This is a genomic window from Pseudomonas sp. LBUM1669, from assembly GCF_059695705.1.
The window spans coordinates 2172933-2230603 of the sequence record NZ_CP166784.1 but is presented as its reverse complement, the minus strand read 5'-3'; the positions used below and the strand labels follow the sequence as shown (position 1 = coordinate 2230603).

At 56.3% G+C, this 57671-nt stretch carries 51 protein-coding genes and 1 pseudogene (2 of these 52 cut by a window edge); 17 read left to right on the top strand and 35 right to left on the bottom strand.

Features of this window, described 5'->3' with window-relative positions; translation table 11 throughout:
- A protein-coding gene (ppsA, locus tag ACA051_RS10395) for a phosphoenolpyruvate synthase (RefSeq protein ID WP_497309489.1) crosses the window boundary here: on the bottom strand, positions 1–507 show its 5' portion. The gene continues 1869 nt to the left of window position 1, outside the view; only the first 507 of its 2376 coding nucleotides appear in the window; the start codon lies at positions 505–507; its stop codon lies beyond the left edge, outside the window.
- Between the two features lie 174 nt (positions 508–681).
- On the opposite strand from ppsA, the gene ppsR reads away from it, so the two are divergent.
- Positions 682–1500, top strand: coding sequence for a posphoenolpyruvate synthetase regulatory kinase/phosphorylase PpsR (ppsR, locus tag ACA051_RS10390; protein WP_497309488.1), 819 nt, complete (start codon positions 682–684; stop codon positions 1498–1500).
- A 121-nt stretch (positions 1501–1621) separates the two neighbouring features.
- Here the strand turns inward: ppsR and ACA051_RS10385 are convergent, their stop codons facing one another.
- A complete protein-coding gene (locus ACA051_RS10385) occupies positions 1622–3031 on the bottom strand; it encodes an aminotransferase-like domain-containing protein (protein WP_497374660.1) in 1410 nt (469 codons plus the stop codon).
- Positions 3032–3167: 136 nt separating this feature from the next.
- Here ACA051_RS10385 and ACA051_RS10380 point away from each other — a divergent pair, with 136 nt between their 5' ends.
- Positions 3168–4055, top strand: a complete 888-nt coding sequence (locus tag ACA051_RS10380; protein WP_497310562.1) for a DMT family transporter — start codon at positions 3168–3170, stop codon at positions 4053–4055.
- A gap of 75 nt (positions 4056–4130) precedes the next feature.
- On the opposite strand, the gene prpD is transcribed toward ACA051_RS10380, so the two are convergent.
- The 6 genes from prpD to ACA051_RS10350 all read right to left on the bottom strand — a co-directional run bounded on the left by prpD (position 4131) and on the right by ACA051_RS10350 (position 12745).
- Complete coding sequence (gene prpD, locus ACA051_RS10375) at positions 4131–5615, bottom strand: 2-methylcitrate dehydratase (protein WP_497374658.1); 1485 nt, start codon at positions 5613–5615, stop codon at positions 4131–4133.
- Positions 5616–5815: 200 nt separating this feature from the next.
- Positions 5816–7018 (bottom strand): 2-methylaconitate cis-trans isomerase PrpF, encoded by a 1203-nt coding sequence (gene prpF / locus ACA051_RS10370; protein WP_497309482.1) that lies wholly within the window; start codon positions 7016–7018, stop codon positions 5816–5818.
- A 54-nt stretch (positions 7019–7072) separates the two neighbouring features.
- Complete coding sequence (gene acnD / locus ACA051_RS10365; protein ID WP_497309480.1) at positions 7073–9667, bottom strand: Fe/S-dependent 2-methylisocitrate dehydratase AcnD; 2595 nt, start codon at positions 9665–9667, stop codon at positions 7073–7075.
- A 205-nt stretch (positions 9668–9872) separates the two neighbouring features.
- Positions 9873–11000 carry a bifunctional 2-methylcitrate synthase/citrate synthase gene (gene prpC / locus ACA051_RS10360; protein WP_497309478.1) on the bottom strand — a complete coding sequence of 376 codons (1128 nt, stop codon included), beginning with the start codon at positions 10998–11000 and terminating at the stop codon, positions 9873–9875.
- 138 nt (positions 11001–11138) lie between these two features.
- The gene (prpB, locus tag ACA051_RS10355) at positions 11139–12029 is read right to left on the bottom strand and encodes a methylisocitrate lyase (RefSeq protein ID WP_010456549.1); all 891 of its coding nucleotides are present in this window, start codon (positions 12027–12029) and stop codon (positions 11139–11141) included.
- Positions 12026–12745, bottom strand: a complete 720-nt coding sequence (locus tag ACA051_RS10350) for a GntR family transcriptional regulator (protein WP_178082343.1) — start codon at positions 12743–12745, stop codon at positions 12026–12028. Before ACA051_RS10350 ends, prpB begins: the two co-directional genes overlap by 4 nt.
- Positions 12746–13047: 302 nt before the next feature.
- On the opposite strand from ACA051_RS10350, the gene rloA reads away from it, so the two are divergent.
- The 4 genes from rloA (at position 13048) to pabB (ending at position 17591) form a co-directional block, all read left to right on the top strand.
- A complete protein-coding gene (rloA, locus tag ACA051_RS10345; protein ID WP_497309476.1) occupies positions 13048–13584 on the top strand; it encodes a retropepsin-like aspartic peptidase RloA in 537 nt (178 codons plus the stop codon).
- Between the two features lie 5 nt (positions 13585–13589).
- A complete protein-coding gene (gene rloB, locus ACA051_RS10340; RefSeq protein WP_497309474.1) occupies positions 13590–15125 on the top strand; it encodes an osmotic stress tolerance membrane protein RloB in 1536 nt (511 codons plus the stop codon).
- Positions 15125–16111, top strand: coding sequence for an alpha-L-glutamate ligase-like protein (locus ACA051_RS10335; protein ID WP_497309472.1), 987 nt, complete (start codon positions 15125–15127; stop codon positions 16109–16111). The genes rloB and ACA051_RS10335 overlap by 1 nt, the downstream gene beginning before the upstream one ends.
- 124 nt (positions 16112–16235) lie before the next feature.
- On the top strand, positions 16236–17591 hold the full coding sequence (pabB, locus tag ACA051_RS10330; RefSeq protein ID WP_497374656.1) for an aminodeoxychorismate synthase component I: 1356 nt from the start codon (positions 16236–16238) through the stop codon (positions 17589–17591).
- Between the two features lie 9 nt (positions 17592–17600).
- On the opposite strand, the gene thrH is transcribed toward pabB, so the two are convergent.
- Positions 17601–18218, bottom strand: coding sequence for a bifunctional phosphoserine phosphatase/homoserine phosphotransferase ThrH (gene thrH / locus ACA051_RS10325; protein ID WP_497309469.1), 618 nt, complete (start codon positions 18216–18218; stop codon positions 17601–17603).
- A 173-nt stretch (positions 18219–18391) separates the two neighbouring features.
- On the opposite strand from thrH, the gene ACA051_RS10320 reads away from it, so the two are divergent.
- Positions 18392–19132 (top strand): phosphoadenylyl-sulfate reductase, encoded by a 741-nt coding sequence (locus tag ACA051_RS10320; protein WP_150800675.1) that lies wholly within the window; start codon positions 18392–18394, stop codon positions 19130–19132.
- Positions 19133–19202: 70 nt separating this feature from the next.
- Here the strand turns inward: ACA051_RS10320 and ACA051_RS10315 are convergent, their stop codons facing one another.
- Positions 19203–20126 (bottom strand): LysR family transcriptional regulator, encoded by a 924-nt coding sequence (locus ACA051_RS10315; protein WP_497374654.1) that lies wholly within the window; start codon positions 20124–20126, stop codon positions 19203–19205.
- Between the two features lie 125 nt (positions 20127–20251).
- On the opposite strand from ACA051_RS10315, the gene ACA051_RS10310 reads away from it, so the two are divergent.
- Positions 20252–20998, top strand: a complete 747-nt coding sequence (locus ACA051_RS10310; protein ID WP_497374652.1) for a 3-oxoacyl-ACP reductase family protein — start codon at positions 20252–20254, stop codon at positions 20996–20998.
- A gap of 54 nt (positions 20999–21052) precedes the next feature.
- Here the strand turns inward: ACA051_RS10310 and ACA051_RS10305 are convergent, their stop codons facing one another.
- Positions 21053–21748, bottom strand: a complete 696-nt coding sequence (locus tag ACA051_RS10305) for an HAD-IA family hydrolase (RefSeq protein WP_497309464.1) — start codon at positions 21746–21748, stop codon at positions 21053–21055.
- A 252-nt stretch (positions 21749–22000) separates the two neighbouring features.
- On the opposite strand from ACA051_RS10305, the gene ACA051_RS10300 reads away from it, so the two are divergent.
- Positions 22001–26857 carry an RHS repeat-associated core domain-containing protein gene (locus ACA051_RS10300; protein ID WP_497374650.1) on the top strand — a complete coding sequence of 1619 codons (4857 nt, stop codon included), beginning with the start codon at positions 22001–22003 and terminating at the stop codon, positions 26855–26857.
- A gap of 2 nt (positions 26858–26859) precedes the next feature.
- Positions 26860–27255 carry a hypothetical protein gene (locus ACA051_RS10295; RefSeq protein WP_497309461.1) on the top strand — a complete coding sequence of 132 codons (396 nt, stop codon included), beginning with the start codon at positions 26860–26862 and terminating at the stop codon, positions 27253–27255.
- A gap of 618 nt (positions 27256–27873) precedes the next feature.
- Here ACA051_RS10295 and ACA051_RS10290 read toward each other — a convergent pair.
- From ACA051_RS10290 to ACA051_RS10260, 7 genes and pseudogenes are all read right to left on the bottom strand, one after another.
- On the bottom strand, positions 27874–28083 hold the full coding sequence (locus ACA051_RS10290; protein ID WP_497309460.1) for a hypothetical protein: 210 nt from the start codon (positions 28081–28083) through the stop codon (positions 27874–27876).
- 106 nt (positions 28084–28189) lie between these two features.
- Positions 28190–28372, bottom strand: a complete 183-nt coding sequence (locus ACA051_RS10285; protein ID WP_497309459.1) for a hypothetical protein — start codon at positions 28370–28372, stop codon at positions 28190–28192.
- Positions 28373–28496: 124 nt separating this feature from the next.
- Positions 28497–28925, bottom strand: a complete 429-nt coding sequence (locus ACA051_RS10280) for a glycine zipper domain-containing protein (protein ID WP_497374648.1) — start codon at positions 28923–28925, stop codon at positions 28497–28499.
- A 193-nt stretch (positions 28926–29118) separates the two neighbouring features.
- Positions 29119–29490 (bottom strand): bacteriocin, encoded by a 372-nt coding sequence (locus tag ACA051_RS10275; protein WP_497309455.1) that lies wholly within the window; start codon positions 29488–29490, stop codon positions 29119–29121.
- A 337-nt stretch (positions 29491–29827) separates the two neighbouring features.
- Positions 29828–30013, bottom strand: coding sequence for a hypothetical protein (locus ACA051_RS10270; RefSeq protein WP_497309453.1), 186 nt, complete (start codon positions 30011–30013; stop codon positions 29828–29830).
- A gap of 186 nt (positions 30014–30199) precedes the next feature.
- Positions 30200–30520, bottom strand: a complete 321-nt coding sequence (locus ACA051_RS10265; RefSeq protein ID WP_461957940.1) for a YbjQ family protein — start codon at positions 30518–30520, stop codon at positions 30200–30202.
- Between the two features lie 122 nt (positions 30521–30642).
- Positions 30643–30832 (bottom strand): annotated as a pseudogene (locus ACA051_RS10260) (hypothetical protein).
- A gap of 504 nt (positions 30833–31336) precedes the next feature.
- Here ACA051_RS10260 and ACA051_RS10255 point away from each other — a divergent pair.
- A complete protein-coding gene (locus tag ACA051_RS10255; RefSeq protein WP_497374646.1) occupies positions 31337–32593 on the top strand; it encodes a tyrosine-type recombinase/integrase in 1257 nt (418 codons plus the stop codon).
- Between the two features lie 389 nt (positions 32594–32982).
- Here the strand turns inward: ACA051_RS10255 and ACA051_RS10250 are convergent, their stop codons facing one another.
- A complete protein-coding gene (locus ACA051_RS10250; protein ID WP_497374644.1) occupies positions 32983–34158 on the bottom strand; it encodes a lysozyme inhibitor LprI family protein in 1176 nt (391 codons plus the stop codon).
- 345 nt (positions 34159–34503) lie between these two features.
- Positions 34504–35634 (bottom strand): DUF3800 domain-containing protein, encoded by a 1131-nt coding sequence (locus ACA051_RS10245; protein WP_497374642.1) that lies wholly within the window; start codon positions 35632–35634, stop codon positions 34504–34506.
- 170 nt (positions 35635–35804) lie between these two features.
- On the opposite strand from ACA051_RS10245, the gene ACA051_RS10240 reads away from it, so the two are divergent.
- The 4 genes from ACA051_RS10240 to ACA051_RS10225 all read left to right on the top strand — a co-directional run bounded on the left by ACA051_RS10240 (position 35805) and on the right by ACA051_RS10225 (position 39224).
- The gene (locus ACA051_RS10240) at positions 35805–36155 is read left to right on the top strand and encodes a hypothetical protein (RefSeq protein ID WP_497374640.1); all 351 of its coding nucleotides are present in this window, start codon (positions 35805–35807) and stop codon (positions 36153–36155) included.
- Between the two features lie 993 nt (positions 36156–37148).
- Positions 37149–38213, top strand: a complete 1065-nt coding sequence (locus ACA051_RS10235) for a hypothetical protein (protein WP_497374638.1) — start codon at positions 37149–37151, stop codon at positions 38211–38213.
- 157 nt (positions 38214–38370) lie between these two features.
- Positions 38371–38454, top strand: coding sequence for a hypothetical protein (locus ACA051_RS10230; RefSeq protein WP_497375535.1), 84 nt, complete (start codon positions 38371–38373; stop codon positions 38452–38454).
- A 224-nt stretch (positions 38455–38678) separates the two neighbouring features.
- Positions 38679–39224, top strand: coding sequence for a DUF1523 family protein (locus ACA051_RS10225; RefSeq protein ID WP_497374636.1), 546 nt, complete (start codon positions 38679–38681; stop codon positions 39222–39224).
- Between the two features lie 190 nt (positions 39225–39414).
- On the opposite strand, the gene ACA051_RS10220 is transcribed toward ACA051_RS10225, so the two are convergent.
- From ACA051_RS10220 to ACA051_RS10190, 7 genes are all read right to left on the bottom strand, one after another.
- Positions 39415–39804 (bottom strand): hypothetical protein, encoded by a 390-nt coding sequence (locus ACA051_RS10220; protein ID WP_497374634.1) that lies wholly within the window; start codon positions 39802–39804, stop codon positions 39415–39417.
- Positions 39805–40180: 376 nt separating this feature from the next.
- Positions 40181–41203, bottom strand: a complete 1023-nt coding sequence (locus ACA051_RS10215) for an IS110 family RNA-guided transposase (RefSeq protein WP_497374632.1) — start codon at positions 41201–41203, stop codon at positions 40181–40183.
- Positions 41204–41322: 119 nt separating this feature from the next.
- Positions 41323–41799, bottom strand: coding sequence for a DUF2059 domain-containing protein (locus ACA051_RS10210; RefSeq protein WP_497374631.1), 477 nt, complete (start codon positions 41797–41799; stop codon positions 41323–41325).
- An 88-nt stretch (positions 41800–41887) separates the two neighbouring features.
- Complete coding sequence (locus tag ACA051_RS10205) at positions 41888–43102, bottom strand: hypothetical protein (RefSeq protein ID WP_497374629.1); 1215 nt, start codon at positions 43100–43102, stop codon at positions 41888–41890.
- A 12-nt stretch (positions 43103–43114) separates the two neighbouring features.
- Positions 43115–45073 (bottom strand): hypothetical protein, encoded by a 1959-nt coding sequence (locus ACA051_RS10200; RefSeq protein WP_497374627.1) that lies wholly within the window; start codon positions 45071–45073, stop codon positions 43115–43117.
- Between the two features lie 8 nt (positions 45074–45081).
- On the bottom strand, positions 45082–45942 hold the full coding sequence (locus ACA051_RS10195) for an SH3 domain-containing protein (RefSeq protein ID WP_497374625.1): 861 nt from the start codon (positions 45940–45942) through the stop codon (positions 45082–45084).
- Positions 45943–45965: 23 nt separating this feature from the next.
- Positions 45966–47225, bottom strand: coding sequence for a hypothetical protein (locus ACA051_RS10190; protein ID WP_497374623.1), 1260 nt, complete (start codon positions 47223–47225; stop codon positions 45966–45968).
- Between the two features lie 516 nt (positions 47226–47741).
- On the opposite strand from ACA051_RS10190, the gene ACA051_RS10185 reads away from it, so the two are divergent.
- Together ACA051_RS10185 and ACA051_RS10180 are read left to right on the top strand one after the other, a co-directional pair.
- Positions 47742–48992 (top strand): VWA domain-containing protein, encoded by a 1251-nt coding sequence (locus ACA051_RS10185; RefSeq protein WP_497374621.1) that lies wholly within the window; start codon positions 47742–47744, stop codon positions 48990–48992.
- 123 nt (positions 48993–49115) lie between these two features.
- Complete coding sequence (locus ACA051_RS10180) at positions 49116–50372, top strand: TerD family protein (protein ID WP_497374619.1); 1257 nt, start codon at positions 49116–49118, stop codon at positions 50370–50372.
- Between the two features lie 83 nt (positions 50373–50455).
- Here the strand turns inward: ACA051_RS10180 and ACA051_RS10175 are convergent, their stop codons facing one another.
- The 8 genes from ACA051_RS10175 to ACA051_RS10140 all read right to left on the bottom strand — a co-directional run.
- Positions 50456–51649 carry a DUF4236 domain-containing protein gene (locus ACA051_RS10175; RefSeq protein ID WP_497374618.1) on the bottom strand — a complete coding sequence of 398 codons (1194 nt, stop codon included), beginning with the start codon at positions 51647–51649 and terminating at the stop codon, positions 50456–50458.
- Between the two features lie 63 nt (positions 51650–51712).
- On the bottom strand, positions 51713–52666 hold the full coding sequence (locus ACA051_RS10170) for a lysozyme inhibitor LprI family protein (RefSeq protein WP_497374616.1): 954 nt from the start codon (positions 52664–52666) through the stop codon (positions 51713–51715).
- Positions 52667–52777: 111 nt separating this feature from the next.
- Entirely contained in the window at positions 52778–53761 is a 984-nt protein-coding gene (locus ACA051_RS10165; RefSeq protein ID WP_497374614.1) for a hypothetical protein, read from the bottom strand.
- 174 nt (positions 53762–53935) lie between these two features.
- Positions 53936–54514, bottom strand: coding sequence for a TerD family protein (locus tag ACA051_RS10160; RefSeq protein WP_497374612.1), 579 nt, complete (start codon positions 54512–54514; stop codon positions 53936–53938).
- 93 nt (positions 54515–54607) lie between these two features.
- Complete coding sequence (locus ACA051_RS10155; RefSeq protein ID WP_497374610.1) at positions 54608–55183, bottom strand: TerD family protein; 576 nt, start codon at positions 55181–55183, stop codon at positions 54608–54610.
- 31 nt (positions 55184–55214) lie between these two features.
- Complete coding sequence (locus ACA051_RS10150; RefSeq protein ID WP_497375534.1) at positions 55215–56213, bottom strand: TerC/Alx family metal homeostasis membrane protein; 999 nt, start codon at positions 56211–56213, stop codon at positions 55215–55217.
- A 44-nt stretch (positions 56214–56257) separates the two neighbouring features.
- Positions 56258–56707, bottom strand: a complete 450-nt coding sequence (locus ACA051_RS10145; protein WP_497374608.1) for a tellurite resistance TerB family protein — start codon at positions 56705–56707, stop codon at positions 56258–56260.
- A 46-nt stretch (positions 56708–56753) separates the two neighbouring features.
- Positions 56754–57671, bottom strand: partial view of a TerD family protein gene (locus ACA051_RS10140; RefSeq protein ID WP_497374606.1) — the 3' portion only. 264 nt of this gene lie beyond the right edge of the window; the window shows 918 of its 1182 coding nt (coding positions 265–1182); its start codon lies off the right edge, out of view; it ends in the stop codon at positions 56754–56756.

The window sequence follows — 57671 nt, the reverse complement described above, 5'->3', positions numbered from 1 at the left end:
GGAAATCGCGCGGTCGTTGAACAGGGAGGCGAACACCTCTTTGGCGGCGCGAATGACGTTTTCGACACCACGGATGTTCAGGAAGGTTTCCTGCTGACCGGCAAAGGAAGCGTCCGGCAGGTCTTCGGCGGTAGCGGAAGAGCGCACGGCCACGGCCATGTCAGGGTTGCCGGCCGACAGCGTGGCGAACGCGGTACGGATCTCGGCGTTGAGCTTCTCGGGGAATTCGGCTTCCATGATCCATTTGCGGATCTGGGCACCGGTCTTGGCCAGGGCGTTGACATCATCGACGTCGAGGGCGTCGAGCGCGGCGTGGATCTGATCGTTCAGGCCGCTCAGTTCCAGAAAATCACGATAAGCCTGAGCTGTCGTGGCGAAGCCACCGGGTACCGATACACCGGCACCTGCGAGGTTACTGATCATCTCGCCCAGGGATGCGTTCTTGCCCCCTACGTGCTCTACATCATGGACGCCGAGCTTATCGAGGGAAACTACGTACTCTACCAAGGTGATCTCTCCACTAACTGTGTTGGAAAAGCTCAGAAGCCGGCTGCTCGGGGGAGCGTTTGCCAGCTGTATGGCCTGGACCTGGAAAATAAGTGAGAATGCGGGCCACTGGCGGCCGGCAAATCGCGCCTATCATATCCAAGATTCGTTATTAGCTTAAGGCCCAAGGTGCAAATGAAACGATCTGCTTTCTTCATCTCCGATGGCACCGGCATCACAGCCGAAACCCTGGGTCAAAGCCTCCTGGCGCAGTTCGAGAACATTACCTTCAGCAAATTCACGCGTCCGTACATCGACAACGTGGATAAAGCGCGGGCCATGGTACAACAAATCAACAAAGCCGCCGAAACCGACGGCTTCCGGCCGATTATCTTCGACACCATCGTCAATCAGGACATCCGTGAGATCCTCGCAACGTCCAATGGTTTCATGATCGACATTTTCTCGACCTTCCTGGCGCCGCTTGAACAGGAACTGACCGAGCATTCTTCCTACACCGTCGGCAAGTCTCACTCGATTGGCAGCAACACCAATTACATGGAGAGGATTGAGGCGGTGAACTTCGCCCTCGACAACGACGACGGCGCCCGCACGCATTACTACGACAAAGCCGACCTGATTTTGGTCGGCGTGTCCCGTTGCGGCAAGACCCCGACCTGCCTGTACATGGCCATGCAATTCGGCATCCGCGCGGCCAACTACCCGCTGACCGAAGACGACATGGAACGCCTGCAACTGCCCACTGCCCTGCGCGCCCACCAGCACAAGTTGTTCGGCCTGACCATCGACCCGGACCGCCTCACCGCCATCCGCAACGAGCGCAAGCCCAACAGCCGCTATTCGAGCTACGCCCAGTGCGAGTTTGAAGTACGCGAGGTGGAGAACCTGTTTCGTCGCGAGAACATCCCGAACATCAATTCCACGCATTTCTCCGTTGAAGAGATTTCGGCGAAGATCCTCGTCGAAAAAGGTGTTGAGCGGCGGTTCAAGTAGATTTGTAGCGCCCGCGAGGACGCCTTCGCGGGCAAGCCTCGCTCCTACAGGTTTTATGTCGATCCCGCATGCAGTGAACGAATCGAACCCCGTAGGAGCGAGGCTTGCCCGCGATGAACGATTACACGGTCTCGGTCAATGCCCTTGCCAACGCTTCAAACCCTTGCAGCAGCAACCGATCATCCCCCGCCGAATTGCACACACTCGCCCGAATGCATTGCGGCACCGCCCCATGCCCGACCGCAAACGCCTCCGCGGTGGCCACCAGATAATTGTTCTGCTTGAGCTCCGCCGCAATCAGCGACGCCCGCCACGGCTCGGGCACTTCGATCCAGAAGTGTGGGCTATTGGGATGAGTCTTGTATCCGACCTCTTCTAACACCGCGCTGACCAAACGCTTGCGACGGCTGATTTCAGCAATCTGCTGCCCCAGCAACTGTTCGGCGATACCGTTTTCGATCCACGCCGTCGCCAGCTCCATCGACAGTGGACTCGCCATCCAGCACGTCCCGCGCACCGCTGCGCTCAAGCGTCCGATCAACGGTTGCGGCGCATGCAGATAACCCGCCCGTAAACCCGCCGAAACCGCTTTGCTCAAGCTGCCGATCAACACCGAACGCTCCGGGGCAAAGTGACTCAAGGGCAACGGCCGTTGCTGCGCCAGCACGGCGTGGGCTTCGTCCTCGATGATCAGCAGATTGTGCTGGCGACAGACTTCGGCAATCGCCTCGCGTCGTGGGACGGACATCACCGCCGCCGTAGGATTCTGGATGGTCGGCGTGCAGTACACCGCAGATACCCGATGATGCAGGCAAACGTCCGACAACGCGTCGGGCAGCAATCCTTCGTCATCCATCCCGACGCCGATCAGCTTTATGCCGAGCATGCGGGCGACGCTGATCAGCCCCGGGTAGGTCAACTGCTCGGTCACCAGTGTGTCACCGGGTTTGAGCAGCGCCATCAACACGCAGAGCAAGCCGTGCTGGCCGCCATTGACGCAAATGACCTGCTCGGCGCTCGGCACGAACGCCTGATGCCGCAGCCAATGGGCACCTGCCGCACGATGGCGCGGTAATCCGCCATCCGCCGTGTAACCGCTGATCATCTGCAAGGTGTGCGGGTCGTTGGCCAAAATCTGCAGGCTTTGACTCAGAAAAGCACCTTCCTGCCCCGGAATCGGCTGATTCCGACTCATATCGAAGAATGGCTGTGGCTCGTCGCTGACATTGCGAAAGCCGGAATCGCGCGGCCGTTCCATCCCGCGCTGACGCACATAGGTGCCATCTCCTACACGAGCCACGACCAACCCTACCCGCTCCAGTTCGCCATACGCACGGCTGATGGTGCCGATGGTCACGCCCAGGCTGTCCGCCAACAAACGATGGGGCGGCAGTTTGCTACCGGGCTCGATCAAGCCTTCGCCGATGCTTTTTTCGAGGGCCTCGGCCAGGCGCTTGTACTTCACGCCGCGCCCCTGAGTCAGGCCTTCGCGCAGGATTGACACCGTGGCAATACTTACTTTGACAGTCATTTCCATCCCGAATAGCGTACTGAAAACAGGTTCAATCAGAAATAGACCTATTTGGTAACCGGGTCAATTTCGACGACGAAGGAGCACGATCATGTCCATGGCCCTCAGCGCCTCTTCAAGTATCCGCAATCCCTGGCTGGCCGGACTGGTCACCAGCGCACTGTTCCTGATTGTTTGCCTGAGTTGGGGGACCACGTGGCTGGGCATCAAGATTGCCGTCGAAAGTGTGCCGCCACTGACCGCCGCCGGGCTGCGTTTTCTGATCGCTTTTCCGCTGTTTTTGAGCTTCGCCCTGCTGCGTCGCGAGCCGCTGCTGTTTCCACGGCAAAGTCGCTGGTTTTTCGTGTTCGTCACGCTGTCGTATTTCAGCCTGCCGTATTACTTGCTCAACTACGGCGAGATGCACGTGTCGTCCGGCCTGACCGCGCTGCTGTTCAGCTGCATGCCGGTGTTCATTCTGATGTTTTGCGCCGTGTTTCTGCGGGAGAAAATCTACCCCTCGCAAGTGATTGGCATCGCGATCGGTTTCGGCAGTCTGTTCATGATTATCCGCAGCCAGGGGCTGCACCTGGACCACGCCGAATTCTATGGGGTGCTGGCGATTCTGGCGGCAGCGGTCATGCATGCGCTGTGTTACGTGATCACCAAGAAGCAAGGCAGTGCGATCAGCGTGATTACTTACAACACGCTGCCCATCGGCCTGGCCGGTTTGATGCTGTTTGTGGCGGGGCTGCGCTTCGAAGCGCCAGTGTTCGATGACATCACCGCACGGTCTTGGGGCGCCCTGCTGTATCTGGGGTTGGTGGCCTCAGTGGGTGGGTTTATCGTTTACTTTTTGCTGCTCAAACGTTTGAGTCCGATCATTTTGTCGTTCGTGTTTATTATTTTTCCGGTGTTCGCGGTGGTGATTGGCGCGTGGTACGAGGGGCAAAGTCTTTCACGGGAGTTGATGGGGTATTCGGCAGTGCTGCTGACCGGTTTTGCCATCACCAAATTACCCGTCGAAAAATGGCTCAAGGGCTGACGCCGGTCGCCCCTGCAGGAGACAGCGGTGCGGCAAGTCGGATCGCCGCACCGCTGTCTCCTACAGGGATTCGTGTCAGATCACGAACAGGTCGACGAAGCGATTCACCGGTGTCGCTTCAAGCTTCGCCTGATCCTTGCACAACGCAAAAATCTCGGCACTGCGCTGGGCGGTGAAGCGCGTCGCCAGGTTGGCCTTGAACTTGTCCTCCAGCAACGGAATGCCATCGGTGCGGCGACGGCGATGGCCGATCGGATACTCCACTACCACCTTCTCGGTGCTCGAGCCGTCCTTGAAAAACACCTCGATCGCGTTGGCGATGGAACGCTTGTCAGCCTCCAGATACTCGCGGGTGTACTGTGGGTCTTCGGCGATGACCATTTTCTCGCGCAACACATCGATGATCGGGTGCGCCATGTGGAAGATGTCTTCGTACTGCTCGGCTATCAGATTGCCAAATGCCAGCGGCACCGCCGTCATGTACTGAATGCAGTGGTCGCGGTCCGCCGCATTGGCCAGCGGGCCAACCTTGGAAATGATGCGGATCGCCGACTCGTGGGTGGTGATGACGATTTTATCGATCTCATGCAGACGATTTCTAACCTGTGGATGCAGAGTCACCGCCGCTTCACAGGCGGTTTGTGCGTGGAATTCAGCGGGAAAACTGATTTTGAACAGCACGTTTTCCATCACGTAGGTGCCGTATGGGCGGGAGAAGCTGAAGGCGCGTTTGTCTTCGGACTTGAGCGCCAGATCGTTATTGGTGTGGCTGAACAACACATCGTAGAAGCCCCACTGTTTGGCCGTCAGCACGCCGGGAATGCCCATCTCGCCGCGCATCGCCATGTCCGCCAGGCGCACGCCGCGACTGGACGCATCGCCTGCAGCCCAGGATTTGCGCGACCCGGCATTCGGCGCATGCCGATACGTGCGCAGCGCCTGGCCGTCGGCAAAGGCGTGGGACAACGCTGACAGCAGCTGCTCGCGATTGGCGCCCATGAGTTTGGCGGTGACGGCAGTCGAGGCGACTTTCACCAGAATGACGTGATCGAGCCCGACACGATTGAAGGAGTTTTCCAGTGCGATCACGCCTTGAATCTCATGGGCCATGATCATCGCTTCAAGCACGGCGCGCACGGTCAACGGCGCATCGCCATTGGCCAGGCGTTTCTGTGACAGATGGTCGGCCACCGCAAGAATGCCGCCAAGGTTATCGGACGGATGCCCCCATTCAGCAGCAAGCCAGGTGTCGTTGTAGTCGAGCCAGCGCACGATGCAACCGATGTCCCATGCCGCTTTGAAGGGATCGAGACGGAAACTGGTGCCGGGGACGCGCGCGCCGAACGGGACGACGGTGCCTTCCACGATAGGGCCCAGGTGTTTGGTGCATTCGGGGAAGCGCAGGGCCAGGAGGCCGCAGCCGAGGGTGTCGATCAGGCAGTTGCGGGCAGTGTCCAACGCTTCCTTGGACTCGATTTTGAAGTTGAGGACGTAATCGGCGATGTCCTGCAGGACGGTGTCGTAGTCGGGGCGGTTGTTCAGGTCGACGTTGGCGCTCATGTTCGATTCACTCTTGAAGTGGTTCGTTGATGGGACCTCGGTTCAGATAAATCTCAGTCGATGACAATTTCTTATTATTGAAATGCAATCCAGTGTGAGAGCGGGCTTGCTCGCGAAGGCGGTCTGACATCCAACATTGATGTCGACTGACCCACCGCTTTCGCGAGCAAGCCCGCTCCCACATGGGCTCGGTGTCGGGATCAGAACGAATCGCCGGGAACACGGACATAACCTTCCATCAACACCCGCGCACTGCGGCTCATGATGGCTTTGTTCACGGTCCATTCACCGTTCACCTGGCTCGCCTCAGCGCCCACCCGCAGGGTGCCGGACGGATGCCCAAAGCACACGGCATTGCGTTCGATACCACCCGCGGCGAGGTTCACCAACGTCCCGGAAATCGCCGCTGCTGTACCGATAGCCACGGCGGCCGTGCCCATCATCGCGTGATGCAATTTGCCCATCGACAACGCGCGCACCAGCAAGTCGACATCACCCGCCGCAATCGCTTTGCCACTCGAAGCAACGTAGTCCGCAGGCTTGGCCACAAAGGCAACCTTCGGCGTGTGCTGACGCTTGGCCGCTTCGTCCAGATCCTTGATCAGACCCATGCGCAACGCGCCGTAAGCCCGGATGGTCTCGAACATCAGCAAGGCTTTTGGGTCGCCATTGATCGCGCCCTGCAACTCGGTGCCTGTGTAGCCGATGTCTTGGGCATTAACGAAAATCGTCGGGATACCCGCATTGATCATCGTTGCCTTGAAGGTCCCGACACCGGGCACTTCGAGGTCATCCACCAGGTTGCCGGTGGGGAACATCGAACCGCCGCCACCCTCTTCTTCTGCGGCCGGGTCCATGAACTCGACCTGCACTTCAGCGGCCGGGAAGGTCACGCCGTCGAGTTCGAAATCGCCGGTTTCCTGCACTTCACCGTTGGTGATCGGCACGTGGGCGATGATGGTCTTGCCGATGTTGGCCTGCCACACGCGAACCACGGCAACGCCGTTGTGCGGGATGCGGCTGGCGTCCACCAGACCGTTGCTGATGGCGAACGATCCGACCGCTGCCGACAGGTTGCCGCAGTTACCGCTCCAGTCGACGAAAGGCTTGTCGATCGAGACCTGACCAAACAGGTAATCGACATCGTGATCAGCCTTGATGCTTTTCGACAGGATCACGGTTTTGCTGGTGCTGGATGTCGCGCCGCCCATGCCGTCGATTTGCTTGTCATATGGGTCGGGGCTGCCGATCACCCGCAGTAACAAGGCGTCGCGAGCAGGACCTGGAACCTGTGCCGTTTCGGGCAGGTCTTTCAGGCTGAAAAACACGCCTTTGCTGGTGCCGCCGCGCATGTAGGTGGCGGCGATTTTAATTTGAGGGGCGATTTGAGGTGCGTGAGCCATGATGTTCCTTTTAGGATCGAGCGGGACCGCATGGCCCCGCCCGAACTCATCGTGTTAAACGGCAACCGCCGATTCTTCGAGGAAGTCCTGAGCGAAGCGTTGCAGCACGCCGCCCGCCTCGTAGATCGACACTTCTTCGGCGGTGTCGAGACGACAGGTCACCGGCACTTCGACGCGCTCGCCGTTCTTGCGGTTGATCACCAGCGTCAGCTCGGCACGCGGGGTGCGCTCACCGATCACGTCGTAGGTTTCACTGCCATCGATGGCCAAGGTGTGACGGTCGGTGCCCGGTTTGAATTCCAGCGGCAACACGCCCATGCCCACCAGGTTGGTGCGGTGGATGCGCTCGAAACCTTCAGCGGCAATCGCCTCGACACCCGCCAGACGCACGCCTTTGGCCGCCCAGTCGCGGGACGACCCCTGACCGTAGTCGGCGCCGGCGATGATGATCAGCGGCTGCTTGCGTTCCATGTAGGTTTCGATGGCTTCCCACATGCGCATTACTTGGCCTTCCGGCTCGACGCGCGCCAGCGAACCCTGCTTGACCTTGCCGTTTTCCTGAACCATTTCATTGAACAGTTTCGGGTTGGCAAAGGTGGCGCGCTGCGCGGTCAGGTGGTCGCCGCGGTGCGTGGCGTAGGAGTTGAAGTCCTCTTCCGGAAGGCCCATTTTCGCCAGGTATTCACCCGCCGCGCTGTCCAGCATGATGGCATTCGACGGCGACAGGTGATCGGTGGTGATGTTGTCCGGCAGCACCGCCAGCGGGCGCATGCCCTTGAGCGGACGCGCCCCGGCCAGCGCGCCTTCCCAGTACGGCGGACGGCGGATGTAGGTGCTCATCTCGCGCCAGTCGTACAGCGGCGTCACTTTCGGGCCGGTGTCTTCGTGGATGGCGAACATCGGAATGTAGACCTGACGGAACTGCTCCGGCTTGACCGACGCCTTCACCACTGCGTCGATTTCTTCGTCGCTTGGCCAGATGTCTTTCAGGCGGATTTCCTTGCCATCAACCACGCCCAGCACATCTTTTTCGATGTCGAAGCGGATGGTCCCGGCGATGGCGTAAGCCACTACCAACGGCGGCGACGCGAGGAATGCATTCTTGGCGTAAGGGTGGATCCGGCCGTCGAAGTTACGGTTGCCGGACAACACGGCAGTGGCGTACAGGTCGCGGTCGATGATCTCTTGCTGGATAACCGGGTCCAGCGCGCCGGACATGCCGTTGCACGTAGTGCAGGCGAAGGCGACGATACCGAAACCGAGTTGCTCCAGTTCGGTGGTCAGGCCCGCTTCGTCCAGGTACAGCGCCACGGTTTTCGAACCCGGCGCCAGGGACGATTTGACCCACGGCTTGCGGGTCAGCCCAAGCTTGTTGGCATTGCGCGCCAGCAGGCCGGCGGCGATCACGTTGCGCGGGTTGCTGGTGTTGGTGCAACTGGTGATGGCGGCGATGATCACCGCGCCATCCGGCATCTGGCCCGGCACATCGTCCCATTGACCGGAGATGCCTTGGGCGGCGAGATCGGAAGTTGCGACGCGAGCGTGGGGATTGCTCGGGCCGGCCATGTTGCGCACCACCGAAGACAGGTTGAAGGTCAACCCACGTTCGTATTGCGCATTCTTCAAGCTGTCCGCCCACAGGCCGGTTTGCTTGGCGTAGTTCTCGACCAACTGCACTTGCTCGTCTTCACGGCCGGTGAGCTTGAGGTAGTCGATGGTCTGCTGATCGATGTAGAACATCGCTGCAGTGGCGCCGTATTCCGGGGCCATGTTGGAGATGGTTGCGCGGTCGCCGAGGGTCAGTGCGGCGGCGCCTTCACCGAAGAACTCCAGCCATGCGCCGACGACTTTTTGCTGACGCAGGAACTCGGTCAGCGCCAGCACCATGTCGGTGGCGGTGATGCCCGGTTGCAGCTTGCCGGTCAGTTCAACGCCGACGCTTTCCGGCAGGCGCATCCACGACGCGCGGCCAAGCATCACGCTCTCGGCTTCCAGGCCACCGACACCGATGGCGATCACGCCCAGCGCATCGACGTGCGGGGTGTGGCTGTCGGTGCCGACGCAGGTGTCGGGGAACGCCACGCCGTCGCGCACCTGGATCACCGGAGACATTTTCTCCAGGTTGATCTGGTGCATGATCCCGTTGCCCGGCGGGATCACATCAACGTTCTTGAAGGCCTTTTTGGTCCAGTTGATGAAGTGGAAACGGTCTTCGTTGCGACGGTCTTCGATGGCGCGGTTCTTCTCGAACGCCTCCGGGTCGAAGCCACCGCGCTCGACGGCCAGGGAGTGGTCGACGATCAATTGCGTCGGCACCACCGGGTTCACTTGCGCCGGGTCACCCCCTTGCAGGGCGATGGCGTCACGCAGGCCAGCGAGGTCGACCAGCGCGGTCTGGCCAAGAATGTCGTGGCACACCACGCGAGCCGGGAACCACGGGAAATCGAGGTCGCGTTTGCGCTCGATGAATTGCTTCAGGGATTCGGTAAGCGTGGCCGGGTCGCAGCGACGCACCAGGTTTTCCGCCAGCACGCGGGAGGTGTACGGCAGGGTGTCGTAGGCGCCAGGCTGGATGGCCTCGACAGCCGCGCGGACGTCGAAGTAATCCAGATGGCTGCCGGGCAGCGGTTTACGGAATTCAGTGTTCATCGTCAGGACTCGGTCACGGTGATAACAAAGGGTGGGGCCTGGCACCGATGCTGAAATGAACTCGGTCAAATGTGGGAGCGGGCTTGCTCGCGAATGCGGTGTATCAGTCGACATAGATGTTGAATGTCAGTCCGTCTTCGCGAGCAAGCCCGCTCCCACATTGGGTTTCGGTTCAATCAGTAACCGGTGCGGTAACCCCCACCATTCAGCGTTGTTCGATTGGCACGAACTTGCGCTGTTCGACGCCTACATATTCGGCGCTCGGGCGGATGATTCGGTTGTTGGCGCGTTGTTCGAACACGTGCGCCGCCCAGCCGGTCAGGCGCGAGCAGACGAAGATCGGGGTGAACAACTTGGTCGGGATGCCCATGAAGTGGTACGTCGACGCATGGTAGAAGTCGGCGTTCGGGAACAGTTTCTTCTGTTCCCACATGGTTGCGTCGATGGCTTCGGAAACCGGGAACAACACAGTGTCGCCCACTTCGTCGGCGAGTTTTTTCGACCAGCCCTTGATCACCTCATTGCGCGGATCGTTGTCTTTATAGATTGCGTGGCCGAAGCCCATGATCTTGTCCTTGCGCGCCAGCATGCCGAGGGTGCCCTCGACCGCCTCTTGAGGCGACGAGAAGCGCTCGATCATTTCCATCGCCGCTTCGTTGGCGCCGCCATGCAACGGACCGCGCAGCGAACCGATGGCCGCGGTGACGCAGGAATACATGTCCGACAGCGTCGAGGCGCAAACCCGTGCGGTGAAGGTCGAGGCGTTGAACTCGTGTTCCGCGTAGAGAATCAGCGAAACGTTCATCACCTTGACGTGCAACTCGCTCGGCTTCTTACCGTGCAGCAGGTGCAGGAAGTGGCCGCCGATGGACTGTTCGTCGCTCACACACTCGATGCGTTTGCCTTCGTGGCTGAAGCGATACCAGTAGGTCATGATCGCCGGGAACGCGGCCAGCAGACGATCGGTGATGTCGTGTTGTTCGGAGAAGTCTTTCTCCGGTTCGAGGTTGCCCAGGAACGAGCAACCGGTGCGCATCACGTCCATCGGGTGGGCGTCGGCGGGAATGCGTTCCAGCACTTCTTTGAGCGCTTGCGGCAAGTCGCGCAGCTTGCTCAGTTTGCTCACGTAAGCGGCGAGCTGTGCCTTGGTCGGCAGTTCGCCGTAAAGCAGCAGGTAAGCCACTTCTTCGAATTGCGCGTCAGCCGCCAGTTCGCGAACGTCGTAGCCGCGATAGGTCAGGCCTGCGCCCGACTGGCCCACGGTGGACAGAGCGGTTTGCCCGGCAACCTGGCCACGGAGCCCGGCGCCACTGAGTACTTTTGCTTCGGCCATTGCTGTCTCCAGTTTTTCTTGAATTTGTCAGGGAAACTTGTAGGAGCGAAGCTTGCTCGCGAAAGCGGTGTGTCAGACGACATTAAATTGAATGTCAGTCCGTCTTCGCGAGCAAGCTTCGCTCCTACAGGGCTTTCATTATTTCTTGGCGGCAAACAACGCATCGAGCTTCTGCTCGAAGGTGTGGTAGTCGATGCGATCGTAAAGCTCCATGCGGGTTTGCATGGTGTCGATGACGTTCTGTTGCGTGCCGTCGCGGCGAATGGCGGTGTAGACGTTTTCCGCCGCCTTGTTCATGGCGCGGAAGGCCGACAGCGGGTACAGCACCAGCGACACGTCCGCAGCGGCCAGTTGCTCGGTGGTGTACAGCGGCGTCGCGCCGAATTCGGTGATGTTGGCCAGGATCGGCGCTTTCACGCGGTTGGCGAACAGCTTGTACATGTCCAGTTCGGTGATGGCTTCCGGGAAAATCATGTCGGCGCCGGCCTCGATGCACGCCGCGGCGCGATCCAGCGCAGATTCCAGGCCTTCCACCGCCAGGGCGTCGGTGCGGGCCATGATCACGAAGCTGTCATCGGTGCGCGCATCGACGGCAGCCTTGATGCGGTCGACCATTTCCTGCAGGGACACGATCTCTTTATTAGGACGGTGACCGCAGCGCTTGGCGCCGACCTGGTCTTCGATGTGAATCGCCGCCGCGCCGAACTTGATCATCGACTTGACGGTGCGCGCGACGTTGAACGCCGAGGAACCGAAACCGGTGTCCACGTCCACCAGCAACGGCAGGTCGCACACATCGGTAATGCGACGAACGTCAGTCAGCACGTCATCCAGGCCAGTGATGCCCAGGTCCGGCACGCCGAGGGAGCCGGCCGCCACCCCGCCACCCGACAGATAAATAGCCTTGAAACCGGCGCGCTTGGCCAGCAGCGCGTGGTTGGCGTTGATCGCGCCGACCACTTGCAGCGGATGTTCGCTGGCGACCGCATCGCGGAAACGCTGGCCTGGAGTGCTCTTGTTGGAACTCATGACTCACCTCGTTCAGTGGCTGTCTGGTTAGCGCCGTCCTGGTAATGACGGGCGATGTTGCGTTTGGAGGCGCCGATGTGACGGCGCATCAACAACTCGGCGAGTTCACCGTCACGGTCGGCGATGGCGTCGAGAATTCGGTGGTGTTCGGCAAAGGCCTGGTGCGGGCGATTGGGTGTGGTGGAAAACTGGATGCGGTACATGCGCACCAGCTGATAGAGCTCGCCGCAGAGCATTTGCGTCAGGGTGCGGTTGCCGCTGCCCTGGATGATCCGGTAGTGGAAGTCGAAGTCACCTTCCTGCTGGTAATAGCCAACGCCGGCCTGAAACGCCTCATCGCGCTCGTGGGTTTCGAGGACCCGGCGCAGTTCGTCGATTTCTTCGACGGTCATGCGCTCGGCCGCCAGACGGCAGGCCATACCTTCGAGGGATTCGCGAATCTCGTAGAGTTCCAGCAACTCGGCATGACTCAGTGAAACCACTCGCGCCCCGACGTGCGGTACGCGGACCAGCAGACGCTGGCCTTCCAGGCGGTGGATCGCCTCGCGCAGCGGTCCGCGGCTTATGCCATAGGTGCGCGCCAGCTCCGGCTCGGAGATCTTGCTGCCCGGGGCGATCTCGCCTTTGACGATGGCCGCCTGAATGCGGCGGAAGACGTTTTCGGAAAGCGTCTCCGAATCGTCTTGCGTAATCACCGGGGGATCGAGTTGATCCAGCATATTGTCGACACCTTGAAAGCCAATGCCGCAAAAACTAGCGAAAACAGGCGTAACAGTCAAAGGATAAATAGGTATTGTCGACAATCGTCTAATAACCATCTGCACCACAACGTAGCAGCCCCTCTGTTTATAGCCCCCCGCCAGCGCTGGCGCCATAAACCCACCGTGCTAGAATGCCGCCCGCATTTGTTTGTGACATCTGCACTGCTTGTCATAAATAGTTGATAGGCATACGAGGGAGCTTGCGCAGCGATGCCAGGGCCTTGAATCGAAGTACGGACCGCTGCGCACCAGGATTTATGAGACTCAAGCCCTTCCCCACATTCCTTTATCTTCTTTGCCTGCCCGGTTTCGCCGCGGCGGGGGAAAAGACCGTGTACGGCCTCAACGAGTACGCCTCCCTGGACGGCATCAACCTGGAAGTCGCCGCCAAACTCGACACCGGGGCGAAAACCGCTTCCTTGAGTGCCCGCGACATCAAACGCTTCAAACGCAATGGCGAGTCCTGGGTGCGCTTCTTTCTGGCCATCGACACCGCGCATTCACACCCCATCGAACGGCCACTGGCCCGCGTCAGCAAGATCAAGCGTCGTGCCGGCGACTACGACCCGGATGAAGGCAAGAAGTACACCGCCCGTCCGGTGATCGAGCTGGATATCTGCATGGGTTCGGCTTTACGCAGCATCGAAGTGAACCTAACTGACCGTAGTGCCTTCCAATATCCGCTCTTGATCGGCTCCGAAGCGCTGAAACGCTTCGACGCGCTGGTCGACCCCAGTCTTAAATACGCTGCTGGCAAACCCGCCTGCGCCACCGACGCACATACCGCAGAGTAATTCCAATGCGCGCTCTTACCCTCCATCTGAAACTGCTGATCGCCATCCTGGTGGTGCTGGGCATTTCAGTTACGGCCTATCAGATTTTCGTGCTCGGCATTCCCGTGACCGAGGACGCCACCGACGACTTGTGGAACATCGACGCCAAGGTCGAGTTCGTCGCCAGTGCCAAAGACCCGGTCAAGATCCAGATGTTCGTGCCGCCACTGAGCCGCGATTACGTCAGCCTCAACGAGAGCTTCATTTCCAATAACTACGGCGTGGCCGTGAACCGCGTCGACGGCAACCGCAAGGTCACCTGGTCGGCGCGCCGGGCCAAGGGCAATCAGACTCTTTATTACCGTCTGGTGCTGACCAAGCGCTACACCGGCGAAAAATCCAAGGTCAAAGGCCCGACCTTCCGCGACAGCATCGCCGTCGAAGGCGCAGAAAAAATCGCCGCCGAAGCCCTGCTCGCGCCGATCCGCCAACATTCGGCCGACGTCGAAACCTTCATCGGCGAAGCCATCAAGCGTGTCAACAATCTCAACGATGACAACGTGAAGCTGTTGCTGGGCGGCGATCCGTCCCCCGGGCACAAGGCGAAAATCGTCGAGCTGGTACTGTCCATCGCCCACGTGCCGGTGGAAAAGGTCCACACCATCCGCCTGGTGGCTGACCAGCCGCAACTGCCGGAACTCTGGCTGCGCAGCTTCAATGGCACCGACTGGCTGTACTTCAACCCGGAAACCGGTGAGCAGGGCCTACCGACTGATCGCCTGCTGTGGTGGACCGGCGACGAAAACCTGATCACCGTCGATGGCGGCAAGAAAGCCAACGTGACGTTCAGCCTGAACAACAGCGAAATGAACGCGATTCGCCTGGCCAAGCTGACCGACGAAAACACCGACGCCAACTTCCTCGAATACTCGCTGTATGGTTTGCCGCTGCAAACCCAGCAGACGTTCATGATCATGGTGATGATCCCGATCGGCGTGCTGGTGATCCTGATCCTGCGGAACCTGATCGGCTTGCAGACCCTCGGCACCTTTACCCCGGTGCTGATCGCCCTCGCCTTCCGCGAAACCCAGCTCGGCTTCGGGATCGTGCTGTTCACGGTCATCACGGCGCTGGGACTTTCGCTGCGTTCCTACCTTGAACACTTGAAGTTGCAGATGCTGCCGAGGCTGTCGGTGGTGCTGACCTTTGTGGTGGTGCTGATCGCGGCGATCAGCCTGTTCAGCCATAAACTCGGGCTGGAACGCGGATTGTCGGTGGCACTGTTCCCGATGGTGATTTTGACCATGACCATCGAACGCCTGTCGATTACCTGGGAAGAACGCGGCTCCGGTCATGCAATGAAAGTGGCGATCGGTACGCTGTTCGCTGCCTCCCTGGCGCACCTGATCATGAGCGTGCCGGAGTTGGTGTACTTCGTGTTCACCTTCCCGGCCATCCTGCTGATCCTGGTGGGCTTCATGCTGGCGATGGGTCGTTATCGCGGTTACCGCCTGACCGAACTGGTGCGTTTCAAGGCTTTCCTGAAGAAGGCTGACACCTGATGTTCGGTTTCTGGAAGACCTGGAAGGCCCTGGAAGCCCGGGGCATCATGGGGATCAATCGGCGTAACGCAGACTACGTGCTCAAGTACAACAAGCGCAGTCTGTACCCGATTGTCGATGACAAGATCATCACCAAAGAGCGTGCGATCGCCGCCGGCATTCATGTGCCGGAGCTGTACGGCGTGATCTCCACCGAGAAAGAAATCGATAACCTCGACAAGATCATCGGTGGGCGCAACGACTTCGTGATCAAACCGGCCCAGGGCGCGGGCGGCGACGGCATCATTGTGGTTGCCGACCGATTCGAGGGCCGCTATCGCACGGTGTCCGGCAAGATCATCGGCCATGAGGAACTCGAGCACCATATCTCGAGCATCCTCACCGGCCTGTACTCCCTGGGTGGTCACCGTGACCGCGCACTGATCGAATACCGCGTGATCCCGGACCAGATCTTCAAAAGCATCAGCTACGAAGGCGTCCCGGACATTCGCATCATCGTGCTGATGGGCTACCCGGTGATGGCAATGTTGCGCCTGCCGACGCGCCAGTCCGGCGGCAAGGCCAACCTGCACCAGGGCGCCATCGGCGTCGGCGTCGACCTCGCGACCGGGGAGACATTGCGCGGCACCTGGCTGAACAACATCATCACCAAACACCCGGACACCACCAACGCGGTGGATGGCGTGCAACTGCCCTACTGGGACGGTTTCATGAAACTCGCTGCCGGCTGTTATGAGCTGTGCGGGCTGGGCTACATCGGTGTCGACATGGTGCTCGACCAGGAAAAGGGCCCGCTGATTCTTGAGCTCAATGCCCGGCCCGGGTTGAACATCCAGATTGCCAATGATTGCGGCCTGACGCTGCGCACGCATGCGGTCGAAGCGCGGCTGGAAGAGCTGAAAGCGCGCGGGATCACCGAGACGGTGCGCGAGCGGGTGGAGTTTGTTCAGGAGACGTTTGGGCATATTCCTGCGGTTGAGGGTTGATCCCCTCGCCACAGGCCTCTCGCCAGCCGCTCTCAATCTACCAATCCCCGACATCCCCTCTAGGAGCAAATCCTGCAGAGGACTACAATCGCCACCCCGCCTCGATGGCTGATCTGCCCCGCCCATGTTGACCTGTTTCGTACACCCGCTGCCCTATCGCGCCAACCCCGCCGAGTACTTCGCGGCGATTCGTCATGCCCCCGGTGCCGTGCTGCTCGACAGTGGCCGGCCGAGTGCCGAACGTGGTCGGTATGACCTGCTCAGCGCCTGGCCACTGGAGCAATTAGCGGTATTGCCTGACGAAAGTGGCAGGGATTTCCTGCAACGCCTTCGCGACAATCTGACACGACTCGGTAAAGCAGCCGTTCCCTATGAACTGCCGTTTGCCGGCGGCCTGATCGGTTACCTGAGTTACGACTTCGGACGGCATCTTGAGCATCTGCCGAGCCAGGCGCAGGACGACTTGCACCTGCCAGATGCGCGTTTCGGGCTGTACGACTGGGCACTGATCAGCGACCACCACCAGGCCACCAGTCAATTGGTGTTCCACCCGACACTGATCGACAGCGAGCGCCAGCGCCTGATCGCCTTGTTCAGTCAGCCTGCGGCTGAGCCGATCGAGCCGTTCAAGCCGTTCAAGCCGTTCAAGCTGAAAGCCTCCATGAAAGCCGACCTGAGCGCTGACGAGTATCGCCAAGCGCTTGAGCGCATTCAGCACTACATCCAGGCCGGCGACTGTTACCAGGTCAACTTCGCCCAGCGCTTTCGTGCGCAATGTGTGGGTGATCCGTGGGCTGCGTACATCGCGTTGCGAGCCGCATGCCCAACACCGTTTTCCGGTTTCCAGAGCCTGCCCGACGGCGGCGCTGTGTTGAGCCTGTCACCTGAGCGCTTCGTCAAAGTCAGTGAACGTCACGTGGAAACCCGCCCGATCAAAGGCACCCGGCCGCGAGGCATGACGTCGGCCGAAGACGCGGCGAACGCCGCCGAACTGCTGGCCAGCCCCAAGGACCGTGCGGAAAACCTGATGATCGTCGACCTGCTGCGCAACGACCTCGGCCGCACCTGCCGCATCGGCTCGGTGCGGGTGCCGGAGTTGTTCAGTCTGGAAAGCTATCCGAATGTGCATCACCTTGTGAGCAGCGTGACCGGCGAACTGGCGGATGACCGGGATACGCTGGACCTGATCGCCGGCAGTTTCCCGGGCGGATCGATTACCGGTGCACCGAAGATTCGTGCCATGCAGATCATCGACGAACTCGAGCCGACCCGACGTGGGTTGTATTGCGGTTCGTTGCTGTACCTGGACGTGCGCGGCGAGATGGACAGCTCCATCGCAATTCGCAGCCTGCTGGTCAAGGATGGGCAGGTGTGCTGCTGGGGCGGTGGCGGGATCGTCGCGGACTCGGAGTGGCAGGCCGAATATCAGGAATCGATTACCAAGGTGAAGGTCCTGCTGGAAACCCTGCAGAACCTCTAGCTTTTGCGGCTACAAACTCAAAGCCCGATTTGAAGCCTTGATAAACTCCTGCTTCAAATCCTCAAAGCTGTGCACCGCCGGAAATTGCGGAAACTCGCGAATCACGTTGTCCGGCGCGTGGAACAGAATCCCGGCATCGGCCTCGCCCAACATCGTGGTGTCGTTGTAGGAATCCCCTGCCGCAATCACGCGGTAGTACAGGCTCTTGAACGCCAGAACCGACTGACGCTTCGGATCTTTCTGACGCAACTGATAGCTCGTTACCCGCCCAGAATCGTCGGTAATCAGACGATGGCACAGCAATGTCGGGAACCCCAGTTGGCGCATCAGCGGCTGCGAAAACTCGTAGAACGTGTCCGACAGAATCACTACCTGAAATCGCTCACGCAGCCAGTTGACGAACTCGACGGCGCCGTCCAGCGGCTTCAGCGTGGCGATCACTTCCTGAATGTCAGTGAGTTTCAAGCCGTGCTCGTCGAGAATTCGCAGGCGCTGTTTCATCAGCACGTCGTAGTCGGGAATGTCCCGGGTGGTCGCCCTCAGGGATTCAATACCGGTTTTTTCAGCGAACGCGATCCAGATTTCCGGGACCAGCACACCTTCGAGATCCAGACAGGCAATTTCCACAAGACACTCCCATTTGTATTGATTATTGAGTCGAGCGAGTAAAAGGACTGCCGAACTCTAGCGACTCAGGCTGCCCCGCGCAACGCACAGGGCGCGCCCGCCGCCGCAGGATTTTGTTACCATCAGGCCTATATAGAGCGCCCAGCGCCACCGACCTGTAGGAAGCCGCCCTGATGAGCCCATCGTTCGATGTCGTGGAACTCGCCACGACCTATGCCAACAAATCCGCCCAGGACATCCTGAAACTCGCGTTTGCCGAGTTTGGCGATGACCTGTGGATATCTTTCAGCGGCGCCGAGGACGTGGTGCTGGTGGACATGGCCTGGAAGCTGAACAAGAACGTCAAAGTGTTCAGCCTCGACACCGGCCGCCTGCACCCGGAGACCTACCGCTTCATCGATCAGGTGCGCGAGCACTACAAGATCGACATCGAACTGGTGTCGCCGGACTACACGAAACTGGAACCGTTCGTGAAGGAAAAAGGCCTGTTCAGCTTCTACAAGGACGGCCATGGCGAGTGCTGCGGCATCCGCAAGATCGAACCGCTGCGACGCAAGCTGTCGGGCGTAACCGCCTGGGCCACCGGCCAGCGTCGGGACCAGAGCCCGGGCACACGCAGCGCCGTCGCAGTGATGGAAATCGACACCGCGTTTTCCACCCCGGAACGCACCCTCTACAAATTCAACCCGCTGGCGCAAATGACCAGCGAAGAGATCTGGGGTTACATCCGCATGCTCGAACTGCCGTACAACAGCCTGCATGAACGCGGTTTCATCAGCATTGGCTGCGAACCGTGCACCCGCCCGGTGCTGCCGAACCAGCATGAACGTGAAGGCCGCTGGTGGTGGGAAGAGGCGACGCAGAAAGAATGCGGGTTGCATGCGGGGAATATCATCAGCAAGTCCAAGGCCTGATCCCGAGCTTTGTGAAATCCCCTGTGGGAGATTCTGCTCGTGATGAACGATGACGCGGTCTCAAGCCAACTCAAACCGCACTGAACCGCGATCCCAACCTCTGCTCCGCAAACTGCTCAATAATGAAATCCACAAACGCCCGGGTCTTGCCGGGCAGCAGTTTGTGTTCCGCGTAATAAATAGAAATATTGCCATCGTCGACATACCAGTCCGGCAACACCCGCTGCAACGTCCCGGCCTGCAGATACCCCGCAGCAAACGGCATGCTCACCAACGCGATGCCCAACCCCTGGACCGCCGTCGCACACGCCGCTTCCGAATCGCTCATGGTCATGCGCGCCTTGAGCGTCAGCGGGTTGTGTTGCTGAGTACGACTGGTCAATTGCCAGGAACGCACCCGACCGGTTTGTGGCGAGCGGATCAGGATGCCGTCGTGGTCCTTGAGTTGATCGGGCTCGACGATCACCGGCCGCGCCGCCAGATACCCGGCTGAAGCCACCAACACCCGATGCGCCGGCGCCAGCTTACGCGCCACCACGCCTTGCGGCAGCTCGAATCCCCCACCAATCGCCGCATCGAAACCCTGAGCGATCAGATCGACCTGACGGTTATCGAAATGCCAGTCGGGGTTGATCGCCGGAAAACGCCGCAGAAATTCGCCTAGCAAGGGTACGACGTATAAACGCCCGAACACCGTGCCCATGCTGACTTTCAGTGTTCCCGCCGGCAGACCCTCGGCGCTGGCCAGGTTGGCCACCGCATTCTGGATCGTGTGCAAGCTGGAACTGACTTCGCCGAGAAACAGGTGACCGGCCTCGGTCAACGTCAGGCTTCGCGTGCTGCGCTGGAACAGCCGCACACCCAGCCGGGCCTCAAGCTTTGCAACACTTTTGCCCACCGCCGCCGGAGTCAGGCTCAAGCGTCGCGCGGCTTCGGCGAAGCTGCCAACCTCGGCGCTGCGCACGAAGCATTCGATACTGCTGAAGGTTTCCATAGGCGCCACTATAAACTTCTGGTTTACACAGACTATCGCGATTGCCGTCTACACAGCGTGTAATCCGCAATCGATACTAGGCTCCATCAACCGAGACATCTCGCCTCGGGACTTCGGAGATCGTTATGACTACTCAGAACCTCAGCGGCAAAGTGGCTTTGATTCAAGGCGGGTCCCGCGGCATCGGCGCCGCCATTGTCAAACGCCTGGCCGCTGAAGGCGCGACCGTTGCCTTCACCTACGTCAGCTCCACGGCCAAATCCGAAGCTTTGCAAGACAGCATCACTGGCAATGGCGGCAAAGCCCTCGCCATCAAGGCCGACAGCGCCGACGCCGAAGCCATTCGCAACGCCGTGACCACCACCGTAGAAACCTTTGGTCGCCTCGACATCCTCGTCAACAACGCCGGCGTGCTGGCCGTTGCGCCACTGGAGGATTTCAAACTCGAAGATTTCGACCAGACCCTGGCCATCAACGTGCGCAGCGTGTTCATCGCCACCCAGGCCGCCGCCAAACACATGACTGAAGGCGGTCGCATCATCAACATCGGCAGCACCAACGCCGACCGCATGCCCTTCGCCGGTGGCGGCCCTTACGCCATGAGCAAATCGGCGCTGGTCGGCCTGACCAAAGGCCTGGCCCGCGACCTCGGCCCGCGCGGCATCACCATCAACAACGTGCAACCGGGCCCGGTCGACACCGACATGAACCCGGCCAACGGTGACTTCGCCGACAGCCTGATCCCGCTGATGGCGGTGGGGCGTTACGGCAAAGCCGAAGAAATCGCCAGCTTTGTTGCCTACCTGGTTGGGCCGGAAGCCGGTTACATCACAGGGGCGAGCCTGACCATCGACGGTGGTTTTGGCGCCTGATGCTTTAAACACAATCCAAATGTGGGAGCGGGCTTGCTCCCACGTTTTCCGTCGTTAAGCCCATTCGAGGGCTGGCAAACCGCATGCACTCGGGTTGAACGCCTTCAACGAACGAAGAATGCCATCGGCATGCGCATACTTTTCGTCAGCCATCGCCGCGTCGGGAATCGCAATCGCCGTCATCCCCGCCGCTTTCGCCGCCGTGACACCGAACGGTGAGTCTTCGAACACCAGGCAATCTTCGGGCGCAACGCCCAGGCGCCGCGCCGCCGTTAGGAAGATGTCCGGCGCCGGTTTGGCCGCGCCCACTTCAGGGTCATCGGCCGTCACGACGAAATCGAACAGCGCGAACCAGTCACGGTGCAAGGTGGTTTTCTGGCCAAATGACTGGCGCGAAGAACTGGTGCCAACCGCGATCGGAATGTTGTTGGCTTTCAAGTGCCGAACCAGTTCCTCGGCGCCGGGCATCGCCAGCGCTCGCGGAAAACGCTCGCGCATCAGCGGTTCGCGAATCACCAGAAACTCTTCGGCGGTGATGGGCAACTCCAGCGCCTCAACCACGTACCGCGCCAGATCACCCGCGCCACGGCCGATAATGTTCTGTTTGATGCTCCAGTCGAAGACTCGACCGTAGCGCGCGGCAATCATGGACGTGACCTCGGTATAAATGCCCTCGGTGTCCAGCAACAAGCCGTCCATATCGAAAATCACGGCCTTGATCGGGCCGTATTCATTCAGCGGTGCATTCATCGCATCTGATCCGTTTTCTAATGACATCCCAGAGGCGGCTCAGGTGCGGCCGGGTCCGTGATCGATTAAAGGATTCAGCAGCATAGCGAGCGCGGCTGCCATCGAGCAACGGGCAATCCCTGACAGATACAAAAAGTGCTCGTCGTCATTTAGCGATTTTCCCTACATAAAACGCCTCCTTTCCCGACTTCTTTACCCGTTGATCCCTAGCAAAGTCTCGCGCTCAAACTTGATCTGCGCGAGGGACTGCGAATGTTCGTACCTGACAAGGTACTGGCCTTGAATAACGCCATCGGCCTGCTGGTGGTTGCCGCCATGGACCCCGAGCAGCCGAATATCGAGGCGCTGCTCGGCGACTTCCGGCTTTGCCTCAATGACTACGATGCCTGGGCCGAAAGTTTCTGGATCGGCAAGGCGCTGGACATCGAGCAGGTGTTCAAGGTCGGCAACGAAGTCCGCCTGGTCGCGCCGAAGAATTCCACCACCCCTGTCAGTTCGACCGTCGCCGCGTGCCCGGCAGCGGGCCCGCTGACCCTGGTGCACATGTTCGACGCCGCGCGGTTTGTGCCGATCGGCAACACCCCGGTGATGCTTGAGCCTTTGAACGCTGACGGTACGTTCGGCGAGCCGGTTTATGACGAGATCGGCCCCAGCGGCATCCTCGAAATTCGCGAGTGCGAACGCAGCCTGCGTTACCGCACCACCTTCTTCCCGAATGTTTCCGCTGAGCATGTCAAAGCGCTTTATGCCTCTTATCAAGGCGTCATCAGCGGTCTGGAAGGCTGGCTGCGTAGCGAGTGGGCGACTGAATTCGAACCCTCGTGGGCCGAGTTCGCCGAGGCTGGCTTCATCAAACGCTACGGCCTGCTGCAACAAGCCGACTGGCGCGGTCTAGAGAATTCCCTGAACGAGCTATGGGATGACGTGAAGCAGCTCTACGAGTTGATCGCGGACCTGCAAGCCAACAGTGAAAAACTCCTTGAGTACCTGACCGAAACTGAACTTGAAACGCTGCTGGACGCTTCAGCGCAATCCATCGCCAATCTATTGTTGGTATTGAGTGATGAGCCGTTGCTGTTCATTCATCTGGCGGCGATCACCAGTTGGTTGCGGATGTTGCCTCCGCAGTTCAGCGCCGAAGTCGTGGCAGAGATTCGTACCGGAATCTTGATCGGCTTCCTGCTAGCGCGCTTCACAGGTCCTACAGGGCTGAAGCTCGGCATCAGCGCCAAGGTGCTGGACAAGGTCAAATCCAAGCGAGCGCGCAAATGGCTGGCCGCCGCGAGCCTGAGGTTGGCCGGGCTTGGCACCCAATCCGACCTGACGACCCACGCGGGCGTACTCAAACCCCTCGCGGTCAATGTCCGAAATGCTCCGCTGAAACCCGCACCCGCCGTGCCGTTGCAGATCAGCATGGGCACTGCGCCGGTTGTGACAGTGCAGAATCCTGTCGCCATTGCTCGCGACAAATCCGCCGCCATGACCCGATTGAGCCGGCAGGAACACCGTGACGACGTTTCCGATCAAGCGAAAAACCCCAACGGCGACAGCGCCGATTGCGGGCCGCTGACCTGCACCAACGGTTGCCCGGTGTCGATGGTCACCGGCGAAGAATTGCTGACACTCGACGATGGTTCGCTGAACGGCTTGCTGACTTTCGCGTTTACCCGGTTGTACCGAACCAGCGCCGTGGAAATGGATTGCGGGCTGGGTTGGGGCTGGAGTCATTCGCTGGCGCATCGTCTGGAGCTGGACGCAGAACAGGTCGTCTGGACCGACCACGAAAACCGTCGCACGACGTTTCCACTGCCCAGTCTTTCGCGTCCAGCGATTCATAACAGCCTGTCCCGGGCCGCGATTTACCTGGGGAACAAACCTGAAGAACTGGTCCTCGCACTGGCCGGTGAGACGGCGCGGTTCTATCACTTTGTGAAGGGTCGGCTGACGACCATCAGTGATGCCTACGACAACCGGCTTCACATTACCCGCGACCGTCAGGATCGCATTCAACGCATCGACAACGGCGCGGGACGCTCACTGCTATTGCGTTACGAGCGCCGACACATCGTAGCGGTCGAGTATCAGTCGTTTCATCCCGCCGACGGGTTGCTGGATGCCTGGCGTACCGAGCAAACGCTGATTGCCTACCGCTACGACGCCCGTCAACGCCTGATCGAAGCGACCAATGCGGCCGGCGAAAGCGAGCGATACGACTACGACGATCAACACGTGATTCTGCAGCGGCAACTGGCCGGTGGGGCAAGTTTTTTCTGGGAGTGGGAAAGGTCTGGCAAGGCGGCCAGATGTGTCAGGCACTGGGCGACGTTTTCGCAGATGGATACACGTTATGCCTGGGAGGACGACGGCGCAGTGTTGGTAAAAAACACCGATGGCAGCGAAGAAGTTTATGTCCATGACGATAAGGCGCGATTGGTGCGTCGGGTTGAGCCGGATGGCGGCGAGCATCTCAAGGCCTACGACGACCAGGGCCGATTAACGACCGAGCGCGGTCCATCAGGGGCGATCACCCAGTATCGCTACGACGAGGTCGGGCGGCTGATCGCGCTGATTCCACCGGAAGACGAGCCAACATCCTACGAATATCGCAACGGTTTCCTGCATGCGCGATATCGCGGTAAAGCGGTGTGGAAATACCAACGCAATGTGCAGGGGGATGTCACCGAGGCCATCGATCCCGAGGGGCACATCACTCACTACCACTACGATGCTCAAGGACGGCTGCAGTCTATCCGTTACCCGGACACCAGCCGTCATGTGTTCGTGTGGGATGCCATCGGGCAACTGGTCGAAGAGACTTTGCCGGACGGCAGTCAGCGGCGTTTTTCCTACGATGTATTGGGTCGGCAGATTACCCGTCAGGACGAACACGGCGCCGTCGCTCACTACCAATGGGACGCCGTTGGCCGACTTATTCAAACGACTCTGCCTACAGGCGCCAGTCGTGCGTTCAGCTACAACGCCTACGGCAAAATCACCGCCGAACGCGATGAACTGGGGCGCGTTACCCGTTTTGAATACGACGATGACCTGCACCTGGTCAGCCGTCGAATCAATCCCGACGGCACACAGCTGCATTATCGCTACGACAACGCCCGGCTGCTCCTGACAGAAATCGAAAACGAATCCGGCGAACACTATCGACTGGACTACACGCCCGGCGGATTGATCCGACAGGAAACCGGCTTCGATGGCCGGCGCACAGCGTATGCCTACGACCTCAACGGCCATCTACTGGAAAAAACCGAATTCGGTGATGACGGCTCGCAGCTGTTTACCAGTTACCAGCGCGATACGGCCGGACGCCTGTTGGTCAAAAACCTGCCCAATGGTGTCAACGTCGAGTATCGCTATGACCGCCTCGGTCGATTGGCCAGCGTCGATGACGGCCACGACCATCCGCTGGAGTTCGAGTACGACAAGCAGAACCGCCTGATCACCGAGCATCAGGGCTGGGGCACGCTGCGCTATGCCTACGACGCCTGCGGAAAACTCAACCATCTGCGTCTGCCGGACAACAGCAAACTCGACTATCACCACGCCAAGGGTGGTGCGCTGATAGCCATCGACCTGAACGGCACACGCCTTACAAGCCACACGTACAAATCCGGCCGCGAACTGCAGCGCAAGCAAGGCATGTTGCTGAGCCAGTACGACTACGACGAACAGGGTCGTCTGAAAGCGCATGCTGTCAGCCAACACCAGCAACCGCTGTATCGCCGCGACTATGCCTACCGCGCCAACGGCAATCTTGAGCACATCGCCGACACCCGTCATGGCCAACGCAGCTATCAATACGATCCGCTCGACCGACTGATCCGCGTCCGCCACTCCCGCGACCAGCAGCCCGAAAGCTTTGCCCATGACCCCGCCGGCAACCTGTTGATGCAGGACCGTCCAGGCCCCGCCACCCTCAAAGGCAATCGCCTGCTGATGCAAGGCGATCGCCATTTCGACTACGACGCCTTCGGCAACCTGATCCGCGAGCGCCGTGGCGCCGCACAAAAACTCGTCACCGAATACCACTACGACTGCCAGCATCGATTAATCGGCGCCACTCTCCCGAACGGCAACACCGCCAGCTACCGTTACGACGCCTTCGGCCGCCGCATCAGCAAAACCGTCGACGGCAAAACCTCCGAATTTTTCTGGCAAGGCGACCTCCTCATCGCAGAAAGTGGCCGCGAGCATTACCGCAGCTACATCTACGAACCCGGCACCTTCCGCCCGCTGGCCATGCTCGACGGCAAAGGCCCACGCCAGGCCTGCCCGTTCTACTACCAACTCGACCACCTTGGGACACCGCAAGAACTCACCGACTACAGCGGCGATATCATCTGGGCTGCCCAGTACACCGCCTATGGCCGCCTGACTCGCCTCAATCGTGATACCCATCAGGTTCTGGATCAGCCATTGAGGTTCCAGGGGCAGTATTACGATGCGGAGACGGGACTGCATTACAACCGGCATCGGTACTACAACCCGGATGTGGGACGGTATCTGACGCCGGATCCGAGTAAGTTGGCGGGTGGGTTAAACGGGTATCAGTACACGAGGAACCCGACGGGGTGGGTTGATCCGTTGGGGTTGAATGATTGTCCTGGAGGGGATGGGTGCAAGAGGCCTTCGTTTGGGGATGAGGATCCGGCGGGGAAGGCGAAGGTTGATGAGGAGGAGCCCAGCGCTCCATCACCTAAACCAAAAAATCGTTACTTATATCGCGGAGATTCACGGGAATCGTGGGAGATATTTGAAGCCGGCTTTGAGCCCTTGGGAGACAGCATGGACCTTTACTTACACGCATTGGACAACCGAAGCCCTCCCAGCTTCTTTGTCAGCACCTCGACTTCGGAAAAGGAAGCTATAAAATTTGCAACGGGTTATGGATATGAAGACGGGTTCGTCTATGTAATAAAAAATATTCGCGGGATAGATGTGAATAAAAAACTCGGCATTATTTCGCCTCATAGAGGTGAGGTTGAAATAGCTATGCCTGGCGGAGTAGACAATCGAGACATTCTCGGTGTGACCCCCGTCAACGCCGATGGCAGCTATAAGGGCTACTCAACCCCCAACCCACGCAGGAAGTGATCGTGAACAAAACAATAGAAATATCCGTAGACTCCTGCGGAGTCACCGAGAAAGTTTCAATCGAATGCGACCGAAAAAATCTGACATTGGTTTTCACAACGAAAAACGGCTTGAGAAAAACATACACGGCTCATGATCTTTACGAATGCTTTGGGCTGTTGCGAGCCGATTTTCCGGAAATAAATTTTCTATGCAAAGGCGCAAAACTCAACGTATATCCCTCGCGTATGGCATCGCAAATGGCCGGTGGCATAGTGGCGTATGAGCTTCATATGGGACAGCCAGCTGAAACTGAAGATGTGGTTAATATCTTCGATTATGAAGACAAAGACATCACAACTGATATTCAACAACAAAGGGACTTCTATAAGCGTTGGCTTGCATCGTTCATGCCCTAGCCAAAAAAAAACGCTATAGCAATCTACGCTCATAAATATCCAAGAGAAAAAAGAGCAGATTTAGTTAGCCACATCACTTTAGCCAAAAAAGCCCAGTTCTAACTGGGCTCATCTTCCTGAAATATATGGATTAACCACCCGAACCACTCGTCCCACCACCAGCACCACCCGTCCCTCCTCCCGCACTACACGAACTCCCACCGCTCCCACCTCCACTCATCCCCGAACCACCAGAACTACCGGATCCTCCAGACCCACTCCCAGAACCACTCCCCATCGAACTTCCACCACTCATCGACCCGCTTCCTGCTCCCGGGCTGGTGCTACTCCCGTTCGCATCACCGGCATTTCCACTGCCAATCGAGCCAGGCGGCAGCGCCTTCCCGTCTCCAGAACCCGCATTCATTTCAGTAGACGGCGGCATCCCGCCCTTATCGACCGGCGCGTCATTGCCGGAAGATTGAGCAAACGCCGCCATTGAACTGACCAACAACACGCCGCTCACCGTCAGGACCATCAATGTTGACCTGATCATGGTGCATCTCCTTAAAAAGGTGCGTACCTGATTTCTGGCAGCGTTGGCTTTTCAAAGGTACAGCCCAATCGACGAATGGTTTTTCAGCTCGGCTCACCGGAACCATCGTTATCAGCAATGTCCGGATCTTCGGGAATAGCCTCCACATCGCCACGTTTCACATCATCAGTCGGCACTTGCTCAACCGCAGTGTCGTCGTCAGGCGGACGTTGATCGCGACTCAAGGAATCGGTGGGCGAAGGCAGCGGGTATTCAGGGGTGTCGTCATCGTCGACTTTCGGATCAGCATTCATAAAGCACCTCTCGAAGGGCCTGAAAAGCAGGCCCTGAAATTTCGAGGGCTGGGCAATGCTTGCGTTCGATCAGAGAGACGATCGGTCGATTGCGCCACAACGCTGGTCAATCTTCGTCTTCATCCTCTTCTTCATACTCGAGGTTTCCCACATCCCCCGCGTCATCGGAATCGTTAAGCGGGACCGTTGCGTCATCCATCAAAGAACCCGGATCTTCGTTGCCGGGGTCATTGATGACCGGGAGCCCACTCGGGCCTTTTTCTTCCTTGCCTTCGGTTTCAGGTGTCATGGCAGTTCTCACAACGTTGGGTGTATGACGTTCGAGGCGGCCTGCGACCAAACGTTCCGGGGTCCAGCAAGCAGATACGAAAAACCCGGCCTGGGCCGGGTTTCTGATGTCACTCGATGTCGAATCAGTGATGTTTATTCTTGTGCTTGTTTTTGTGCTTATTTTTATGGCCGCCCCCGGAATGGGAGCTGCCGTTGTCGCTGCCGAGGTTGTTGCCGACCGCCCCACCTGCTGCACCGCCCAGGCCTGCGCCAATGGTCGAGCCGGTAGAACCGCCGAGGCTATTGCCGATCACCGAGCCGCCTGCCGAGCCTAATCCACCGCCAATCGCTGCCTCTGTGCGACTGCCCTTGTTCGCACCAACCGCACTGCCCGCAGCGCCGCCAACGCCGGCGCCAATCGCTGCGCCTGTGCTGCCGCCCATTTGCTGACCCAATACGTTACCCAGTGCACCGCCAAGACCGCCACCCACTGCTGCAGTGCCGTCACCGGCAGCCATTGCACCTTGAGCGACCAAAAGTCCCAGAAACAACGTGGACAATGTCAAACGCATGATATGAACCTCAAAATTCCGTATCGGGGGTAAAAGTACGCGCTACGGATGGGCGTGAGTCTAACACCTGCACTCACTGAATCCGGCCAGCGATGAAGGTTGGACAGCTGCAAATTCGAAGCCTGCGAAAACGAAACATCCAGATACGAAAAGCCCGGCATTTAGCCGGGCTCTTCGCTTTGATCGATCAGGGTCAGTGACGCTTGTGACCCTTGGCCAGATTGCTGCCTACGCCGCCGCCCAATGCGCCACCCAGGCCTGCGCCAATGGTCGAACCGGTCTTGCCGCCCAGGCTGTTGCCGATTACCGAACCACCGGCCGCACCGACACCGCCACCAATGGCCGCTTTGGTGCGGCTGCCTTTACGTGCTGCCACCGCACTGCCGGCAGCGCCCGCAACACCCGCGCCGATTGCCGCGCCGGTGCTGCCGCCCATGCTCTGGCCGACCACGTTACCCAACGCACCGCCCAGACCACCACCGAGCGCAGCAGTGCCATCACCGGCAGCCATCGCACCTTGAGTCATCAGAAGTCCCAGAACCAGAGCAGGCAATGTTAAACGCATGAAGAAAAACCTCAAAAATTAGGAGAAACCGAAAACCCGGGGATTGAATGCTTTCGAGAAGGAAACGTCCACACAAAAACCGCCCCTCCTCGCCATTGGCGACGGTTGGACAGCTTTTATTGAAAAGGTTTTATGACAGGCAAAAAAAAGCCCGCTGGGGAACGGGCTAGGGTACTGCTTTCTAACGGATGAGCTGAGACTACGTAAGCGGGTGTGAAAACTTTGTGAAATAAACCCAACAGGAAAGTCATCGAGAAGCTGTAATCCATTTCCGCAGTGTCGAACCTCGGAAAATAAAAAACCCCACTACTGGCGCGGGGTTTGTCCGGTTGACCATTTACTTCCTAGGTGTCGTCAATTTGGGCAAAAACTTCGACCTGACCACTTTGGTCGCGGTGGATTTCACTTTGCTGGTCTTGAGTGTATCTTCGCCGAAGCCCGCCACATATTCCGTCTGGCCGCACTGCACGCAATTGTTGATTGGAAATTCTGCCCCGTCGTCTTCGATATACGGATCAGCCATAGCCCTTCCCCTCTCAAAGCGGGATCGATACCGGCAAGCCCTATTGCCTGAAAAATATCGACCACCAAGGCTTTTGAGACTAGCCGGTCATTACCGGACTTGTAATTCAGTTTTCCGCATGCCCGACGAATGGATCCGCCGTTTCCTACAAATCCAGTTAGCGATTAAACAGATTCATTCCGTCACTCACCTCAGCTTGACCGCCGTCCCGGTCACAAACACCACGACCATCCCGCCCTTGCCGGCCGGCATGCTGATCTCAAAATCGAGCCCCACCACCGCATCCGCCTGAAGCGCCCGCGCCCGCTCCTTGATCTCGTCGGTCGCCTGAATCCGCGCCTCCTTCAACGCACGCTCCAACGTCTGGGAACGCCCACCGAAAAAATCGCGCATGCCGGCGAACAGGTCGCGGATAACGTTGACGCCCTGCACCGACTCGGCGCTGACGATGTCCAGATAGGCGGTGATCTGGCGGCCTTCAATGGCGTGGGTTGTGGTGGTGATCATCGGGACTCCTTCTATATAGTGGCGCGCATTATTCCTCGGCGGCCAATCGATGAAAACAAAAAGCCCAGCAACGGCTGGGCTTCGAAATTCGGGAATCGCAGACCTCAGGCATAGTTAACGAGTCAAAGAAGCTTGACCAACACCGTCGTGATAGTCGCCACCGTGCCAATCAGTCCGGTCGCAACAGCCACGGGATACCAAAAGGTTTCACGGGTCATCTTTCCTGCTTCAGCGTTCAGCTTTCAGCTTTCGCTGCTCAGCCATCAGCTTGACGATTTCCACATGAATCTTTTCCAGTTCAGCCTGTTCCATGGTGAGTTCCTGCATAACGTGCGCATTTCCGTCCGGGTAGTGGGCGTGCCTTGTCTGATGTCCTTTGATTCATTTTGTACCCTCAAGGCGCAAAACGCCCCCCCTCTCGAGACGGATCATCGGAGGAGCCATAACCCATGAAAGCACCCGACCACTTGGCGTTCCAGCGTTCCGTCCCACACAACCTTCTTTTTTCCTACATCAAGTTCAGATGCTTCTTTGCCTAAAGTCCGTTGGGCGTTATCAGGGCTTTTTGAGTTCCAGCCCTCAGAAACCACAAAACCCCTGATTTCTCTCGAAATCAGGGGTTCTGGTTACATCGAATTTGGCGGTGAAGGAGTCCGCCAAATTAAGATCCATGAACAGCCGATACAACTCTATAGGCCTTTATTTTAAAGGCGCTTCAAGCCTATCATCGTCTCAGGACATCCACTAGAACCCATCATATTCCGACCGATAGTGGGGGGACAAATGGGGGAACTCAACGGTAGGTAAGGGCATAACTTGGGCAAGCTGACAGCGAAACAAATAGAGAACCTGACGGCCCCCGGCACGTATGAAGACGGGGATGGCCTGCGCCTATTTATTAAACCTAACGGGAAGAAATATTGGGTACTGCGTTTTCAGCTTGCGGGAAAGCGCCGGGAAATGGGTTTAGGCACCTATCCCGCAATCGGCCTCAAGGAGGCTCGACAAAAAAACAGTGATCAGCGACGACTGCTGCGGGACGGTATTGACCCGTTGCAGGCGCGTGATGATGAGCGCACGGCACAGCAGGCTGCTGATCACCAACGCATAAGGAAATCCGTAACGTTCCAGGACGTATCAAACGACTACATAGAAGCTCATCGTACCGGCTGGAAAAACGTCAAACATGCTCAGCAGTGGACGAACACACTGGCGACTTACGCTGCACCCGTCATCGGCGACCTCGCGACTAGCCAGATCACCACTGAACATCTTCTCGAAATCCTCAAACCTATTTGGGCCAGCAAAGCCGAGACAGCGAGCCGAGTGCGCAACAGGATCGAACTGGTCCTAGATGCCGCTAAAGCACGGGGATTACGAGACGGTGAAAATCCAGCCCGCTGGCGGGGGCACTTGGACAAACTGTTACCGCCAAGCGCCAAGGCTAAACGCACCCGAAACCACCCGGCATTGCCCTACTCGGAGTTGTCTCGCTTTATACAGGCACTTAATAGTGTGGAAGGACTCTCTGCCAGCGCCCTCAAAATGACCATCCTCACGGCCTGCCGAACCAGCGAAGTGCTTGAAGCGGACTGGAGTGAAGTCGACTTGAAAGCCAAGCTATGGTCGATTCCAGCGGCGCGTATGAAAGCGGGCAAAGTCCATACAGTGCCGCTCTCCAATGCACTGATAGCCTTGCTGGAAGGGCTCCCACGAATCAAAGGCAGCTCGCTGCTGTTCCCAGGCGCCCGCAAAGGTCGACCGATTAGCAATATGGCCATGTTGATGACGTTGCGCCGCATGGATCAAAAGAACCTAGACGATCAGGGTAAAGGCTGGCGTGATAACAATGACAAAGTCATCACGGCTCACGGCTTTCGCAGTACGTTCAGGGATTGGGCTGCCGAGTGCACTCTCTATGCCAGGGAAGTCTGCGAAATGTCTTTGGCTCACGTTGTCGCCACCGGTGCCGAGGCCGCTTATTGGCGCGGCGACATGCTGGAGAAGCGTCGTGCACTCATGACCGACTGGGCTGACTTTGTGAGCCTAAAAGTGAATGTGGCAGGTCTTTAGCCCGCAGTGTTGGGCTATCGAACGGAAACATCTACAAGCATCTCGGCGGCTAAACTTATCAACAGTTGCTGATGCAAGAATCAGCAACCCCCCTTGGGTAAATTTTCCATCAGTGCCAACAGTTGGATCTGCCATGGCTAAATCCTAGGGGTTGTATCAGCGACCTTTCCGCGGAGCTCGGAACTCAGTCCCGCAATCTTCATGGGGGCCAGGGGGGCGTGACAGTAAGCCTGAAGACTGGCGTGTGGAGAGAAAGAGCTATCAGATGAGGCTCCGAACTGGTGATGGGGGACTGGTGGTCCAGCAGGCATACTTGAGTGAGTCGTTGCAAATCTTGGATGCCTGCAATGGGCATCCAGTTTTAGAGATTTGCGCCCTGCCTCTTGGGCTCAAGCCAGTTCCAGCGTTGTATCAAACTCCAGGCATTCGGAAAGTGTGGTGAACTCTGGACGCCGGCACAACCAAACGGTGAGTGCCGTATATGCCGCAGACAAGGCAGTGATCTGTGCCATCGTTTGCTTCTTCTCTCTGCGATTTCGGGCCTCAGCACGCGCTTGAGACTCGCCCTTGCGTCTGGCAGTGTTCGAAAAGAGCGACGCAATCAACATGCCGATCACAGCGTAGAACACCGAAATTATGGTGAGTTTGGTGAGCACAACGAGTACCACGTTCAGCACTCCCTGGTTCGCTCTGAGGGTCGCGTAAACGGCGTAGGTAATGCCCAGTAGTATCCCGATTGCCATAGCAATGCCTTGAACCAGGCCAGGCATTTCAAGCCACCGCAGAAGGAGGGCAGCTACCACTCCGCTGGCTGGCAGTAAATTGGTGATTGCTGCGTCTGTGTAATCGGTATAGATCGTTGCCGTCTCTGTGTGGTGCCGCCAGACAGTCCAGCAGGTGATCAAAAAACCTACGAACAGGGTGTACTTCCAGGCCGGACCGGACCAGAACGCCTGCCATGCTCTTTGAAAGAATGGTTTTTCCGCGTTAGCCTGAACTGCAGGTCGAGTTTGCTGCTGTGGTGTCACATAAGCAGGCGCTTGATAGGACGGCACCTCTGGCGCGATTTGCGGCTGCGTCTGAACTGTCTGTACTTGCCGTTGCTGGGCGGCCTGCTGTCTTTGCTGGCGAGCTAATTCTTGCGCGGTGTTGTATTGCTCGGTCCGTTTTTCGGTAGCAATCTCCTCGGCGTGGCGCTCAGCAGCTCGCTGCTCTTCTCTAATCTTTTCCTCTGCAGCGTAGGCCTTGCTCTTTTCAGCGCTTGCATAGTTGTCGAGGAAGGTGACGCGGGCACCTAGAGTCTTATCAAGACATGTCTGTGTCGTGCATTGATTACGCGCAGTCAGCCATTCGCGCTGCAACTCACGAAGCGCGTCTGGATTCTCGGCCGTAGCTAGCGCTTTTTTATAAGTGCGGGCCAGTATGCTGTCGACGCCACTGAGGTAACCGTCCTTACAAATAGTGACCTCTGCGAAACCTGCTGCTTTCGAACAGTCAAAGCTTGCTGCTACTGAGCTGCCAGCCGCCAATGCCAACAATAGCGCTACCGCGCTGCGAATCATCATCCTGTATACCCCTATCCCATTAACAAAATGCCCATAGTTGGCGTTACTGTTATCGGCTGAATATCCTTAGACTGTTGAGGCCGATGCCAAATTGACCCACATGCCGAGGCAAGACTGCCCAATCTCCAAATCGGCACAAACCCTGCACAGGCGATGTTTTTCGAGGAATCAGACTGGGTCAGTGACATCTCGGCAACTGGGTCCATTCGGTGTCAGCGCCAACAGGCGGGGCGCTGAAGGGCGCTTCTGAACGGTTTAAAGCCTATCCGTAGATTGCGGGCGACGACACCTTGCAGCTTACACAGGCGGTATACCCGAGGATGAGCATGCCTTTCCCTAATCTATTCAGACGTTAAAGCGAGCCGCAGAATCGAGTCCGTCAATGTCACCTTCTTCAATTTTCAAATCCAGCATTTGAACCACGAGATCCGCCATTTCGTCTTTGAAATTACGTTCTCCTTCGTGGTTGAGTATCCGTCCTATCGCACCTGCGATTACGTCAGCTAGCTGTATCAGAGCGCTGTTTTTGGATGATGCGGTCTGCAATGAGGTCAGTTGCAGTTTGTCGTCATACCGTTTTTTGAAGGTTTCTCCTACACGGTCTCTAAGATCAGAAATAACAAACGAGTCGAGCGATTGCTCTTCATCAACCGTTACCTCCATCTCTCTCGGCAGGTCAATCCTTCCACTCTCCAGCTCATGAGTAGCCCCACGCGCAAGCATCAGTTCATGTAGTTTTAGAATGGTTTCCTCAATAGGTCGATTAGTTTTCGCTCGTTCGACTGCGATATATTTAAATCCTAAATATTCCCGGTTTTCTAAAATCACACCAAGGTATGATTTTAACGTCTCATAGTCGCTTTTGCCGAATTTGGTAAAGTGAATTTCTCTATTTTTCCAAACTGATTTAGCTTTCCACTCGCTTATTGCTTTGCTAGTGGCGAATACTGCTCTACCGTTGAGCACCCATACAGAGGCAACCATAACATATCGGTGAGTTTTGCCAGTTTCATCTGAAAAAATATGCACCTTCTTAACTGGTGGCGAATCATCAATGACTGCGCCCTCCATTTTTTCTTCATTTCGTCTACGGCTTTTTTTGATCTCAGTGTCCGCTAAAAATAGCTCGTACTCGTTTTGTATTTTAGCGCGGGCACGGACGATATAATGGAGCCTTTCAAGCTTGAAAAGGTCTTTCGGAAGAATTCCACTTTCTTTATAAAGGTCTGGTTGGAATATTTCCCAATATTTCAACGATAGAGAAATATCGCTATTTCGTGTGTGAGGGTAAAGGTTTAATACATACGCGACTCGAGGTTTCAGCGACGAAAAGTCAGCAGCAGCTACCGAAGATAGAAGCTCTTTTTTCTCCTTCTCAATTTTTTCGTCCTTGGTTAAAACCTTCTTCTCTGGTTTTTTCTCTTCTTCATCAGGTGGCAGCGGCACCGCATCTTCTATGGGGTAAACCTGGCTCATCAGACATTCCTTGTTATCAAGCTATACGGGGTTGCGCTGAGTACCTTCAGACGCAGCAATCCTAGATGATAGCCTATGGCTTGTATTACGGATGGTAGGCTACGCAGATTGCCGGTCGCTGACGGTGCTGCCGGTAGGAGAACACCCACCAATGACATAGGGAGATTCCGTTGATCAAACAGTGTGTAGTAGGAATGATCGGATTAGTGATTTGTGGTTCTGTGTGGGCAGCCAACAATGAGGATGAAGCGACTGCACTGGCTAGCCTCAACGAGGTCCAAAAGCTGTACGAGAACCGTCCACAGGGAACGCCTAATGAGGCTGGCACGCGAACCCTGTCGAAGAAGGACATCAATGACTGTGTGGTACAGATGACTGAGGCGAAGAACAAACTCGAAGCTGTGAAGCAGCAGTACGGCACTACCCAAGCTTATCAGTCGATGCAGACACGTATGCTGAATGGTCAGGTTCGTGGGCGCTTGGGAAGCTGTAAGCAGACCAAGGACACGCTGGGATACTGAAGGGGCAGCGATCTTCGATGTGAATGCATTATCTGCCCCTGCTCGTTGGCGGCGCAGTCAGCTCTTCTACAAAAGCTGCGCACCAATCGGGCGTTCAATAATTACTTCACTCATCGAACCTTGAAGCCGAGTAGCAGGGCTTCCCACATGCTTGGTGGGCGCGCTGAGGTCATTGAACCAGCCATGCTAGCCCTCCACCTGATAAGTGTTGAAGCTGAGTTACCATACTTTCCATATAATTGAGACGCGGACATTTGCTGTAAATCAATTTGAAGCTGACTAAAATTGTTTGGACTGATCAATCCATACGAAGCCAGTTCAATGTCCCACATTTCTTTTATCGTAGGCTCCATGTATGCCTTCCCGCCCCTATCAAACAAATGCTGAGGCTGATGCCGATCTTGCGCTTGTAGGGTGTCGCCATATTGTACAAGCCACTGATTCTTGTAGTCTTTGCACAGGGCGTTACAACATATTAGTGCTACGGTAAAAATAGATAAGACTGCGGCAAAGATAATTAGGGATTTCTTGAGTCGTCCTTTTACGTCAGTCCAATATGCCGTGCGTTCTTGTTTAACGCTGGTATTGGCTAAATGCTGTGCTAAAAGCTCAATGTAAATCGACCTGATACGATCAAGCTCCCCGTTACTGGTAGCAAGGGCTTTAGCCCATATGTCATCACGGCGGACGCCGCTTTCTGCTTCGCGTAATGCTTGTCCGTAAAATTTCTCATCAACCTATTGCTAATTCCTTTTCCAAATCTGTTTTTGCTTCGCGATGTGCTCTGACATTTGGAAGCTAAGAACAGGCACGAATCTCACATTGAAAATCTTACCATCCGACCCCTCGTCGGCTGCATTGTTCGACGTAAGTCGGCTAGGAGTCTCAAAGCAGACCAAGGACGCGCTCGGCTACTGATAGCATGCCTTGCTTTGAAACGCTTTCAGGCGCTGGTATGGTCTGATCTAAAACGTTTCAACGTAAGGGAGTGGCATGAAGATTTGGGCGTGTGCGAAGAACTTTGACGGCTTCATCAATCGTGAGGATGGTCGATACAAGCTCTACTTCATCTGGCAAGTCCTCAAGATGCGCCGCTTGAACCCCTCTGAATTTAGCTCTCTTACCTTCTTCAGTACCCATTCTCGGGAAGAAACGCGCCGTGAGATGGTCGCCGTGAAGAACGGGTATTTCCGGTACAAGAACGTTGATCCTATGGCTCGATCTGGTGACAGCGATGGCGAATCCCTTTCCCATGCCTGCCTGATAGCCATCCTTTCGCAGCTCGAAACGATCAATTTCGTCATCGATAATGAGATCGTCCCTTTCACGTTTACACGCCTTGTCGCTGAGGAAACCCGGCTGAAATTTGGTAACGGCAATGGCTATATTCCAGACCTGTATGGCGAGTTCACAGCCGACAACCCCTTCTACAAGAAGTGGGGAGGGAAGGTCGCTATTGAGGTCTGCTATTCGAACCCATGCAGCATGCAGAAGGTCGTCGATTTCCGTGACCACGGAATCCCCATAATCGAAATCAAGATTACTGACAGCATCAAGGTTGAGAAGTACATCAACAAAGATGACGTTGAAGGTAGTCTTGAGAGGCGCTACCAGCAAATTGCCGAGATCGTATCAAACAAGCTGTTTTGCAAAGTCCTCTCTGACCCAGTAAGCACCAGATTCCATGACGATTTCGCAAGGCAAGCTGAGAAGGACCGGGTAGAGCTGGTCGAGAAGAATAAGCGCGAAACTACGTTTCTTTTCAATAAGGTTCGTGAGGCTGAATCGGTCGCTGTGGCTGTGGGTAAGGAGCGGGATGGCTTTTCCGGGGCGAAAGGTCTGTTGGAGAAAGATAAGGCTGATCTTGAAGCTTCAACCATTGAGCTGACCCAAAGCGTGGTGGATCTAAAGGTCCAGTTGGGGAAATACAAAACGGCGTACACGAACAGGGGGAATGAGATCGAAACTTTGAAAGGAGAATTAGAGGAAGCCAAGCTAGGATTCTGGACGAAGGTCTGGCGGGCTATAAGCTCGGAGAAGGCGCAAGAAAAGCCCTGATTGGGCTGTTATCCGCTTTGGGGTGTTGGCGCTGACACCGAATGGACCCAGTTGCCGAGATGTCACTGACCCAGTCTGATTCCTCGAAAAACATCGCCTGTGCAGGGTTTGTGCCGATTTGGAGGTGGGGCAGTCTTGCGTCGGCACGTGGGTCAATATGGCATCGGCCTCAACACACAAGGGTCTCAAAGAGTGGAAGGCACAACACGGCGCTGACACCGTGGAATCCTGGCTTAAATAAGATCAGGTTCGTGTAGAAAAAAAGCCAGGTTCTTCCTGGCTTTTTTGTATCTGCCGTTTAGGCAATTGATTTGTATTGTTGGGAGCCACTAGGATCGATACAAGGCCACCATTTCCATAGCCTACACATTTGCTAAACAAGTTCGGCGGCAGCGGCATGGCTAAACTTGCACCTGGCTGCCAGATTTCGGGCAGAATCAGACGATATCAAAACGGAGTACCTTCATGAAGTGGTTCAAGGGCGTAATTCTGGGCGCAACCCTGCTTGTGGTCGCCGCCAGCGCGCTAGGGCTTTACTACGTCCTTCCCCAGTACGATGTCGTGTTGATCACCGGCGTTGAAGTAAAACGGGTTGATAACGACGGGGTCATCAATGCCGAGAACCCGGCCGACGGACCTACCAGGGACGTGTACTTCATCAATACCGAAAACCCGACGACCAAGAAAGTGATGGTGTATCGCAATGAAGATACCGGCTGGAGCTTCCCGTGGTATTTCAAGTTTGACTCAGCGGACATTCAGGCCAAAGCCCAGGGTTATTCGCGAGATAGTCAGCAGCTAGCCCTCATCAGCCACTACGGGTGGCGCATTCAGATCCTTTCGGTGTTTGGCAACATCACCTCCATTGAGGCTACAAACAGTCGGGACGAACCTTTCCCTTGGTTCAACACCATATTCTTCAGCGTCATCACGCTGATAGTTTTGGTTGTGGCCATTATTCTCATACGTCGCCGTCGCCGTACTCCCCGCTTCGGGACGGTGTCGAACTGACGATTAACAGGCCAGTGCATGCACTGGCCAGCTACAAAGATGAATCCCCTCCCTATGACTGCTGCCCGCGCCCAGGCCACCCATACCCCTGGGCGCCGCGGAATGAGCTCAACGATTCGATTCACAGGGTCGTCGTCGCAGAGAAAGCTCTGGCCAACAGCGGGAAACACTGCGCACTTACTTCACGGCTTTAGAAATCCTTCTTCTTGAAGGATTTTTCACCCGACTGATCGTTGCTTATCGTCAGCACGCCATTCGACACTGAGTACGTCGTCGACGAGTCGCCTTCTGAATAACGGTTTCTCCAGCGGCCCCACTCGTTTGTATCAGCCAAGAACGTTGACCAAACAACTCGGTCCTCGCTCACATCGCAGCGATACCGGAATGTGTCACCGTCAGAGCGACGATAAGAAACTTCAGGGATGGAGTCTGTTTGTTTGGTCTTCATCGTTTTTGTTGGTCGACCCATCTCCACGGAAATAGCAGCCTTGCAGATTTCGGCGCTGGTGAAGGTATCGGCGTACACGCTGGTGCTAAATCCAATAGAAACGAGGAGACCAGCGATTATTGATTTGTTCATAAAACTGTCCTTGGTTCAGTGGCCCGGGATTCTACATGGCCCAAGGCTACTTGTTCATGCCCACCACGGAGTCGAGCGCAATGAATATCGCCGACTGCTCTGCTGGGCCTAGCGCACCCAATAAAATGTATGGTCAGCCCATCTCCTGCAACCTCTTTGGCTGTTTTCGGTAAAGCTGGCCTGCGCTAATGTATCCGGGCTCGTTGTGAGCGTTGCGTCAACAACGCTCGGCCCCCGATGAGTAGCCGCTCCCGACTGTCCTGAAAAAGCCCTCAGCCTCTAAAGCTGAATTTTGTGCCAGGTTCTCAGTCGGGCCGTTTGCCGTTTACTGTCATCAGTCAGTGACGTCGCAAAAGCCGGTGGTAAAGCTGTACGTTCAAGCGTTCGGATGTGGGTCGTACTGGCCGCCTTTGGCCAGTACCGCCCACACGATTCGCGCCAGTTTGTTGGCCAGCGCGCACGCCACGACATTGGAATGTCGGCGTGTCAGCAGTTCTCGAACCCAAGGCCCCAGGGCGTCTTCCCGCTTATCGATATGCTGCATGATGGATCGCGCGCCTTGTACCAGCAGCTGGCGTATGTGCTTGTCACCGCGTTTGCTGATCCCCAGCAACAGCGTCTTCCCACCCGTTGAATACTGCCTCGGCACCAACCCTAGTGATGCAGCAAAATCGCGTCCACTGCGATAGTTCGATGCATCACCCACATCCGCCAATACCGCGCTGGCGGTGATGGGACCGATGCCAGGAATACTCTGTAAGCGACTCCCGGCATCGTCTTCTTTCAACTGCTGTTTCAGGTCGGACTCGATGTCCTTGATTTCATCATTCAGCTGTTGAATTTTATGATGGAGGCGCATCACTACGGCCTTGAGGCGTAATGGAACCGGATGTTGTGGGTCGTCCAGCAACGCCGGCACGCGGTTCAGCGCAGTGCTACCAATGGGCAGGCTGATCCCGAACTCCAGCAGAAAACCGTGGATCTGATTAGTCGCTTCGGTGCGATGGCCAATCAATGAATCACGGACACGGTGCAGCGCTGAAAGCGTTTGCTGCTCTTCGGTTTTGATCGAGCAGAAGCGCATCGCGGGGCGGCTCGCCGCCTCGCAAATCGCTTCGGCATCAATGAAGTCGTTTTTGTTGCCTTTGACGAACGGTTTGACGTACTGCGGGGCGATCAGCTTCACCTCGTGGCCCAATGCACCGATTTGCCGAGCCAGCCAATGGGCACCGCCACACGACTCCATCACCACGGTACAGGCCGGTAGTTGGGCCAATGTGCTGAGCAAATGGCCGCGGTTGGTTTTCTTGCGTAACACCTGATGACCTTTGGCGTCCTGGCCATGCAGGTGGAAACTGTGTTTGCCAATGTCGATACCGAGAAGCGTCATCGTGTTCATGAGAGATCCTCTGCTGAAAACGAGAAAAGCCCTGCAAGCGTAAACCTGCAGGGCTTCTCGGTCAGGCTGACCATCTCATTAAGCCCGGCATTGCCGGGCTCTCGTCAGCGCATCGCGGATCAGCCGCGAGCTTCTTCCTGAAGGTCATCCAAGGCTTCGGTGATATCTTTGTCGTGCGCCTGGAAAGCTTTTACCATGTCGCTCTGAAGCTCTCCTTGGACTTGCATCGCTTTTTGAGCGAGCTTCATGCCATCTTTGGAGCCCATGATTTTCGCCATAGCCGTTTCTGGGTGCTTGTTAGCGTCGATCATCATCTGAAGTTCGTCTGCATCGAAATTCTTTGCATAAACATCGGCCATAGTCTGCGTCAGCATTTTTTTCGTTAAGTGTTCCTCGACCACTTTTTCAATCTGATCTTTCGGTACATCGCCGTATTTGCTTGCATAGCCGGCAATGGATGCCTGCACAATCATTGAGTACTGGGCGTCCATGTGCGTAGCTTTGACAAGCTCTTCGGCCTTGTCCTGACTTGAACCGCAACCTGCCAGAAGTGATGCACACACAGCGGCCAATGTCCATTTGGAAATCTTGTTCATGACGTGTCCTGTCTTGGGGCTGGATGACATTTTTAAGTTGCCCGGGATGCGCAATGGTCCGCGCACCTCGGGTCACGACGTGTGTCGGTTATTCGGTTTCAAGCGTGTAACTTTTGCTAACGAAGAGGCCTGCGAACAACGATTTGTCCTCTTTGAACTTGTAATTTTCTTCAAGCTTGCCATCGGTAACGAGCTTTTGCGCAATGGCACACTCAGAGTCGCTGTAACCCTTTGCCTTGGCCCCGAAGTCGTTCTTGTAAGCCGCCAGCCCTACTTCTTTGCAGTAGCCTTCGAAATCCTGGAGCTTGGTCGCAGTCGTGTATTCGTTGAAACCATCCTTCAGGTGATCAAATCCTTTGTAGGTCAACGAATAGCTGGACGCTTTTACACTTCGGGCAAAATTGGCGGCGTTGCTGGCGATTACGGTTGAACCCATATTTACGCTGAAGGCCCCCATGACGAAGCCGTTAACCAGGCCCTTGAGTTGCTCCTGAACATCATCCAGTTCAGGGATCGATGCGAACTCAGCTTCACGGACAATCCGGCCCACTTCGCTGCCATCGTTCCGGTGAATTACCACAAATTTGAGTTGGCCCTCACCGTCGTCAGAACGCTTCAGCGTAAAGTCCAAATCCACCTTTGTACCGAACTCGCCAGTCGCTGCGCTCAGAAACGCACCAGTGACTGGCAATCGGGAGGCCATATTCACGCCCCAATTATATTTTGACTTGACGCCATTCACAGCCTGACCGAAATCAGTAGGGGGCTGAATCTCGTCGGAAACCTCAGAGACAAGCACCACATCAGACCCTTTTTGTGAAATGAAGGGGTTGCTCGTGTCCAAACCCAGTAATTGGATGTGGATCTCGCCATCCTTGCTATCACCGGAGTGGTTTACCTTGAGCGCGTCGGCTTTAAGATACATACCGGCGACACGGCGGCCATCGCCGGTGGTGGACTTAATCAGGTAGCTAGCCCAGTCCACTAGACCCGTTTCCGAAGCAGACGCGTTCTCACCCAGCAATGCAGCGATGGTCTTCAGGTATTTTTCAGTGCCGTTCGTTTGCTCTGCCACAAGGCGAATCTCTGGCGATTTCACCGTGAGGGTGCCAGAAAACAGGGAGTAGGACACATCCCCCTCGCTGAGAACATCGCTCAGGTGATACTGCTCTTTCAGATCTTCGTAAAAGCTCAGCTTCGCTTTCTTCCCAGCACTGAACATCATCGAACCAGCGATGCCTAGGACCACGACACTGGCGGCGACTGCAGCGATGATTTTGTTTCGGTTGCTCATCGTTTTCATAATGACGGTGCCTTACTGGATGGTTGCTGAAGCTTGCTGCCAAGCATTTACGAACTGCTCGGAAACCGCGGGCGTCCAGTCGAAGTTAATACCGGCGTTTGGAAACTCTTTGGCGAGAACTCCACCAAACGAGACACGGTCAGCACAGTGACCCTGTTTACAGGCTTCCAGTGTGTCGAATCCATATACACGGAACGTTGGGATCGCCCGGCCATCTTTGAGCGGGTTGTATGGCGTCGAGTTTGATGCCGGGATTAAGTACCACTGCTCCTCAAGATCGAAGTCAGCCTGGACTCGGCCTTTACGTGGAAAGTCGATTTCGTAGAAGTCGCCCTTTTTACCAGTGACGTGAATCATCATTGTATCGAGAGCATTCGATGTATTCGGGTCGAGTAGAGACATCGGCGTAGGGAAAGCGACCTTGATGCCAGACATCTGGGCCAAGGCTTCCATTTCACGACCTTGGTATGACTTCATGCGATCTTTGATCTGCTGGTAACGTTCAAGAACCCTGGTGTGCAATTCGGCCATTCGTTCTTGTTCACGGCGTACTTCACGCAACCGCATCGCTTCACGACGCATGGCGTAGTTTTTACCTTCGCGAGCATCAAAATAGAATTCGCCTCGGTTTTCACCCATCTGATTTTGAACAATATTGCCTGTGTCGTCGGTCTTGTAGCCGGCAGCCGGATACAGCGCCTCGAAGTCTTTCGCGATGAAGAAGTTGGCCTTCTCTACGGTCGACGGTGAGGTCGCCTTGATCAACTGATAAATCTCAACAGCTGCACGCTTGTACTCAGCCGGGTCCAGCGCGAAGGTTTCAGTTTTAGTGATGGCAACGTAGTACGGTTTGCCATCGAACGGACGCAGGACGGCGTAGGTTGGGCGCTGGAACGCCAGATACACCTTCATGTCGCGAGATGGAATCTCACCAAGGAGGAATAGCGCCTGATCGGCCTGAGCGCTCAGGAACGATACGGCTTTGTCCTTCACAGCCTGACTGAGGGTTTGATTGAACATCAGACCACTCTCGTGAACGTAGGGCTTGTTCCAGGTATCACCGCGATAGGTGTTCGGAATCGACCATTTCAATTTATCGAACTGCCCCACGCCATATCCAGCCACGCCACAAGGCATGGCGGGCGTCGAGGCGAACGAGAAACTCGGGTTACTTTCATCAACTGCAGATTTGCTGACCAGCCACTTACAACCGCTTTCGTCGGTGATGCCAACGAGGTTGTGGTTCCCCAGGACCACTGAACGGCCAAAGTCTGCCGTCGGTGCCGCTGCAATAGCAGCCGGTTGTGCTGTTGGCGCGGGTGGCGTTGTTGGTGCCGCTATTGGTGCAACGACAACTGGCTGAGCTACGGGGGCGACAGCAGCTGGTTCAGCCGGAGCTGGAGCTACCGGGGCAGCTGCCACAGGTGCTGGTGTTGGTGCAGGAGCTGGAGCCGCAACCTCCGCAACCACTGGTGCTGGTGCCGGCGCCGTTGGTGCGACCGCCACAACTGGAGCGACTACGGCTGGTGCTTCAACTACGGGCGCGGCAACGGGTGCCGGCGCTGCCGCAACGGGTGCTGCAGGAACTTCGGCTGCAACAGGAGCCGGAGCTGCCGCGACGGGTGCCGGCGGCGCCGTCAACGTGGCGAGACCTAGGTTGGTCGCATTGCCTGAACCGGTGGCATACACCGCCCCCTTGGCGTCGACAGCCTTCCACGTGACTTTTGCTGTCGAGCATTCCTGCCCGAGAATGAACGGCAACTTGGACAAAAGCCCGTTGAGAGGCTTCTGGTCAACCCATGTAGGGCGCTGCATGGTGATGGCGATTTCTGGTTTGCACCAAGTGGTCGCTTCACCATCAACAATGACACTGATCTGTTCTGTTTTGCTGAATGCTAGCTGATGTGAAAAGGCTTGCGGCGCGAAGCCGCAAGCACTCACTACTGCGAGAGCGAGTGCGCGGTTTTTCATAGAGTTCCTTAGATCAGTTCCCAGGTGCCGTTGGCTTGTTTGCAGAAGGTGTTGTCTTCCTTCTGGGTGTTGCCGTCAGCCGCTTTCAGGCTCACGGTCACCGGGCGGCAAGATGTTTCAGCCGCTACCTGTTGAGTTGCCAGCGTTGGGATGGCGTCCAAGTCGAACCCTTTGGTGTCTTTGTCTGCCGACACGTTCATCTCGTCGAGGTTTACAGATGGCTTGGCAACTTTGCCAACTTTGGCCACAGCTTCAGACTTGGGAGTGACCAGCGATTTGCTGATATAGCCAACGGTCACACCCTTGCGACCGACCATAATCCAATCGCCCGTGGAACCCACTGCGGTGAATTCAGTACCAGCCGGGAGACCGCCGACTTTCTCAGCATCTTTCTCTGGCGCAGAGCGTACGTTGGAGCTGCTTTTCGTCACATACTGTTCGTTGATGAGTTTCATCGACGGCACGGCAGCGACCTTTGGCGATCGTTTCACTTCAACCGTTTTGGTCTGGGTGTACTCTTTGCCCTGAACGATCTCCGCAGTCGCACCAGAGTGACCCGACTTCCACGAAACCGGCTGGACATTATTCGCTGACAGATTCAAAGCTTCCTGCGTGCGAAGTGCTAGTGCCTGCTTATCTTGTTCATCGAGCATTGCGCCAACTTTGTTCCCGACATAACCACCGATGGCACCGCCCAGAATGGTCGCAACAATCTGACCATTGCCTTTACCAATGAATGAGCCCAATACCGCGCCGGCCACAACACCGATACCGGTACCGGCCTGTTGTTTGGTGATACCCAGCTGAGCGCATCCAGAGCTTGCAGCGATGGCCAGTGCCAGGACGGAAACCAGAAACCTTTTATGCACGGTGACTCTCCATTTTTGTGTTTTCACTCCGCTTTGAGCAGCGGCTTGGTGAGGTTGTAAAGCATTGCTTCGGCGGACATGGCCCAATAGAAAACTGACGCCAGCACCACTGGTTGTTTGCCCGAACTTCTGAACGCATCCCTGTACCCGGTGCTGTCAACAATCCTGTTGCCAACTACCAAGGGAACTATAACGATCGAAAAAATCGCGACTACTCGGACAAAGCGAATTCGGCCGGGAACACGTCGAAGGGCTTCAATACCGGAGATGATCAGAACCACGAGACTGATGGCGCCGAAGAACAAGCCACTCAGTAATGAGAAAGGGATGAACATCATGTTCTTCAAAACATTCAGGCCTTCGGAGCCGTGAATGTCGGTATGCGCTACATCGAATGCCATATTATCCGCGATGCCAGGCAGGTAACTCTCGTACTGCTCGCGGGTGGCCAGCAGGTTCATGCCTTTCACGTAAAGAGGGCCAAGCGCACTCTTTGCCATGTAACGCACTTCGCTTGAGTTCGCGATCTCTTCCCGGCTACGCACACCTGGCTTGATGGATTGGGCGTACTCGTCGATGCTTGGACGATAATTGAGGTCTGCTCCACCACCGGGCCATTGGTTGGGCTTCCATTCGTTCCCTGGAATGCCGGCGGCGCGAAACCCTTCGAACTTTGCGTAAGCTCTAATGATGCCTTCGATGTCAGAAACGACGTTCTCCTGGAGACGCTCGTAGAGCATGTCACCATTGCGGACTGTATAGCCGCGAAAAACAGCAGCGGCGAAACCTTGGAAATTTTTGTCGATTCGCTCGACGTATGAGCCTTGGACGCTCATTAAAACCCCAAGATTTGCGATGAACGCCTTGCCCTCACCTTGATCCTTGAATTCCTTGTATGGGATTTTCGGAATGGTCAGAGTGTCGTAGAGAAAACCCTTTTTAGTGACGTACGCGTAGAGGCTACTGACGCGCAGCGAGGCCGGAAACTGATCTGCGATCAAGTCCGGAGCGGCTCCCTGAAACCACCAGGTGACCGGGGTAATGATCAACGTCGAGACGGCAAGAGAGATCCAGAGCACCCTCCCCTTACCCTGATATCGCCGGTAGCAGATACGCCACACAAGCAGACACATACTGGTGGCGGCCAAAACCTGGCTGTAGGTTTCAAGGACTTCGAGTTTCTTTAAAGGGATGTCAGCGCCAGCGAAATTCAGAAGCTCTGCGTTGAATAAAAGGCTGCACACCAAATACAGCGCGTTCAACACCACCAGTGCGATCAGCATCAAGCATTCCTTGTCAGCCAAGCCCTTCCATGAGAACCAGGGCGCAAAATATTAAGTAGCATTTTGCCACTTCACCATAGGGTGTACCACTCAAAAGTGGCCTCAAAATGCCAGCATTTACCGTTTTCTAGCCAATACTCCATTTCGCCTGCGATACCGCCGCTGAACAGCCGCTTTGTATGCTAGAGCCAGGCCACATGGAGATCTTGAATAAGACATTAACGGCGAGCGTCATGGTTTCAAGGAGCGGGGAATCAGTGATTTCTGGCAATTGGATGCCTGTCTTGGGAATTCTGATGACCTGATACCCACCCGGCTCTGAGGTAGGCATCAGCATGCGTATGCCTTGATTACTTCCCTGCAATAAGGGATACAGCCTTGCAGTACAGGCAAGCACCGTTAAGGTATTGGTCCGAGCGGATACCACCTGCTCACCCCTTCAATTTCACGGTGCAACTCCGCGCCCCTATCTGTCGCGCGACATACACCGAGTTCAACACCTCAAGGAAGCAGAGCATGCAGATCAGCCAAGGCCAACGGTTGCCGTTGTCGAAAATCCTGCAGGGACAATCCCTCACACTCTCCATCAAGATCCAGGCACCGCATGTGATCGACTTTGTCTGCTTCGGCGTCGACACCCAAAGCAAACTCTCAGATGACCGCTACATGGTTTTTTTCAATCAGCCATCCACACCTTGCGGCAGCATCAAGATGGACAGCGGCGGTAAATTCGCCATCAACCTCCAGTCGCTACCAGCATCCATTGACCGGATGGTCTTCACCGCCTCTATCGATGGGGCCGGTGCAATGAAAGACATTCAGGACAGCAACTTTCTGGTGATCGCCCCAGCCGGCGAGACGGTTGCCACCTGCCAGTTTTCAGGGACCAACTTCTCCGGCGAAAAGGCAATCATGGTTGCCGATCTCTATCGTAAGGACGGTGAGTGGCGTATCGCTGCAAACCTTCAGGGTTATGCGGAAGGTCTTGATGCACTCGTAAAGCACTTTGGTGGTGAAGTCACTGAAGAGTCGTCGCCGGCACCTATCCCGGTACCGGCGAAGATCTCGTTAGAGAAGAGAATCGGCGATGCAGCACCCAAGCTCGTCAGCCTGGCCAAGAAAGCTCAAATCAGCCTTGAAAAGGCCAACCTTACGGAAACGAAAGCCAGGGTTGTGCTCGTCCTCGACGCCACAGGATCAATGAACGGTCAGTATTCCCGAGGAAGGGTTCAGGAAGTACTCGACCGTGTCATTCCGCTGGCCGTCTCGTTCGATGATGATGCAACGCTAGAGTGCTGGGCGTTTGCGGAAAAGCCACTCCTGCTCACTCCCGTGACACTCGCTAACTATGAAGACTTCATCGTCACCGACAGCCAGGGCTGGAAGAAATGGAATGTCGGTGGCCGCTTTAACGATGAACCGAGGGTCATTGAAAAAGTACTGGCCTCGTATCTGGAATCCGATAATCAGATTCCAATGTTCGTGATCTTCGTCAGCGACGGCGGTATATCGAAAAACCGTGAAATCACCAAGCTGATGGTTGATGCTGCAAAGCTAGGCGTATTTTGGCAATACGTCGGTTTAGGGGGCTCAAACTACGGCATTTTGGAGAAACTCGATTCCATGCCCGGGCGAGTTGTCGACAACTGCGGCTTCTTCGCGCTGGATGACTTGCACGACGTCACCGAGGAACAGCTGTACGACAAATTAATGTCTGAGTTCCCGGTATGGATCAAGGAAGCCAAGGCAAAAGGCATCCTTCGTTAATGCACCCTCCCCCGGCAGTTGCGCGACGACACCCGCTGATTGCGCGTTGCCGGGCTTCGCATTCAAATAACAAAATGCAGTGCGTGAACAGCGCTACAAAACCCATGGAATAGGCGATTTCATTTGAATCAGTCACTCAAACCCGGCGAGAACACAACCATCACCAGCACCCAAGGACGTGTGGTAGTCACCCATGCGGCCGGGGACAACTTGGACGTAAACCTGACTGCGTTTCTGGTCACCGAAACCGGCAAGGTGGTGGATGACAGCGGCATGGTCTTCTTCAATGCGCCGGAGCATGCTTCGGGCGCAGCCACATTTGCTGCGCCAGTTGTTGAAGGCAGTACCGTTAGCCACAGCATCAGTTTTGACTCGTCTCGCCTCCCATCCAACATCTCCAAGATCGCCATCACCCTGACACAAGACGGCAGCGCTGGCGGCTTCAACGCAGTCAAGGATCTGCGATCTATCGTCATCGCCGGCGGCCAGGTACTGGAGCTGGCACCTGAGCCCTTCTCTCAGGAGACTGGGATCATCGTGCTCGAACTGTACGTTCGCAATGGCCAGCTAAAGGCTCGTTCTGTATGGCAGGGGTTCGCCTCGGGCCTTGCCGGACTCTGCGGTTTTTACGGCATCGACGTTGAGGAAGAAGCACCAGCTGCGCCTGCTGCCTCACCGGCACCGGTACCCAAGCCTGTCAACATCGTCAAGTCTGTGATCTCTCTGGATAAGCCAGGCACCAGCCACAAGGTGTCCCTAGAAAAAGGGCCGTCCGCTCCAAAAGTGATCAAGGTCAGCGCAACGTGGATTGATAACGGCGACGGTTGCGACAATGACGACCTCGACCTTCGGATCGGTATCCTTCGACCCGATGGCCGAATGTCCATCATCCAGGCACCCGACAAGCGTGGAGCATTTAATGTCGCCCCTTACGTCTTTCATGCGGGGGACGTAGTGAGTGCCAGTGCGTCCTCACCTGGTATCGAAACCGTCGACATCAACCCGGCGATCTCTCAGCTAATGGGGGGGAAGGTTGCATTGGTCTGCAGCGTTTACTCAGCGGTAGACAATGGGGATGTGTCCGTCGCATCTCTAAAACCGAAGATGCGAATGGAATACGGCGACCAGGTCGTGGAGTGCGCATTCGAATTCAAGAAAACCGGGTTTTTCAGCGGCAGTATTTACACGTATGTCATCGGTCTTATCGAAATTGACCAAGACTCCATACTGCTGAGCCCTTCCGGAACCACCTCAAAATCGGGCAGCGAGGCAACCCCATGGCTGAGCCGGAAGGGTGAAAAACTTGAGCTCACAATGGATGGCCCTGAAGTCTTCAAAGGGCACCCCATTGAACGGAGCGGTAACAAGCAGTACGTCTAAACCATGATGCAGGCACAGGGCATTTGCCGATGCTGCCTCCCTCGGAGTTCCCGCGACGGCACCAGCCGGCCGCGGGATTCCAGTCAGTCTAGAGCGGACATGTCCATCGGTGTTACTTCAACAAATCGCGCTGAACGGTCGAGCTTGACCACTGCCCCACAGGCATTTAGTGTCGATGCTGGGTCAATGGCCTCTAAGCGATTGAAGTCCAACGAGTCCCATTCAGATCGCGTCACCAGCGCCGAGATAACGTACTGATCTTCGATCACTCCGTTAGCGGCGTTGTTACGCTGAATGTAGCCAGACACCAATACCTTTTGAATCCCGGGCAGCAGCGCAAGCACTTCGCCCACCACACGAAACAAAGAGCCGTAGCAGAGTGCGACGAAGTCCCGTCGTACTTGAGCATCCGTACGATTTTTGAAAGTCAGCTTGCCATTACCGCGCGCCTCAGCAACACGTCTGGGCACATCAGCCTCATCCGGTAGATCCACATCGAGCGCGACGCCTGTCACATCTTGGCTGAATTCGTAGTCGACCTGGGTTTCCTTCGGCCAGGCGATCCCACTCAACACGTAATCCAGAGCTTTCTCCATCTGGGCGCTAAAACCGCGCGCAGCTAGCCTGAATGCTTTTTCGATCTCCGTGCGTTCGAGTTCATGTGCGTCACGAGTTGCCTGCCAGGCACTCAGATCCTGATCGTATTGAAGCCCAGCCGCCTCAGCGTCACGTTCCATCTTGCCACTACGCAGAAGCATCCTGTCCATGAGGCCTGGAGCCTCCTGTGAAGGCCGTTGCGGCGCATCAATGGCAAAGGGTGGCGGGATAACCGGCAAGGAACCCGAGCGCGGCGTGGGGAGGTGCACACCAAGGCAGTCATCAAGATCACGGTTGATTTTCTCAGCAGCTTTTTCCAGTAATTCCTGGATGGAATCTGCCATCTCAGACTTAACACGCTTGATGATTGCCGGTGACAACTCAATGTCATCCATATCGGTAATCAGCAGTGACCCGTCGTCGGTGACCTTGACCTTCACTTGGCCGGAGTACTCGCTACCAGTACCGTTGGATAGGCTATTGGAAACGCGTGACGGTCGGTCGAGCCGCTCACGATAGGACAGACCAGTACCCGGCAATCCAGCATTCAGATAGGTGCCGTTCCGACCCATGGTCATACTCAGACCACGGGGCCCCACCGAGGTGCTTATCCCCGAACCGCTAATGTTTAGGCGTACACCCGGGATGATAGTTATCCGCTTACTGAAGCGAAATCCCATGAACGGCTCCTTGATCTTGTTTACTGTTTTACCGGGACAGAGTCCGGCATGTCGATTTATGGATTACGTCCGGCCGGCGATATAGTCGTCGATCGAAGAAAAGTGTCGGTTACGGCACATCCATCCGGAGAGGAATACGAACACGGTCGTGGCGAGAACTGCCCAGCGGTGACGGTTGCGAGCGGCAGCCTTGGTGCGTTCACCGCCGAAGAGGACCAGCCCCATCATTAGAAAATAAAAGGTGAGCAACGCTATTTTGGCGAATAGCGAGAGCAGGAAAAATAGAGAAATGCCGTTGCTGCGGTACGATTGAACGATCACTTGAAACGACATCAGGCCGCCGAGCACGCAGGCTGCAATGATGGAGTAGTTCTTCGGGATCTCTAGCCAGGCGCTGAACACAAAATAAGACCCGACACCTAGGATTGGCGTGAGACTCGTAAAAAGCGCGTCCGTGTAGTCCTGGTAGATCGTCATCGATCCGCGTCGGTGCAGCCAAATGCAGATCAGCAGCAGTACCGCCATACAGAAGAGCGCAATCTTGAGGTACAGAACTGCCTGATGGTCATCCTGTGCGTTCTTGCTTGGCGATGCTGGTTTGGCCACCCCTGTTAATTGTGATGTGACCCCTTGGGCCGGGGCCCGCGCCGACACAGATTGCTCAACTCGGGTGATGTCGAACTCGGCTGTCGATTTGGGTTGCTGTTCCACGCCGGAAAGAGCTTTGACCCGATCCGCCATCGAAGTCGCTAGGCAACTCTTGGTCGTGCAGTTGTCGCGTAGGCGCATCCATTCGCGCTGGTCGAGACGAACCTGGTTCCGATTTGGCGCAGTGTCGAGCGCGCGCCCGTATTCCGAATTCAGCTGCTCATCCAGAAGGCTCAGCGAAGAATCAGAGCAAATTGATTTTTCCGCAAAGGTCGAGGCCTTCGCGCAATCAAAACTCGTGGCCTGGGATTGAAAAGAACACAGCGCGAGCACCAAAGCGATTCCGGTGCCAATGTTGAAGCGAGACATAATCGATTTTCCCTTCTTTTGTGTTTGCTCAAGCCATTAGCCAGAGTGCTCCCTAACCGAGGGCTTAACGACGCCTCTCAGTCAGGTATATCGGCCGGAAGTTCTGCGGCGTTACGTGCTAGGCGATTGGAGGAAGGTTGCGCCGTTCCACGTAAACTTTTGAATGCTTTCTACGGATGGGCAACAGTTCGCGTCGTCGGGGCCGACGGTGAGAACTTTCACGCGAAGAGTTTGAGGACCGCTGACTTCGACGGATTGAACTCCCTGACCCACGACTAACTTTCCGCGATGCACCCAACCACCAGGACTCGAGTAGAACGTGGCCAGCGACTGGAAGTAGCCGTTGCCACCGCCCTGCCCTTCGATTGTGTATAGGACCACTGCATCGTTGGTGCCGTCGCCGTTTAAATCAGTGAGTAGAATTTGCCGGGCGTCCTTGTACTCATCACCGCCATCCTTCGCAATTTCGCTACCAATTTCACGGTCAACCGCTGCGTCGAGCGCAGGGGACTGAGGCGATGCGGGTTGAACCAGCGCTACCGTAGGAGCGCTGGGTTCTAAGGGCTGCAGCGTTTGTTGTTGCACCTCCTTGCCCAGCAAAATTGCAGCAGTGGGTGTGAGGGGTTCCGCTGGTTGTGTGTGCGCCTGGGCGACCTGATTTGTCTGTCCAACCCGGGTAACCACTGCAGCGATTAATTCTTTCATATCGGATTGGAGAAAGAGTTGGTTGCTCGTGTCTTTGAAAGGCTGAGCTTCGCCAAGGACCCAGCGTGCGAAAATCCCAGGCCGCTTCTGTTCCTGTCGATCAATGAGGTCATCAATCACTTCATTTGCAGCTTTAGCAAAGCGTTCATAACCGTCTTTGCCGACGGATTTGACCAACGTGTCCTTCTCGCGCTCAAGGTTGCTGCGTGCCAGTTCGAGCATGACGATATTCGTGTCAACAAGCTTGCTTTCGCACTCGTTGGTGTAGGTGCCTGTGCAATTTTGCCTGTAGTCCTGATAAGCGCTGCTGGCCTTGAAGTCGTTGTAAGCGCCACAGCCTGACAATGTTCCCAAGACACCAAGAGCCATAACCCCGCGAAGCATTCCCATCGAAAAATTCCTTATAAGTACTACAGCCCGCTGAACTGCCCATGTGATTTAAAGCAGTAGCTCATGGCGAAATGGTCGTGACACTTTTGGTTGCCTGCTAATCGCCGGCCGGGAAATACTTTGGGCAAGAAAAAGCCCCCGGCAAACGCAGGGGGCTTTCTTGACCCTTTCGGGTTAGCCGATGCTCACGCCGTGAGCTTCAGCCAGTGGCTTCAGGCCGCCAGCAAAACCTTGGCCGATCGCCTTGAACTTGAACTCTTCACCGGCGCGATACAGCTCGCCGAAGATCATGGCGGTCTCGGTAGAGGCATCTTCGCTCAGGTCGTAACGAGCCAGCTCTTTACCGTCAGCTTTGTTTACGACGCGGATGTAAGCGTTGGCAACCTGGCCAAAGCTCTGTTTGCGCGCTTCAGCGTCGTGGATGGTTACAGCGAAAACAAGTTTCTTCACTGCAGCAGCCAGGCCGGTGAGTTTGACAGTGGCTTGTTCGTCATCGCCATCGCCAGCGCCAGTCTGGTTGTCGCCCATGTGTTCGACCGAACCGTCGGCAGACGTCTTGTTGTTGTAGAAAATGAAGCTGTTGTCGTCGAGCACTTTGCCGGTTTCGCCAACGATGAAGATCGAGGCGTCCAGGTCGAATTTGGCACCATCGGTAACGCGTGCGTCCCAGCCGAGGCCAACGATTACTTCAGTCAGGCCAGGGGCCTCTTTGGAAAGCGAAACGTTACCGCCTTTTTGAAGGGAGACTGCCATTTTCAGATTCCTTATTTCAGTGGTTGGTTAGATCGGCCCTGAAATCAGGGCCTTTCTTCAAGATTCGACAAATATACGACGGGTATTTGAACGCTAAAAATTCATGCCGTAGTTGTTTGCCAGGGCTTTCAGGCCACCAGCGTAACCCTGGCCAACTGCGCGGAATTTCCATTCCGCGCCGTTGCGATACAGCTCTGCAAAAACCATAGCGGTCTCGGTCGAGGCGTCTTCTGCCAAGTCGTAGCGAACGACTTCGGCGTTAGTCACATCGTTAACGATACGAATGAAAGACCCGCCGACCTGACCAAAGCTTTGCTTGCGAACATCGGCATCGTGGATGGTAACGATGAAAACAACTTTATCAATGTCACTTGGGATGCGGGTCAAATCGACCTTGATCGATTCGTCGTCGCCTTCACCCTCGCCGGTAGTGTTGTCACCGGTGTGCTCAACCGAACCGTCTACGCTCTTCAATTGGTTGTAGAAAATGAAGTCAGCTTCGCCGCGTACTTTGCCGTTAGCACCCAACAACAGCGCGCTAGCGTCCAGGTCAAATTTCGCGCCATCAGTGGAGCGTGGGTCCCAGCCCAGCCCGATCAGAATTTTGCTCAGGGTCGGATCGGTTTTAGTAAGCGAAAGATTTCCGCCTTTCTGAAGCGTCAAAGCCATGGGAATTACTCCTTGTGGTAGGGACTGTTACTCAGTTGCTTTCGGGCTGCGCTTCTTCCTTGCCAGGGAAGAGCAGGCTTGCGATAACGCCGATCACCAAGACGACCATAACGATCATCAAGCTTGTGTTCGCGTCAATGGTGTAGCCGTGATGGAACATGTGGTCGGTCGCGTTCAAGCCAAGCTTTATGGCGATGAAGAACAGCAGTGCGATGACCGATTTTTCCAGGTGGACCAGATAACGCTTCAGTGCTTCGAGGACAAAGTACATGGTCCGCAAGCCCAAGATAGCAAACAGCATTGCCGAGTACACGATCAGGGGTTCGCGGCTGACAGCGATTACCGCCGGCACGGAGTCGAAGGCGAACAAAATGTCAGACACTTCGGCTACTACCAAACAGAGGAAAAGCGGGGTGGCGAACAGAGTGCCTTTCGCCGCCAACGTCATGCCTTTGTTTTCCGGCTTCTGGAGTTCAACCTGCAGGGCCTTACGGGTAACAAAGAAGTTGTGACCGTGCAGCTTTGGCCAGACCGGGAACAGCTTCTGTGCGAAGCGGTAAGCCATGTGTTTGGAATAGTCCTCTTCCTCGTCGTCATCACCCCCGGCGCGCAGCATCATTACGGCAGTCCACGCAACAATCACAGCGAAGACAACCTCGACCCAAGGGCCGAAGGCCAACAGACCGGTGCCGATAGCAACGAACACGCCGCGGAAAACGATAGCGCCGATGATGCCCCAGTACAGAACACGGTGACGCAGGCCGTCCGGCACTTTGAACCAGGCGAAGATCGCCATGAAGACGAACAGGTTGTCCACGCTCAGGACTTTCTCCAAGGCGTAGCCCGTGACGAACAAGCTCGCGACTTCCGGGCCATGCTGTACGTACAGGAAGCCTGCGAAGGCCAGTGATATTGCGATCCAGAAGATAGACCAGATCGATGCTTTAGCCAGCGAAATGGGCTTATCGCCACGGTGAGTAACCATGTCGAGCAGAAGCGCGCCAACCGCGAGCCCTACAAAAACCGCCATGGTCAGCGGGGGAAATCCGATGTGAGTATCCACAGTACAGCTCCTTAAAGATCGAAATCAGCTGGATTCAGGCCCAGCTCGGCGCAGATCAAACGGCACGCCGCCTTTTCCTTTTCGTCGAAGTTGCCATCCGACGCGCCAATGGAGCACCCGACTCGAACCAACAAGCGTGCAGCACCCGGGTCGTTCTTGATCTTGCCGATAACCTTCAGCGCTTCCGCCTGACCGATCTGATAGTCGAACTCGAACTTCTCGCAATGTGCGCCGAAGGACTTGATCACATCTGCCATGTTGAAGACTTTGAGTTCAGGCGAGTTGCTGATGAAGCCAGTCATCTTCTGCTTTTCAACCGAGGAGATATCGCCATCGGCTGCAGAGATAACTGCACAAGCAGCCGTCATCGCTTCCATAAACTTGGCGTTTTTGAATTTGGCTACCTCAGTAGTCAGCTTGTCGCGTGCCGCAGCCGCGTTTTCTTTAAGCCATCCGAGCATTTGAGTTCCCCTCAAAGGGCGGGGTCGGAGGACCCCGCCAAAGTTTCTATTTCGTGCCAGCTTTCCAGCTCATGCCCCAACCGTAAGCCTTGTCTAGCAACGAATGTCCACGGTGGAAGTCGACCCGCCGAGAGACCTTAACGGCGCCGTTCACGTTTTCAAGCATGGCAATGGCGCACATCGGTTCACGCCCGCCTTCTTCGTTAAGGCGCACTTCAATGTCAGGCTGACCGGGGATGAAGATGGTTACAACACCATCAGTCTCTCGCCAGTTTGGAGCACCTTCGTAGATGAAAGCGAAAATCAAAATGCGCTTGATCTCGCTCCACTTCGTACCGTTAATATGCAACCACTCACCGCCAGCAACCGAGCCAGTACGGTCATCGCCCATCAACTGGATGTAAGGTTCGCGAGTCAGGCTGCCGAAACACTCGCCCAAAGCTTGAACGACGCTTTTTTCGCCATCTTGAAGTTCGTACAAACACCCAACGTCAAGATCGACCGATTTGCTGCGGCTGAAGAAGCCACCGCCGCCGCCCTTGTTCCAGTTCAAGTTCACCTTGATTTCACCGAAACCAGCAGCAGTTTTCTCAAGGCTGATCGACGACCGCGTTTTGTCGAGGGTGACCTTGCTCAAACTGATCGTAGATTTCGGTGCAGCCGGAGGGGCTGGTGCTGGTTGAGGAGCGGCTTGAATCGGCGCAGGCGCCGGAGCAGCTGCAGGGGCAGCTATCTCGACACCAAAATGCTTGGCCAAAGGCTCCAGTCCACCATTGAATCCCTGAGCAACGCAGCGGAATTTCCACTCGCCCTGGCGGCGATAAAACTCGCCGAGGATGAGTGCGGTTTCCTTCATTCCGCCAGTTGGGATCTGAGCTTCAATTCCGCCTGACACCACAACCGACAGTTGCGATACACGCTCAAAGCTGGCCTTGTTCTCGTAGATCGTGGCAGTCAGCGCCAC

What these genes read in the sequence shown, in the direction of transcription:
- ppsR (WP_497309488.1), top strand. Translation starts at nt 682, where the DNA reads ATGAAACGATCTGCTTTCTTCATCTCCGATGGCACCGGCATCACAGCC.
- ACA051_RS10385 (WP_497374660.1), bottom strand. Translation starts at nt 3,031, where the DNA reads ATGACTGTCAAAGTAAGTATTGCCACGGTGTCAATCCTGCGCGAAGGC.
- prpD (WP_497374658.1), bottom strand. Translation starts at nt 5,615, where the DNA reads ATGAGCGCCAACGTCGACCTGAACAACCGCCCCGACTACGACACCGTC.
- prpF (WP_497309482.1), bottom strand. Translation starts at nt 7,018, where the DNA reads ATGGCTCACGCACCTCAAATCGCCCCTCAAATTAAAATCGCCGCCACC.
- acnD (WP_497309480.1), bottom strand. Translation starts at nt 9,667, where the DNA reads ATGAACACTGAATTCCGTAAACCGCTGCCCGGCAGCCATCTGGATTAC.
- prpC (WP_497309478.1), bottom strand. Translation starts at nt 11,000, where the DNA reads ATGGCCGAAGCAAAAGTACTCAGTGGCGCCGGGCTCCGTGGCCAGGTT.
- prpB (WP_010456549.1), bottom strand. Translation starts at nt 12,029, where the DNA reads ATGAGTTCCAACAAGAGCACTCCAGGCCAGCGTTTCCGCGATGCGGTC.
- rloA (WP_497309476.1), top strand. Translation starts at nt 13,048, where the DNA reads ATGAGACTCAAGCCCTTCCCCACATTCCTTTATCTTCTTTGCCTGCCC.
- rloB (WP_497309474.1), top strand. Translation starts at nt 13,590, where the DNA reads ATGCGCGCTCTTACCCTCCATCTGAAACTGCTGATCGCCATCCTGGTG.
- ACA051_RS10335 (WP_497309472.1), top strand. Translation starts at nt 15,125, where the DNA reads ATGTTCGGTTTCTGGAAGACCTGGAAGGCCCTGGAAGCCCGGGGCATC.
- pabB (WP_497374656.1), top strand. Translation starts at nt 16,236, where the DNA reads ATGTTGACCTGTTTCGTACACCCGCTGCCCTATCGCGCCAACCCCGCC.
- ACA051_RS10320 (WP_150800675.1), top strand. Translation starts at nt 18,392, where the DNA reads ATGAGCCCATCGTTCGATGTCGTGGAACTCGCCACGACCTATGCCAAC.
- ACA051_RS10315 (WP_497374654.1), bottom strand. Translation starts at nt 20,126, where the DNA reads ATGGAAACCTTCAGCAGTATCGAATGCTTCGTGCGCAGCGCCGAGGTT.
- ACA051_RS10310 (WP_497374652.1), top strand. Translation starts at nt 20,252, where the DNA reads ATGACTACTCAGAACCTCAGCGGCAAAGTGGCTTTGATTCAAGGCGGG.
- ACA051_RS10305 (WP_497309464.1), bottom strand. Translation starts at nt 21,748, where the DNA reads ATGAATGCACCGCTGAATGAATACGGCCCGATCAAGGCCGTGATTTTC.
- ACA051_RS10300 (WP_497374650.1), top strand. Translation starts at nt 22,001, where the DNA reads ATGTTCGTACCTGACAAGGTACTGGCCTTGAATAACGCCATCGGCCTG.
- ACA051_RS10290 (WP_497309460.1), bottom strand. Translation starts at nt 28,083, where the DNA reads ATGAATGCTGATCCGAAAGTCGACGATGACGACACCCCTGAATACCCG.
- ACA051_RS10285 (WP_497309459.1), bottom strand. Translation starts at nt 28,372, where the DNA reads ATGACACCTGAAACCGAAGGCAAGGAAGAAAAAGGCCCGAGTGGGCTC.
- ACA051_RS10280 (WP_497374648.1), bottom strand. Translation starts at nt 28,925, where the DNA reads ATGCGTTTGACATTGTCCACGTTGTTTCTGGGACTTTTGGTCGCTCAA.
- ACA051_RS10275 (WP_497309455.1), bottom strand. Translation starts at nt 29,490, where the DNA reads ATGCGTTTAACATTGCCTGCTCTGGTTCTGGGACTTCTGATGACTCAA.
- ACA051_RS10270 (WP_497309453.1), bottom strand. Translation starts at nt 30,013, where the DNA reads ATGGCTGATCCGTATATCGAAGACGACGGGGCAGAATTTCCAATCAAC.
- ACA051_RS10265 (WP_461957940.1), bottom strand. Translation starts at nt 30,520, where the DNA reads ATGATCACCACCACAACCCACGCCATTGAAGGCCGCCAGATCACCGCC.
- ACA051_RS10250 (WP_497374644.1), bottom strand. Translation starts at nt 34,158, where the DNA reads ATGATGATTCGCAGCGCGGTAGCGCTATTGTTGGCATTGGCGGCTGGC.
- ACA051_RS10245 (WP_497374642.1), bottom strand. Translation starts at nt 35,634, where the DNA reads ATGAGCCAGGTTTACCCCATAGAAGATGCGGTGCCGCTGCCACCTGAT.
- ACA051_RS10235 (WP_497374638.1), top strand. Translation starts at nt 37,149, where the DNA reads ATGAAGATTTGGGCGTGTGCGAAGAACTTTGACGGCTTCATCAATCGT.
- ACA051_RS10230 (WP_497375535.1), top strand. Translation starts at nt 38,371, where the DNA reads ATGGCATCGGCCTCAACACACAAGGGTCTCAAAGAGTGGAAGGCACAA.
- ACA051_RS10225 (WP_497374636.1), top strand. Translation starts at nt 38,679, where the DNA reads ATGAAGTGGTTCAAGGGCGTAATTCTGGGCGCAACCCTGCTTGTGGTC.
- ACA051_RS10220 (WP_497374634.1), bottom strand. Translation starts at nt 39,804, where the DNA reads ATGAACAAATCAATAATCGCTGGTCTCCTCGTTTCTATTGGATTTAGC.
- ACA051_RS10215 (WP_497374632.1), bottom strand. Translation starts at nt 41,203, where the DNA reads ATGAACACGATGACGCTTCTCGGTATCGACATTGGCAAACACAGTTTC.
- ACA051_RS10210 (WP_497374631.1), bottom strand. Translation starts at nt 41,799, where the DNA reads ATGAACAAGATTTCCAAATGGACATTGGCCGCTGTGTGTGCATCACTT.
- ACA051_RS10205 (WP_497374629.1), bottom strand. Translation starts at nt 43,102, where the DNA reads ATGAAAACGATGAGCAACCGAAACAAAATCATCGCTGCAGTCGCCGCC.
- ACA051_RS10200 (WP_497374627.1), bottom strand. Translation starts at nt 45,073, where the DNA reads ATGAAAAACCGCGCACTCGCTCTCGCAGTAGTGAGTGCTTGCGGCTTC.
- ACA051_RS10190 (WP_497374623.1), bottom strand. Translation starts at nt 47,225, where the DNA reads ATGCTGATCGCACTGGTGGTGTTGAACGCGCTGTATTTGGTGTGCAGC.
- ACA051_RS10185 (WP_497374621.1), top strand. Translation starts at nt 47,742, where the DNA reads ATGCAGATCAGCCAAGGCCAACGGTTGCCGTTGTCGAAAATCCTGCAG.
- ACA051_RS10175 (WP_497374618.1), bottom strand. Translation starts at nt 51,649, where the DNA reads ATGGGATTTCGCTTCAGTAAGCGGATAACTATCATCCCGGGTGTACGC.
- ACA051_RS10170 (WP_497374616.1), bottom strand. Translation starts at nt 52,666, where the DNA reads ATGTCTCGCTTCAACATTGGCACCGGAATCGCTTTGGTGCTCGCGCTG.
- ACA051_RS10165 (WP_497374614.1), bottom strand. Translation starts at nt 53,761, where the DNA reads ATGGGAATGCTTCGCGGGGTTATGGCTCTTGGTGTCTTGGGAACATTG.
- ACA051_RS10160 (WP_497374612.1), bottom strand. Translation starts at nt 54,514, where the DNA reads ATGGCAGTCTCCCTTCAAAAAGGCGGTAACGTTTCGCTTTCCAAAGAG.
- ACA051_RS10155 (WP_497374610.1), bottom strand. Translation starts at nt 55,183, where the DNA reads ATGGCTTTGACGCTTCAGAAAGGCGGAAATCTTTCGCTTACTAAAACC.
- ACA051_RS10150 (WP_497375534.1), bottom strand. Translation starts at nt 56,213, where the DNA reads ATGGCGGTTTTTGTAGGGCTCGCGGTTGGCGCGCTTCTGCTCGACATG.
- ACA051_RS10145 (WP_497374608.1), bottom strand. Translation starts at nt 56,707, where the DNA reads ATGCTCGGATGGCTTAAAGAAAACGCGGCTGCGGCACGCGACAAGCTG.